34 protein-coding genes (1 of these 34 only partly in view) are annotated in these 57,671 nt (G+C 47.4%); 30 read left to right on the plus strand and 4 right to left on the minus strand.

Annotated elements, in window-relative coordinates:
- Positions 1 to 74: 74 nt before the first annotated feature.
- From AC0YNT_RS12510 to AC0YNT_RS12565, 12 genes are all read left to right on the plus strand, one after another.
- On the plus strand, positions 75 to 623 hold the full coding sequence (locus tag AC0YNT_RS12510; RefSeq protein WP_475804854.1) for an Hcp family type VI secretion system effector: 549 nt from the start codon (positions 75 to 77) through the stop codon (positions 621 to 623).
- A 223-nt stretch (positions 624 to 846) separates the two neighbouring features.
- A complete protein-coding gene (locus AC0YNT_RS12515; protein ID WP_475804855.1) occupies positions 847 to 2,676 on the plus strand; it encodes an ABC transporter ATP-binding protein in 1,830 nt (609 codons plus the stop codon).
- A complete protein-coding gene (locus tag AC0YNT_RS12520) occupies positions 2,669 to 4,474 on the plus strand; it encodes an ABC transporter ATP-binding protein (protein ID WP_475804856.1) in 1,806 nt (601 codons plus the stop codon). Before AC0YNT_RS12515 ends, AC0YNT_RS12520 begins: the two co-directional genes overlap by 8 nt.
- A gap of 33 nt (positions 4,475 to 4,507) precedes the next feature.
- Positions 4,508 to 5,659, plus strand: a complete 1,152-nt coding sequence (locus AC0YNT_RS12525) for an enolase C-terminal domain-like protein (RefSeq protein WP_475804857.1) — start codon at positions 4,508 to 4,510, stop codon at positions 5,657 to 5,659.
- A 52-nt stretch (positions 5,660 to 5,711) separates the two neighbouring features.
- Positions 5,712 to 6,620 carry a helix-turn-helix transcriptional regulator gene (locus AC0YNT_RS12530; protein ID WP_475804858.1) on the plus strand — a complete coding sequence of 303 codons (909 nt, stop codon included), beginning with the start codon at positions 5,712 to 5,714 and terminating at the stop codon, positions 6,618 to 6,620.
- A gap of 73 nt (positions 6,621 to 6,693) precedes the next feature.
- Positions 6,694 to 7,215 carry a DinB family protein gene (locus AC0YNT_RS12535; RefSeq protein ID WP_475804956.1) on the plus strand — a complete coding sequence of 174 codons (522 nt, stop codon included), beginning with the start codon at positions 6,694 to 6,696 and terminating at the stop codon, positions 7,213 to 7,215.
- Positions 7,216 to 7,587: 372 nt separating this feature from the next.
- Complete coding sequence (gene urtA, locus AC0YNT_RS12540; RefSeq protein WP_475804859.1) at positions 7,588 to 8,838, plus strand: urea ABC transporter substrate-binding protein; 1,251 nt, start codon at positions 7,588 to 7,590, stop codon at positions 8,836 to 8,838.
- A 113-nt stretch (positions 8,839 to 8,951) separates the two neighbouring features.
- On the plus strand, positions 8,952 to 9,857 hold the full coding sequence (urtB, locus tag AC0YNT_RS12545) for an urea ABC transporter permease subunit UrtB (protein ID WP_475804860.1): 906 nt from the start codon (positions 8,952 to 8,954) through the stop codon (positions 9,855 to 9,857).
- Between the two features lie 17 nt (positions 9,858 to 9,874).
- Complete coding sequence (gene urtC / locus AC0YNT_RS12550) at positions 9,875 to 10,969, plus strand: urea ABC transporter permease subunit UrtC (RefSeq protein ID WP_475804861.1); 1,095 nt, start codon at positions 9,875 to 9,877, stop codon at positions 10,967 to 10,969.
- Positions 10,941 to 11,717, plus strand: a complete 777-nt coding sequence (urtD, locus tag AC0YNT_RS12555; RefSeq protein ID WP_475804862.1) for an urea ABC transporter ATP-binding protein UrtD — start codon at positions 10,941 to 10,943, stop codon at positions 11,715 to 11,717. The genes urtC and urtD overlap by 29 nt, the downstream gene beginning before the upstream one ends.
- The gene (gene urtE, locus AC0YNT_RS12560; protein WP_475804863.1) at positions 11,695 to 12,393 is read left to right on the plus strand and encodes an urea ABC transporter ATP-binding subunit UrtE; all 699 of its coding nucleotides are present in this window, start codon (positions 11,695 to 11,697) and stop codon (positions 12,391 to 12,393) included. The genes urtD and urtE overlap by 23 nt, the downstream gene beginning before the upstream one ends.
- Positions 12,394 to 13,076: 683 nt before the next feature.
- Positions 13,077 to 15,797 (plus strand): S-layer homology domain-containing protein, encoded by a 2,721-nt coding sequence (locus tag AC0YNT_RS12565; protein WP_475804864.1) that lies wholly within the window; start codon positions 13,077 to 13,079, stop codon positions 15,795 to 15,797.
- Between the two features lie 56 nt (positions 15,798 to 15,853).
- On the opposite strand, the gene AC0YNT_RS12570 is transcribed toward AC0YNT_RS12565, so the two are convergent.
- Complete coding sequence (locus AC0YNT_RS12570) at positions 15,854 to 16,585, minus strand: suppressor of fused domain protein (protein ID WP_475804865.1); 732 nt, start codon at positions 16,583 to 16,585, stop codon at positions 15,854 to 15,856.
- 232 nt (positions 16,586 to 16,817) lie between these two features.
- Here AC0YNT_RS12570 and AC0YNT_RS12575 point away from each other — a divergent pair, with 232 nt between their 5' ends.
- Positions 16,818 to 22,256 (plus strand): endo-1,4-beta-xylanase, encoded by a 5,439-nt coding sequence (locus tag AC0YNT_RS12575; RefSeq protein ID WP_475804866.1) that lies wholly within the window; start codon positions 16,818 to 16,820, stop codon positions 22,254 to 22,256.
- Positions 22,257 to 22,333: 77 nt separating this feature from the next.
- Here the strand turns inward: AC0YNT_RS12575 and AC0YNT_RS12580 are convergent, their stop codons facing one another.
- The gene (locus AC0YNT_RS12580) at positions 22,334 to 23,032 is read right to left on the minus strand and encodes a Dph6-related ATP pyrophosphatase (protein WP_475804867.1); all 699 of its coding nucleotides are present in this window, start codon (positions 23,030 to 23,032) and stop codon (positions 22,334 to 22,336) included.
- 760 nt (positions 23,033 to 23,792) lie between these two features.
- Between AC0YNT_RS12580 and AC0YNT_RS12585 the strand changes: the two genes are divergently transcribed.
- The 6 genes from AC0YNT_RS12585 (at position 23,793) to AC0YNT_RS12610 (ending at position 40,231) form a co-directional block, all read left to right on the plus strand.
- Positions 23,793 to 25,058, plus strand: coding sequence for a response regulator (locus tag AC0YNT_RS12585; RefSeq protein ID WP_475804957.1), 1,266 nt, complete (start codon positions 23,793 to 23,795; stop codon positions 25,056 to 25,058).
- Between the two features lie 266 nt (positions 25,059 to 25,324).
- Entirely contained in the window at positions 25,325 to 28,999 is a 3,675-nt protein-coding gene (locus tag AC0YNT_RS12590) for a S8 family serine peptidase (protein WP_475804868.1), read from the plus strand.
- A 53-nt stretch (positions 29,000 to 29,052) separates the two neighbouring features.
- Positions 29,053 to 34,260, plus strand: coding sequence for a S8 family serine peptidase (locus AC0YNT_RS12595; RefSeq protein ID WP_475804869.1), 5,208 nt, complete (start codon positions 29,053 to 29,055; stop codon positions 34,258 to 34,260).
- Between the two features lie 115 nt (positions 34,261 to 34,375).
- Complete coding sequence (locus tag AC0YNT_RS12600) at positions 34,376 to 38,104, plus strand: S8 family serine peptidase (protein ID WP_475804870.1); 3,729 nt, start codon at positions 34,376 to 34,378, stop codon at positions 38,102 to 38,104.
- Positions 38,105 to 38,671: 567 nt separating this feature from the next.
- The gene (locus tag AC0YNT_RS12605; RefSeq protein WP_475804871.1) at positions 38,672 to 39,508 is read left to right on the plus strand and encodes an RMD1 family protein; all 837 of its coding nucleotides are present in this window, start codon (positions 38,672 to 38,674) and stop codon (positions 39,506 to 39,508) included.
- A 93-nt stretch (positions 39,509 to 39,601) separates the two neighbouring features.
- The gene (locus tag AC0YNT_RS12610; RefSeq protein ID WP_475804872.1) at positions 39,602 to 40,231 is read left to right on the plus strand and encodes a 2OG-Fe(II) oxygenase; all 630 of its coding nucleotides are present in this window, start codon (positions 39,602 to 39,604) and stop codon (positions 40,229 to 40,231) included.
- A 59-nt stretch (positions 40,232 to 40,290) separates the two neighbouring features.
- Here AC0YNT_RS12610 and AC0YNT_RS12615 read toward each other — a convergent pair whose 3' ends face one another.
- Entirely contained in the window at positions 40,291 to 40,965 is a 675-nt protein-coding gene (locus AC0YNT_RS12615) for an SDR family NAD(P)-dependent oxidoreductase (RefSeq protein ID WP_475804873.1), read from the minus strand.
- Between the two features lie 152 nt (positions 40,966 to 41,117).
- Between AC0YNT_RS12615 and AC0YNT_RS12620 the strand changes: the two genes are divergently transcribed.
- From AC0YNT_RS12620 to AC0YNT_RS12670, 11 genes are all read left to right on the plus strand, one after another.
- Positions 41,118 to 41,672 (plus strand): TetR family transcriptional regulator, encoded by a 555-nt coding sequence (locus AC0YNT_RS12620; protein ID WP_475804874.1) that lies wholly within the window; start codon positions 41,118 to 41,120, stop codon positions 41,670 to 41,672.
- Between the two features lie 109 nt (positions 41,673 to 41,781).
- Entirely contained in the window at positions 41,782 to 43,338 is a 1,557-nt protein-coding gene (locus AC0YNT_RS12625; protein ID WP_475804875.1) for an ABC-F family ATP-binding cassette domain-containing protein, read from the plus strand.
- A 160-nt stretch (positions 43,339 to 43,498) separates the two neighbouring features.
- Positions 43,499 to 45,007 (plus strand): sulfatase family protein, encoded by a 1,509-nt coding sequence (locus AC0YNT_RS12630; RefSeq protein WP_475804876.1) that lies wholly within the window; start codon positions 43,499 to 43,501, stop codon positions 45,005 to 45,007.
- A gap of 82 nt (positions 45,008 to 45,089) precedes the next feature.
- Positions 45,090 to 45,941 (plus strand): helix-turn-helix transcriptional regulator, encoded by an 852-nt coding sequence (locus tag AC0YNT_RS12635; RefSeq protein WP_475804877.1) that lies wholly within the window; start codon positions 45,090 to 45,092, stop codon positions 45,939 to 45,941.
- Positions 45,942 to 45,990: 49 nt separating this feature from the next.
- The gene (locus AC0YNT_RS12640) at positions 45,991 to 48,000 is read left to right on the plus strand and encodes an alpha-L-arabinofuranosidase C-terminal domain-containing protein (protein WP_475804878.1); all 2,010 of its coding nucleotides are present in this window, start codon (positions 45,991 to 45,993) and stop codon (positions 47,998 to 48,000) included.
- A 643-nt stretch (positions 48,001 to 48,643) separates the two neighbouring features.
- The gene (locus tag AC0YNT_RS12645) at positions 48,644 to 49,780 is read left to right on the plus strand and encodes a hypothetical protein (RefSeq protein ID WP_475804879.1); all 1,137 of its coding nucleotides are present in this window, start codon (positions 48,644 to 48,646) and stop codon (positions 49,778 to 49,780) included.
- Positions 49,781 to 49,807: 27 nt separating this feature from the next.
- Entirely contained in the window at positions 49,808 to 51,343 is a 1,536-nt protein-coding gene (wsfD, locus tag AC0YNT_RS12650; RefSeq protein WP_475804880.1) for a glycan biosynthesis hexose transferase WsfD, read from the plus strand.
- Positions 51,340 to 52,917 (plus strand): hypothetical protein, encoded by a 1,578-nt coding sequence (locus AC0YNT_RS12655; RefSeq protein ID WP_475804881.1) that lies wholly within the window; start codon positions 51,340 to 51,342, stop codon positions 52,915 to 52,917. The genes wsfD and AC0YNT_RS12655 overlap by 4 nt, the downstream gene beginning before the upstream one ends.
- Positions 52,914 to 54,164: a glycosyltransferase family 2 protein gene (locus AC0YNT_RS12660; protein WP_475804882.1), complete on the plus strand. Its 1,251-nt coding sequence runs from the start codon at positions 52,914 to 52,916 to the stop codon at positions 54,162 to 54,164. The genes AC0YNT_RS12655 and AC0YNT_RS12660 overlap by 4 nt, the downstream gene beginning before the upstream one ends.
- A gap of 15 nt (positions 54,165 to 54,179) precedes the next feature.
- Positions 54,180 to 56,264, plus strand: a complete 2,085-nt coding sequence (locus AC0YNT_RS12665; RefSeq protein ID WP_475804883.1) for a cellulose biosynthesis cyclic di-GMP-binding regulatory protein BcsB — start codon at positions 54,180 to 54,182, stop codon at positions 56,262 to 56,264.
- Positions 56,265 to 56,269: 5 nt separating this feature from the next.
- On the plus strand, positions 56,270 to 57,121 hold the full coding sequence (locus AC0YNT_RS12670; RefSeq protein WP_475804884.1) for a diguanylate cyclase domain-containing protein: 852 nt from the start codon (positions 56,270 to 56,272) through the stop codon (positions 57,119 to 57,121).
- Positions 57,122 to 57,182: 61 nt separating this feature from the next.
- On the opposite strand, the gene AC0YNT_RS12675 is transcribed toward AC0YNT_RS12670, so the two are convergent.
- On the minus strand, positions 57,183 to 57,671 hold the 3' portion of the coding sequence (locus AC0YNT_RS12675) for an NAD(P)H-dependent oxidoreductase (RefSeq protein WP_475804885.1). The gene runs 99 nt beyond the window's last position; the window shows 489 of its 588 coding nt (coding positions 100-588); its start codon lies beyond the right edge, outside the window — the gene reads right to left on this strand; the stop codon is at positions 57,183 to 57,185.

Raw genomic sequence — 57,671 nt, forward strand, 5'->3', positions numbered from 1 at the left:
GGTGATAATTTTTTTCAGGAGGGATTTCTATTACGTTCTCATTTGGGAGTACATTCAAAAAAAGCGTTACGCTATTGCTTGTCGCCGCAATCACGTTGGTAGTGGTCGCGTTGTTTGGAGGACCATTCGCGAGCGCAGAGCCTCAGGAACACGTCTATGATGTTTATCTGAAGCTCGAAGGCTTTAGCGGAGATTCCGTTACGAAGGGTTATGAGAAGTGGATTGCACTAAATGACAACGTCAAGTTTGGGGTGGAGAACTCATCCGCAGTTGTTGGTGTAGGAGCCGGCGTATCCATAAGCAAACCTACCATTGATGGAATTGAGTTTACGAAGCCGACCGATTCTGCCTCTATTCAACTCATGCAGGCGGCTGCTATGTCAACAATTATTAAGAGTGCATCGATCGTATTCGTCAAGGCAGGTGCAACAGGTACGAAGCCTTTCCTGACGGTTGACTTAACCGACGTCGTATTAAATTCTTATAGCTTCAACGGTGGTGTTGAAACGATAAAAATCGGCTACTCATCTATTAACATGTCTTACACGGCTTTGAAAGCGGATGGTACGGCCGGCGCGACGATTAAAGGCGGCTTTGACTTCAAGAAGTTAATTAAAATTTAAGTGGCGCGGTTCAATATAGCATAAGTGTCAATTCAAAAGCAGGGCTGTCATTGGTAGCAACAAGCTGCCAGTTACAGCCCTATTTGTCGTTCTTTTTGATCATCCCTCACAATAATATAATGAATATATTTTATTTTGACATATTAGACCTAGACATAATATATTGGATGAAGATGGAATCAAAAAAAATGCTGTCACCGGAAAGGTGGGGATAAGCTGCTAGATGACGAATAAATCGGATACTTACAAGCAATTAAGCTCCTATTGGAGTAACAACATGTTCTTTTTGGGCACCGCGTACAGGACTGCTCCGCGGCGGGTTATTTTGCAATTCATACTTAGCATGCTGAACTATGGAATCGATTATTTGTATGCCATCCTGTTCATCGGTTACGTGTTTGGCGCTGTCGAGCATGGTACGCCTTATGTGCATGTTCTCGTCTTTATTGCGGCTATGATGGTGGTGTCCTTCTCCTTAACGCTCATCTCTGAATGGTTTCAGAATCGGTACAAGCCGGTGTGTGATCTGAAGATCTCCCAGGAACTGAATCGTATGCTGTTCGAGAAAGCTGCAGAGGTTGAACTCGCTTGCTACGAGGATGCAGAGTTTTATGACAAATATACCCGGGCGGGCAATGAAGCCGATACTCGAATGGCTAGTGTTCTGGACAATTTAACTAATTTTTTTGGCGCGCTGACTTCGTTTGTTCTGCTTATGTTTACCGTCATTTATCTTGATCCAATCGCACTTATATTTATGATTCTTCCGGCCGTGACCAAACTGACGATTACGGTGCGCCGCAACCGGGCGCTGTATGAGCTTAACAAAGCGAATACTGCCCCAGTCCGGGTGAGCAAATACGTCAATCGGATCGCTTACCTCGAGAGCTTCGCCAAGGAGCTCAGAATGTCGAATATTTTTCGGATATTACTCAGCCGCTATGATCGGGCAGTTGGTGTCATGCGTGGGAACTTTCTTCATTTAGGCAGAAAGGCAGCGAAATACCGGGCGCTTGATGATGTGTTTGGCAGAGTCGCTCCTTTCCCGCTGGCCATGATGTATGCGGCTGTTAGTGTGCTGTTGCTTCATAGAATTAAAGCTTTTCAATTTATCGTTATGCTTAACGCAATTAATAATTTATCCCGCTCTGTTGCGGAGGTATCAGGATTTTTCACGAACCTACAGGAAAACGGCATTTATATCGAAAATGTACGGGAGTTTCTGCGGTATGAGCCGGTTATCTCAGAAAGTCAACCGGGGCGTAAGCCGGATGGAGGGAAGCCGAGGCTTGAGCTGGAGCAGGTAGGATTTAAGTATGATGGCGGAGCTCAGCCGATATTAAGCGGCATTCATTTCAAGGTGGAGCCTGGCGAGAAGATCGCCCTCGTTGGCCACAACGGGGCAGGCAAATCCACATTAATTAAGTTAATTATGCGGCTGTACGATCCGACAGATGGGGTCGTCCGCTTGAATGGAGTGGCCGCTGGAGATTACGAGGTAAAGGGTTATCGGGAGATCTTCGGTACGGTGTTCCAGGATTGCAAAGTGATGGCGATGCCACTTGCGGATAACCTGTTTATGCGAAGGGCTTCGGCAAGCGAGTATAAACAAGCGGAAGAAGTACTGGAGGCGGTAGGTGTCTATTCGAAAATAGCCAGCCTTGGCGGATCGGCAGCTTCTGTGATGACTCGCGAATTCGACGACAGAGGGCTCGTTCTCTCCGGTGGCGAGGTTCAGAAGATTTCGATTGGCCGTTTGTTCGCCAGTGACAGCCGCATTGCGATATTGGATGAGCCGTCTAGTGCACTTGATCCTGTAGCGGAGTACCACATGTTCGAGCTGCTGCTGCAAGCATCGGAAGGCCGGACCGTCATCTTTATATCCCATCGGCTTTCCTCGGCTGCGCTGGCGGATCGTATTTTCTTGTTAGAGCATGGCCAGATCGTTGAGAGTGGTAACCATGAAGAGTTGATGGCGCGCGGCGGCAAATACGCAGATATGTTCCACAAGCAGGCGGAGTCTTACAGAGAGGAGGCCATTAAAATTGGGTAAGCGGGGCGAAATTATTCGCAATAATCTTTTTATGCTCGGCTATGTCTTCCGGATTGTCCCTCTCTACGCCGTGGTGCATCTGTTCATGCAAGCGCTGTTTGGCCTCTTTGACGTCATGTGGGGGATCCTGCTGATCAAACTCGTTGTAGACGCAGTAACTGTCAGCCAGTCTTTTGTACCTGTGCTGCTTGCTGCAGGGGGATATCTGCTCTACGGTTCGATCATCCAGACAGCGGCAGCCTATGTCTACGAAGTATTCGCGCCGATTCAACTGCAGAGGCTGAATAAAGCTATGCAGGAGGAGCTTTTCCTGAAGGCAATCAAGATGGATTACTCTCGTTATCATGATCCGGAATTTTTTAATCAGTTCGTCTGGGCAGCTTCGCAAACCGAAGGTAAGGCGGCAGTTGTGCTGGATCATGCGGCGGCGCTTCTCAAGAACGTCATTACTGTATCTGGCATCCTTGTTGCCTTGCTCACCTTAAATCCGCTTGGCGTTGTAGTTGTCATTGTCGGAATGGCTGCAAGGTTCGGACTTACAATCATGAGCAATAAGGTTCATTTCAAAAGTGAGCTGGAGTCCAAGCCGCTTGAGCGCAAGAAAAGCTACATCAGCCGGGTGTTTTATTTGCCTGACTATGCCAAGGAGCTGCGGACCAGCCGGATTACGGCTCCGCTCATGGAGGATTACCGGGATGCAAACTTCGCTATGCAGCAGGTTGTACGTAAATATTCGCCTAGTATCATCGTTTATCAGGTATTGAATAACTTCGTATTTCGCTCGCTGCTCATGGACGGCATCTATTTCGCATTCACCGCTTACCAAGTGATTGTCCTGCATACGATTACTTACGGGACATTCGCTGCCGTCACAAACGGTGTATGGACAATGGGGTGGAGTCTTAACAATCTGATCGATTCGGTGACGGCCTTCCAGAAAAACAATCTCTATATTCGGAAATTACGCGGATTTCTGGAGGAAGAGCCGCGGATGGAAGAACCAGCCCTACCGGTAGCAATGCCTGACATGCCGAAGGAGTTTAGGTTGTCTCATGTCAGCTTCACCTATGAGAACGGCGATCAGCCAACGCTTATTGATATCAACATGAACATTCAGCCCAAGGAGAAGATTGCTATAGTCGGCTACAACGGGGCAGGCAAATCAACGCTGATCAAGCTATTGCTTCGACTCTATGATGTGACGGAAGGCGAGATCGCCTACGATTCACGTAATATCAAAGCTTATCGGTCAGAAAACTACCGCGCTGCGTTTGGTGTTGCATTCCAGGACTTCCAGCTCTTTGCGGCCAGCCTGGCGGAAAATGTTTGGATGGATCAGGTGGCTGTTGAGGATAAGGGGGTGAATGACAGGATCTATCAAGCCCTGCATAAGGCAGATTTTGCTGACCGCTTGAGCCGTCTGGATAAAGGCTTGCAAACGGAGCTGACGCGTGAATTTTCGGAGGAAGGGCAAATATTCTCAGGGGGAGAATCGCAAAAGATCGCAATCGCACGGGCTTTTGCCAAGCCTTGCTCGGTCCTTATTCTGGATGAGCCTTCTAGTGCACTTGATCCAATTAGTGAGTATAACCTGAATCGGGCGATGCTCGAGGCAGCCGAGGACAGGACGGTTATCTTTATCTCTCACAGACTGTCAACGACACGGCTTGCTGATCGAATCTATATGATGGAGAACGGCAGAATTATTGAATCAGGGAGCCATGATGAGCTAATGCGCCTTGATGGAAGCTATGCTCGTCTGTTCCAGCTTCAGGCGGGACGTTATCAAACAGCTTAATATAGCTGACTAACTAATAGGAGTGATACGCGAATGAAAATCTCAAATATTTTGCCAGAATGGAAAGTAGAGAAGATTGAGGTTGCAACTCTTACAGGTGAGCGTGCAAGAAGCGCGGGTTCGAACGGCAGGCTTGGAGATCACGGTAAAAATTGTTCGGTTCGTATCGCGCGAATTACGATTGACGGTCAGACGGGCTTTGGTCACACGGGATCATTGTCGGAGGAATTGGCGGAAGCCGTTGTTGGCATGAGGCTGCTCGATCTGTTCGACGAGAGCGGCAGGGTGCTTGAACCGTATCGTATTCCGCTTGAATATCCGATTCTGGATTGGCTGGGTCGCAGACTAAATACTCCTGTATACGAATTGGTAACCGCTGTCAATCGCGAGCCGGGTTCGCCGCTTGTTGTCCCTTGTTATGATACTTCGCTGTATTTCGATGACCTTCACCTGCAGAATGAGCAGGATGCAGTGGCGCTGCTCAAAGAGGAAGCGGAGCAGGGTTTCGCCAAAGGTCATCGGAATTTCAAAATTAAAGTCGGCCGCGGAGGTAGGCACATGCCGCTGTGGGAAGGGACGAAGCGGGATATCGCGATCATTCATGGTGTCGCCGAAGTTGCCGGACCAGCGGGGAAGATTATGATCGATGCCAACAATGCTTATAACTTGAATTTGACCAAAGAAGTGCTGGCAGCCGTCCAAGATGTGAATCTTCATTGGGTCGAAGAGGCTTTTCACGAGGATGATGCCTTGTACGCGGATTTGAAAGCGTGGCTTCGTGAACGTGGACAAAACGTACTCATTGCCGATGGAGAGGGACTTGCATCTCCACATCTCGTCCATTGGGCGAAAAAAGGTCTTGTTGACGTGCTGCAATATGACATTATTTATCCAGGCTTTACGCATTGGCTGGAGCTTGGCGCGGATCTGGACCAAGCGGGACTTCGTTCTGCACCGCATTGTTACGGTAACGCCTACGGCATCTTCGCTCTTAGCCATATTGCTGCTGCGATTAATAACTTCGAGTTCGTCGAATACGATGATATCGCAATCGAAGGCATGGATACATCTGCTTATCGGGTGGAGAATGGCCAGTTCTACGTTCCGAATAAAGCTGGTTTTGGTCTCGATTTTGATGAGGAGCTGTTTGGAAGTCGAGTTCTGGCAAATGGCTGGAGCCGTTAACGGAGTTGATGGTATGATAGTGAGCAACAATATGAAATAGGTTGAGGTATTTATGAAGCTAGAACGCTTGATCTCCATCATCTACAAGCTGCTTAATAACGATGTGCTGCCGGCATCTATCCTGGCAGAAGAGTTCCAAGTTTCTCAGAGAACGATCTATCGGGATGTCGATGTAATCTGTGCGGCGGGGTTTCCGGTTGTATCGTATCAGGGGAACAAGGGCGGCTTTGGCATGATGGACGGATTCAAAATGGATAGAAGTCTGCTCGGTTCGTATGACGTCGATTCCTTGATCACTGTACTGAAGGGGCTCTCCACCGTCTTTGAGGACGAGCGTGCGCAGGGGACAATCGAGAGGCTGCAAACGATCGGAACGGAACAGCAGACTTCCCGCTTAGCGGTAGATTTTGAAACCCGCCGGATGGATCCCGAAGTCCTTCCTCTACTACGTCAAGCCATTTCGGCACGGACGATTATCCGGTTTGATTACATTAGTGGGAAGAATGAGCGGACAAACCGTGAGATGGAACCAATCAGGCTGCATTTCAAGTATGGCAACTGGTATATGTATGGCTATTGCCGAACGCGCTGTGATTATCGGGAGTTCCGGCTTTCCCGGATGGTGGAGTTATCCCTGACAGAGCATACTTTTCAGCCGCATCAGGAGGTGCCTGAGGAGGCTGGCCCATTTGTGGGGGAGCAGATTCATGTAGAAGATGTGGTGATCCGGCTTGGGCCGGAAGCTTTGGCGGAAGCGATGGATCAGTTTGGTCATGTGGAAAAATCCTTTCATACGGACGGCAGCATGACGATGCGGATCCCGGTGTATAAGCCACTGGAAGCCTGCTGGCTATGGGCTATTCTTCTGAGTTTCGGCAGCGGCGCCGAAGTGCTCGAGCCTAGTGGACTAAGAGATATCTTAAAACTAGAGCTTCAAAAAACACTCCAACTTTACGAGTAGTATGACACACTGTTGTCATACTGCTTTTTTTATAATGACAACATGACCAGTCAAAAAGGAGACGATATACATGATGAATTATCCATCAGAAATGTTTAACTACCACACTTGGGCAAGCCAGACGATCCTTGGGAGAATCGAGGAGCTGCCAGCCGCTGTACTGCATCAGGAAGTGAACAGCTCTTTCCCAACGATTGCCCATGCACTTAATCATATTTATGCCGTTGATAAAATGTGGTATATGGTGTTAACGGGCACCGATATGGGAGAAGCGCTGCAAGAGTGTATGCCGTTAAATGGGCGTATCCTTCAGACGGTTGATGAGTACGTCATCCTTTTCAATGAGCTATCTGAACAATTCAGAGAATGGATTAGCAGTGAGTCTGATTTGGATCGAACCATCACACTAAACAATCCATATGCCGGAATACGAGAAACACGCCTATCAGAGATCGTACTTCAGGTTGTTAATCATGGAAGCTACCATAGGGGGAATATTTCCACTATGCTGCGACAGTTGGGATATGCTTCTACGATGAACGACTACGTATTATTCTTGTATCAGCAGCCTGCGGAACAGGCAGAGGCTTCATAGGTTAAGGTAGCATGGCAACAGTGCACGGTATATCGTGCACTGTTTTTTTGTGATCTCATGTACGACCTAGGAGCCATCACTTTGGTCTCTAATCGGCAGATCGAATGCAATAAACATAACATTATTTGTTAATTTAATGGTATAAATTGTTGGTAACCAGATTATATCGCTACGGATCATGACATACTTTGGCGAAAAATGCCATAAGTCCCTCGATTAATGAGGCGAATTTCCTCATTTTTTAATTTAAATGTCATGTATATTGACATGAAAATTGCCCCCTCCTATAATGATGATGCGAACGATGGAAATGCAATCCATTTTAATGTTCGTGATTAGAACAAAAACAAAGAAGAGTTGGGGAGTGGAGAGATGAAAAAGAAATGGTTTTATCAGATGGGGCTTGTTGCAGTGGTACTTAGCTTACTGCTTGCAGCTTGCGGCAACAATGAGGAACCTGCATCCACAACAACAGAGAACGGCTCGGGAGCTGCAACCGGTGACACAATCAAGGTAGGGGTGTTGCATTCTTTAAGCGGAACGATGGCAATCAGCGAGGTATCCGTTCGGGACGCTGAGATGATGGCGATTGAAGAAATTAACGCAGCTGGCGGTGTGCTTGGCAAGAAGATCGAAGCAATCCAAGAGGATGGCGCATCCGACTGGCCAACCTTTGCTGAGAAAGCGCGTAAGCTGCTCTCGGAAGATAAAGTCGCAACCGTGTTCGGAGGATGGACGTCTTCCAGCCGTAAAGCGATGAAACCGGTGTTTGAAGAATTGAACGGATTACTCTGGTATCCGGTTCAATATGAAGGCCTCGAAGCTTCCCCTAACATTTTCTATACAGGTGCAACAACCAACCAACAAATCGTTCCGGCGGTCGACTGGCTGCTTGAGAATCGCGGCAAAAAGTTCTATCTGCTTGGTTCAGACTACGTATTCCCTCGTACAGCAAATCTGATCATCAAAGAGCAATTGAAAGCAAAAGGCGGAGAAATGGTTGGAGAGGAATATACGCCGCTTGGCCATACCGACTACAGCACAATTATCAGTAAAATCAAAGAAGCGAAGCCGGACGTTGTGTTCAACACACTAAACGGTGACAGTAACGTTGCATTCTTCAAGCAGCTGCAGGATGCAGGCATTACGGCTAAAGATATGACGACACTGTCCGTATCGGTCGCCGAAGAAGAAATTCGCGGCATCGGCGTAGACGTGCTGCAAGGTCAGCTGGCTGCATGGAACTACTATCAAACGACGGATACACCAGCGAACAAGACGTTCGTTGAGAACTATAAGAAGAAATACGGTGAAGACCGCGTAACGGCAGACCCTATCGAAGCAGGCTACACCGCAGTATACCTGTGGAAGGCTGCAGTAGAGAAAGCAGGCTCGACCGACGTGGATAAAGTGAAAGAGGCGGCGAAAGGGCTCGAGTGGGATGCTCCTGAAGGTAAAGTGAAGATTGATGGAGAAACGCAGCATATTTTCAAAACCGTGAGGATCGGCGAAGTGCAGGCAGACGGACAGTTTGAAGAGCTGTGGAACTCCGGAGATGCGGTTAAACCGGATCCATTCTTGAAAGGTTACGACTGGGCAGCAAGCATCAAACCGACAGATTAATCGGGTGAGCTTAAGCTAAGCGGCAGCGATTAAGGCGGGGAGTATTCGACAGGATTTTGCTTCGAATGCTCCTTTTCCTTTTGTGGCGGAAATCAGGAAGGAGCTGAAGGTGTATGGAAGTAATTGCGTTGCAGTTGTTTAATGGGTTGAGCGTCAGTTCGATTTTGCTGCTGATTGCGCTTGGCTTAGCCATTACGTTTGGTTTGATGAAGGTCATCAATATGGCGCATGGGGAGCTTATTATGATCGGCGCTTACTCCACGTACTTGACGCAAAATATATTTAACGACTATTTGCCGAAATCAATGTTCGATTGGTATTTCGTGCTTGCGATCCCTGTCAGCTTCCTGATTGCCTTCTTATTTGGCCTAATTCTTGAGATGAGCCTCATTCGGTTTCTATATGGCAGACCACTCGACAGCCTGCTCGCTACATGGGGTGTTGGTCTAGTGCTGCAGCAGCTCGCGAGATCCATCTTCGGGGCGCCAAACGTTGCGGTGACGAGTCCGTCCTGGCTGGATGGTGGTGTTACCTTCCTTGGATCGGTGCTTCCATACAAGCGGTTATTTATTATCGGACTGGTCGCTCTCACGCTGCTTGCGATGTACTTCTATATATACCGCAGCCTTGAAGGGCGCAGAATGCGGGCAGTTATGCAAAATCGCGACATGGCCGCATGCCTTGGCGTATCGACTCGCCGCGTTGATGCAATGACATTTGCAATTGGCTCGGGGATTGCAGGCATTGCCGGATGTGCGCTTACGCTGCTTGGTCCAATTGGACCTTCGCTTGGCACTTATTATATTGTAGATGCCTTTATGGTTGTGGTTCTTGGCGGGGTCGGCAAGCTGGTTGGTACCGTGCTTGGTGCGCTTGGGATCGGCGTGTTTAATACGATGTTCGAATATTGGACGAATGCATCGCTTGGCAAAGTACTCGTATTCATCTGTATCGTTGCCTTCCTGCAATGGAGACCGATGGGGTTCATCGCGATGCGCTCGCGTTCGCTTGATTCATAGAGAAAGGTGGAGAATCGATGTTGACACTAAGAAAATTATCTCCCCAACGTTTATGGCTGCTCGCTGGATATGCAGCGGCCGCCGCTGCGCTGTTCTCAGCTCCGTTGTTCTTAAGCGACTTCCGGTTAAATCTGCTTGCCAAGTTCTTGGCTTTTGCGATTGTCGCGCTTGGTCTTGATCTGATCTGGGGCTACACCGGTATTCTTAGCTTAGGGCATGGCATCTTCTTTGGTCTTGGTGCCTATGCGATGGCGATGTACCTGAAGCTTGAAGCAAGTGGCGGTAAGCTTCCGGATTTTATGGGCTGGAGCGGTTTAAGCGAGCTGCCGTGGTTCTGGAGGCCATTCGAGAATTTCGGATTTGCGGTACTTATGGGGATCCTCATACCTGCTGCATTGGCGCTGTTTCTTGGTTTATTCACCTTCCGCAACCGGATTCGCGGCGTCTATTTCACCATTCTTACGCAGGCTCTTGTCATCATTACAACAACGCTGCTTGTTGGTCAGCAGGCGTATACAGGCGGGACGAACGGTGTTACGGGTTTTAGCAAAATATTAGGGGAATCCATTGCTTCGCCGGATACGAAGCGGATGTTGTATTGGGTGACGGCGGCGGTGCTGGCGGCAGTGTTTATCTTGTGCCGTTATGTCGTAAAAAGCCGGTTCGGCAAAGTGCTTCGCGCTATCCGTGACGGAGAGAACCGGGTTCGCTTTATCGGCTATAATCCGGCTGTTTATCAAATGGTTATTTTCACATTGTCGGCTGCGATTGCGGGGATTGCAGGGATGCTGTTTGTGCTCCATGTTGGTATTATTTCGCCTTCTATGATGGGGATCGTTCCTTCGATTGAGATGGTGCTGTGGGTTGCGATTGGTGGCCGTGGCACATTGATCGGTGCGGCAATTGGCGCAGTGCTGATGAACTGGGCGAAAAGCGAGTTCAGCACGACCTATCCGGAAGGATGGACGTATTTCCTCGGCGGCGTGTTTATCCTTGTTGTTGTCTTTCTGCCAAACGGGCTGGCGGGACTGGTCAGTAAGCTCAAGTTCAGCAAAACAAGACAGGTTAGGAGTGAGGCGGAGCATGACGGAATCGAGCATCCTGCAGTGTGATGAGGTGACGGTGGCGTTTGATGGGTTCAAAGCGATTCAGGGCATGAGCCTGCATTTGCAGAAAGAAGAGCTTCGTTTTCTAATCGGTCCAAATGGTGCTGGTAAAACAACGATGCTGGACGTGATCTGCGGCAAGGTGAAGCCGACGACTGGCTCCGTTACCTTCAAGCAATCCATCGATATCGCGAAGAAAAAAGAGCATCAGATCGCCGAACTTGGCATCGGACGCAAGTTTCAAGCGCCGTCGATTTTTCCATCGATGACGGTGTTCGAGAATTTGGAGATTGCTATGCGCCAGCGGCGCGGCGTGTTTACGGTGATGTTTGCCCGGATGAAGGCGGAGGAGCGGGAACGTATCGAGCAGCAGCTTGTTATGATTGGACTGCAGGATAAGGCGGATTGGCGGGCGGGCGGCTTGTCGCATGGCGAGAAGCAGTGGCTCGAGATTGGTATGATGCTGCTTCAAGAACCGGAAGTCTTGCTGCTGGATGAACCTGTAGCAGGGATGACCGATAAAGAAACAGATAAGACAGGCGAACTATTAATTGAGATAGCCCGGCATCGTTCAATCGTTGTGGTGGAGCATGATATGGAGTTTGTCCGTAATTTTGCGAGCAAGGTAACGGTCATGCATGAAGGGAAGCTGCTGAAGGAAGGCTCGATGGAAGAGGTGCAGCGGGATGACCGTGTAGCTGAAGTCTATCTAGGGAAAAGGCGGGATGCAGATGTTAGCCGTTCAACAGCTTGAAGCGGGTTATGGAGAAAGCATCATTTTGCGTAATGTCACCCTGCGGGTAGAACCTGGGCAGGTTGTCTGCCTGCTTGGACGTAATGGTGTCGGGAAGACGACGCTGATGAAGAGTATTATGGGCTTGCTCAAAGCGCGAAAAGGAACGGTCGCTTACAACGGACGTGAACTGACGAAGGCCGCGCCGGGACGCCGCGCGAAGAGTGGAATCGGTTATGTGCCGCAGGGACGTGAAATTTTCGGACAGCTGACCGTCTATGAGAATATATTGGTCGGCCTTGAGGCTTCGCGGGATAATAAGCTCCAGTCCATTCCGGAGGAGGCGATCGCCAAGTTCCCTGTGCTGCCCACGATGTACACTCGGCGCGGCGGCGATCTAAGCGGCGGCCAGCAGCAGCAGCTGGCTTTTGCTCGGGCACTCGCTTCAAAGCCAGACTTGCTACTGCTCGATGAACCATGCGAGGGCATCCAGCCATCCATCGTCGATGACATTCGTGATGTGATCCGATCCATTAAGGCGGATGGGAAGACATCGATTTTGCTGGTGGAGCAAAGCCTTGATTTTGTGAGGAGTGTTGGGGACTATTTTTACGTGTTAGAGAAGGGTGCTATCGCATGGGAAGGCGGCCTTGAGGCGCTGAGTGATGAAGTCATTAAGAAGTATTTGACGGTGTAACTGAAATAGGATCTCTTGGATCCGTCTAAAGACGTGAGCTACATTGGATTATATCCAATAGAATGATACGCGGAGAATGATAGAAAAAGCCTACGTTGGATGTACTCCAATAGAACTCTCGAGAATGACAGTAGATTCGTATAAGTGGGGGATTTTATTGGATTTATTCCAATCAAGGTTCGAAGCTATACCCAATTTAGCGTAAATATTGGATGAAATCCAATGTTTGATCCAAGGGAAATAAAAGTGGTTGTACAAGGTACGAAACCTGTGCAGCTGCTTTTTTTGTTGTGATCCAATATCAAATATGCCTCAAACCTACTTGTGGTGTTTTCTTTATTCATCGGCGACGCCTGACAGCGGGCAGACTCACCCATATTGTGCATGTGCTGCAAAAGGATCTGGGGCTGCCTTCCAAAGTGGAGCATCTGTATATCATGGGCGGAGCGGTTAACGTAATAAGGTTATGAGTTCAAAACAGAGCACGGCGAGAGTCTGTTTTCTTGTTGCAGTTAACATGGATTACTACTTTCGAATAATATCCAATTTAATGCAGTAATGTTAGTGTTGAGGTGGTTTTGGGAAAAGTGCGTCCATTGAAAGCTGGTTGTTTTAGGTTAATGGGAGGTGTTTTTATTTTTAGAAGAAGCCTACATTTACTCATCCTGCTGACCACATTTTGTATGCTGGTTAGCATTGTCCCTCCGACTTTGGCCGCTGCTGCGAATGATAGCAATGGAGCAGGTCAGGCAGAGCAGTCCGGGCGTCCTGTCTTCAGCGATATTCAGTCGCACTGGGCATACAACGAAATTATGGAGCTTGCCGAGGCGAAAATCGTGGCGGGGTTCACGGATGGAACGTTTAGGCCTTCCGGTCAAGTGACGCGGGAACAATTTTTGAAGATGCTGGTGGAACTAAGGAAAAGTAAAAGCACAGACGCTTCACAACCATTTAAGGACGTCGAAGCCACACGGTGGTCCGCACCTTATATTGCGGCGGGATTAAAAAACGGAATCTTGCTGCTAACCGATTATCCGGACGGCAAATTTAAGCCAGGTCAGCCAATTACCCGTTTCGAGATGGCCATTTGGATTGTCAGAGCGCTGAAGCTTTCGCCGGGAACCAATGAGCAGCTAATAAGCAAGCTGAAAGATCAAGCGGACATCAAACAGAGTCGGAGTTTAATAGAGGCTGCGTTGCAGACAGGAATTATTCGAGGGATGCCGGATGGCAGCTTCAAAGGCGGAAATGTTTCGACCCGCGCGGAAGCGGCCGTCATGCTTTCGCGTGCTCTTCATTATTCATCGGGTGAACCGACGAACCCTGGAACTCCCCGCAAAATTGTCCAATACAGACCTGAAGTGAAACTAAGCACTAGTAAGAATTATTCGATGATAGATAGCTCGACTTGGGTCATTAACGATCCGAATATGAAACTAAAAGTTGGCGATGTGTTCGTCATGCCTCCAAATGACAAGTATTATGGCGGCATTGCGAAAAAGGTAGTATCGATCAGTAATAAGAACGGCTCGCTTGTTGTCAAAACCTCCGTTCCTAGGCTGAAGGAAGTGTTCTCCAAGCTTGATATAAGTACGACGGAGATGATTGATCCAAAGCTGCTCAAGCCTATTAATTCATCCGTTACGATTCAGACCAGCGGGCAAAGTCTACAGAAAGTGAATATGGGTCTGCAGAGATCCGCATTCGCCTCACAAAGCGGGTCTTCCTATACCGCACAAAACTATGCAGCGCTGACTTTGCCATGCTTCAACATTGCCATGAATAATGCAAAGCTTGATGGCATGACGTTTGATGCCAGTTTGAATGCCTGCAATGTAGGAATTAATGCGGATATCGGTCTTGATGTCGATTTCGATTGGTTCGACACCGACCTGGAGTTCTATTCGAAGCTTGTGCTGATCGGCGATATTACAACGAAGGTTCACGCGGCGGCTGATACAGGCAACAGCGCATTAAATGCGCCTAAGTTTATACCACTTACTACGCCATTCTACGTACCTGTCTTTACCGGCGTTTTCGTTAAGGGACAGCTGTTTTTACGAATCGATCCTGATTTCAGGGCTTCAATCGTTGTTAATTTCACCGACAACTTCCACCTGGAAGAGGGATTTAGTCTTTCATCCAGCAACGGACTCCGCGGGATTGATAACACAACGAACTCGGCAAGCTTGGACGTTGATACAAAAGCGAATGCGAGCATTGCCGCTGGACCAGACGTTCAATTGACGCTAACACTGCTTGATATGGCGTATGCCGGCTTTGACCTGTATCCCGGTATAGAAGCAGGCTATAATCGCTATTACGAACAGGGAAGATGCGACGCGATCAACGTTGACGCTTTTCTCCGGTTGGATGTGATCGCGGGCTACGATATTTGGATAGCCTCTGATGAATTCAGATATAATCTGTTAAACGCGAAGTATCAGCTCTATCAGATGGAGATAAATTGTCCTCCGCCTCAGCCTCCCGGCAATGTAAAGGCTAAATTGATCGGCTATCGGGCATCACTTGGCCAATACAACAGTACGATTATCAACCGAACTGACGTCCAGCTGAGCTGGGATGCCGTGAAAGATGCCGCGAGTTATAACATTAAACGCTCGGAATCACCTGGTGGTCCGTTCACCGTAAGACGTACAGCGAATACACAGTTTAAGGATACAACCGCCTCGATCGGCAAAACCTATTATTATCAAATTACGGCTGTGAATGAGCATGGCGAAAGCAAACCTTCCTCAACGCTAACCGTAGCGGTCACGGTTCAGCCACCGCCGGCACCACAGAATTTGACCGCAGCAGCAAGGGGTGGTGCAAGTGTCAATCTCCATTGGAATGACGTCGGAGGACTTGTGGAGTATACCGTACAGCGCGCGGATGGGCACGGTACGAATTTTACGACGATAGCCTCTGATGTGAGTGGTGTGTCGTATACGGATTCATCAGCTTCTCTCATAAAATCCTACAGTTATCGTGTCATGGCTAAGGATCAAGGGGGAGTAAGTGAGCCAAGTAATGTCGTCTTTGTCCCGATACCAAACATTGAAGTTATTCCAATTGATCCTGGCGGCCCCATAGGCCCAATTATCATTACCAAATTGCCGGCACCTGCCAATTTCAATGCCGGAACAGACACTAATAGCGGGAAAGTGAACCTTAGTTGGAACGCGGTTAACGGGGCAGCGGGTTATAACGTCATGCGTTCGACGGCAGCAAACGGAACATTCGCGGTAATTGGCTCTAAAATTGCGGATACGAAGTTTACGGATACGACGGCTGCCGTTGGCAATACGTACTATTACAAGGTCGCGGCGGTGAATAGCAGCGGCGCTGAAGGCAGTGTGACGCCAGTCAAGTCGGCTGCACCGAGCTACGGAATACATTAAGTGTTTATGAAAAGAGCAGTTCCTCTTATCGAAGGAACTGCTCTTTTCTCTGTCTATTAGAACAAGCCTAACCACTTTTTGCAGGTATTTTTGCGTCCTGGATCAACAATCGGAGTAATGCCGGCTTTATCAAGCTTTTCTAATAAGGCATCCGAGCCGTGCTTGAGTTTAAAGCTCATTTCACTATTATAAAGAGGCATTAAGTTGAAGAAGTGTACTTCCTTGCCTGGTAAAATCGGTAGCGTAAAGAACTCTTTCGGCGATTGGACTGTAGTGGGAAGGGTAAGCATCATACCCGACAGCTTTGTATTTTTTGCATAGGGCTCTACAGGATTGTTATTTGGAATCGTATGGCCTGCATACAGCCAAGTTTTGTATTCATGCGGAAAACGCGCAAGCGTCTTTAGGCTTCTGATGGGCCAATAATTCTCTTCGTTTTTAAAGCTTTCTTCAGATAGTTCCCAAGAAGCAGGGAGACAAATCATAAGTTCGGCATAACGGAAATCTTCCGCTCCATCAGGCACTGTCATAGATATATTACTCATTCCGCAGGTTATTAAGGTAATGTAGTTTCTCTCTTTGGTTGGAGCGACGAACAAGATATCCAGATGAATGAGATCGGAGATCATTTCATGGAAAACAGCTTGAATTGGCCCGATATGCTTCTCAACATGCTGGGAAATTAAATCAATGGAGACCTCATTAGCTTGAGCAAAAGTAAAAGAGTGGTTCGATGGTTGGTGACGATAAATGATACTTCCAGCAGGCGAGCGTTCTTCTGTTTTCATAAGGACTCCTTCGGGATAAAGATTTAATATAATTAATTAAATAATACAATTTTGTACATTTTTTGGATAGATTCAGTTTTGGTACTTAAATACTTGAAATATCGCAATAATTGAGAAGTATATAGTAACATTTTTGGGGAGTTTTGTTAGGAAAATGAGTACAATTACACTTATGAAAGCGCATTCATAGTTTATGCCGTGTAAACAATAGAAAAAGGAGGCTATATCCATTTTGCGAAATTTGAAACGATGTCTTTCTCTGACACTCATTACTGCGATGGTTTCCTCATCCGCCAGCTTTGCAACAATAGCGGTTGCTAGTGAGCCTAACTCCGAGTCGCAGCTTGCTCCAGCTGGGCTGAATTATGATCAATACCCGGCGTTGAAGGACGTGTATAAGGATTACTTCAAGGTTGGTACGGTCGGTTCCTTGGCCGGTCCTAGGTCGGGCCTTATCCGTTACAATTTTAACGCATATACGCCAGAAAATGAGATGAAGCCCCAAAGCGTGCAGAACGTCAAAGACAATTTCACCTTTAACAACTTGGACGAGCTGCTGAACAATGTTAACACCTTGTCCAGCGATATTGCATTGATCGGGCATACGCTCGCGTGGCATTCGCAGACACCCAACTGGATGTGGGACGCGCCTACTTTCGATCGGGATACCGCGCTGGACAATCTCAATACCCATATCGACAGTGTCCTTGGCAAATATGGCGGGGAGCTTTACAGCATTGACGTGGTGAACGAAGCCATTGGCAAGGCGACCCCAAGCGATTGGAAGTCCTCCTTGGATAAAGGGGAAGGCTGGTCTCTAGCTCTCGGCTCGGATTGGGTTGAGCTTGCTTTCCTAGAGGCGGCTAAAGTAATTGACGAGAACGGCTGGGATACGAAGCTGTACTACAATGATTTTGGTCTCGACAGCGAAGCCAAAGCTCAAACCGTATACGCGATGGTCAAGGAAATCAACGAGAAATACGCCGGCACACGTCCGAACGGCAAGCCATTAATTGAAGGCATCGGTATGCAGGAGCATTACAACAGCAGCACGAGGCCCGAGAATGTAGAAGCTTCCATTAAGCTGTTCGCAACCCTGCCGGGCGTAAGCGTGAGCGTCACCGAGCTTGATATGGAATGGCCTAATCTGGGTTCTCTCACATCAGCACAGGCTGTGGCGCAAGCCCAAAAGTACGCACAGTTTTTCCAGATCTACAAAAAGTACGCCGCGGGTCCGGCGAATAACACGGATAACCCGAAGGTTATCGAACGCGTGACGTTCTGGGGCTCAAATGATGGAGACAGCTGGAAGCATGATGGCTTACCGCTGCTCTTCAATGCTCCAAGCGGAACGGACATAACAGCCAAAGAAGCGCTGGTAGCGGTTCTTGATCCCGACACGTATCTTGCGGAGAATCCTATTGTAGATGAGCCTGAGCAGGAGCAAAAAGAGCCTGTCGACGGTGTTCATGTCTATGATACAAGCAAAGGAGACTCTTGGTCCGGCGCAAATATCATCCTGGGTAACAGCGCAAGCGCGTGGCCTTGGTCGACGGCGGGCGAAGATGGTAAAGCAGCCTTCAAACCCGAGAAAGATGCGACGTATCGTATTTCGGTTAATTTAACATCACTTGGAACTAATGCTATACGTATGCGTTGGCTGAAAGATGATACAAACGGCTCCTTCACTTCGGCCGATGCGGCAGCAGTCAACAGTCATCCCTATTCGGCTGACCAGGTCGCCACGGCATTACCTGCCTACTTCAACAGTGGCATGTCGACTGGCAACAGCTACACCTTAGTGAATGAAATCAAGCTCGACGGCTCCCAAACTGCCGATGGCCTGATTGGCAACATTGCTATACGAGGAGGAGCAGGAGGTAATAGCTTCTCTATTAATTGGATCAAAGTAGAGAAGATTGGTGCCGGCGATGCGTCCGATAAATTGCTGGTCAATTGGCCGGATGGTATGCCAAAGGCCGGAACGCAAGGCGTCCATATTTACAATACATCTAACGGAGACAGTTGGTCTGGTGCGAACATCGTTCTAGGCAATAACGCGAGCGCATGGCCATGGTCGACGGCAGGCGAGGATGGCGAAGTAGCCTTCACTCCTGAGAAAGACTCGGCGTATCGGATCTCCGTCAATTACACCTCGATGGGGACAAGTGCTATACGCGTGCGCTGGCTCAAGGATGAATCAAACGGCGGCTACACCTCGGCCGATGCCGCAGCTGTTAACGCTCATCCGTATTCAGCCAGCCAAGTTGCTGCCGCAATACCTGCTTATTTCAACAGCGGTATGGTGAATGCCGGAACCTACACGTTAACTAGTGAAGTTACGATGGACGGCAGCCAGCCAGCTGATGGCCTGATTGGCAACATCGGCATCCGCGGAGGAGCAGGCGGCAACAGTTTCTTGATTAACTGGATCAAAGTAGAGAAGATCGGTGCCGGAGGCTCGGCTGATAAGCTGCTTGTTAATTGGCCGGAAGGAATCGACGATCCAGGCACAGAGCCTGGAGAAACCGAAGAGCCTGCGATCGTAATCCCGCCTGCGGGCCAAACTTATGAAGCATATCCAGCGCTGAAGGATGTCTACAAAGATTACTTCACTATGGGGATTTTTGGCGCAGGCGAGAATAATGCCTTGATCCATAATTTTGCCTCGTTTACACCTGGCAATCAGATGAAGCCCGAGAGCACGCAAAATGTTAAAGGCACTTTTACGTATGACAGCACAGACACTATGTTCAACAACCTTACTAGCCAGAACCAAGACATGTTGTTCTACGGGCATACACTGGCTTGGCATTCACAGACACCTACGTGGATGTGGGACGCGCCGCCAGCAAGATATGGACAGCCAGGTACGTTCGATAAAGGCACCGCCCTAGCCAATCTCAATAATCATATTGAGAATGTACTTGGTTACTACGGCGGACGTCTTACAGGCATCGACGTAGTTAATGAAGCTGTTGGCACAGCGAATCCGAACGACTGGAAAGCCTCGCTTGCTAAAGGAGAGGGCTGGTACATGGCGCTCGGCTGGGAGTGGGTTGAGCTCGCATTCTTGAAAGCGGCCAGCGTGGTGGACAGTCATCCAGATTGGGATGTCAAACTGATCTACAATGACTTTGGTCTTGATTCACCGAGCAAGGCTCGCGTTGTCTATGAGATGGTTAAGGACATTAACGAGCGTTACGCTGGCGTTCGTCCAAACGGCAAGCCATTAATTGAAGTTATCGGTATGCAATCACACTACAACCTGATCACAAGTGCGGTAGATGTCGAGAACTCTATTAAGCTTTTCGCAACGCTCCCGGGTGTCAGTATCAATATTACGGAGATGGATATCGGCAGCCCGCCTGTTGGAGCTCTCACTCCAGAAAATGAGAACAACCAAGCTATGAAGTTCGCTGAGTTGTTCCAGATTTACAAAAAGTATGCGACAGGTTCAGCCAACAAGACGGACAACCCGAAAGTTATCGATCGCGTAAGTATTTGCGGCGTGAGAGATGCAACAACCGGCTGGCGTGCCGGCGAATTTGCACTGCTGTTCACTTCGGATGGACTGGCCAAAGATGCGTTGGTGGCGGTACTAGATCCTGCTGCGTATCTTGGAACACATGAATACATTGAGCCGGAGACCGGTCCGAAGCAAGAGCTGCTTGACGGCGTCCATGTCTATGACGCGGGTAATGGAGACGCTTGGACCGGCGCGAATATTATCCTAGGAAATAACGCGAATGCGTGGCCTTGGTCGACGGCAGGCGAGGATGGAAAAGTAGCCTTTACTCCGGAGAAGGACACGAAATATCGTCTTACCTTCAACTACACCGCGAAAGGTACGACCGCCCTTCGTGTACGTTGGAGCAAAGATGATACAAACGGCGGTTACACCGAGGCTGATGGAGCGGCTGTCAACAGCCATCCGTATTCAGCTAGCGAAGTAGCTGCTGCATTACCTGCGTACTTCAACAGCGGTATGGTGAATATGGGAAGCTATACATTAACATCAGAAATCCAATTGGACGGTTCACAGCATGCCAATGGCCTGATTGGCAACATTGCCATTCGTGGCGGCGGCGGTGGCAATGCCTACACGATTAACTGGATTAAAGTAGAGAAAATGGGTACCGGTGGCGCGGATGATCAGCTTCTGGTTGACTGGCCGAAAAAAGTCGAAGTTCCTGCAGCACCTGCAGCACCAACCAATGTTTCTGCACAAGCGAAGAGCTACAACGAGATTGAGGTCAGCTGGACAGCTGCGGACAACGCAACGGGCTACAACGTCTATCGTTCTGCTTCCGCAGATGGCGATTATAGCAAAGTGAATACACAGCTAATTACCGAAACCAATTTCCTCAATAGCGGCTTGTCGTCGTCGACCACCTACTATTACAAGGTGATGGCTGTCAATGAGGCAGGTGAATCCGAGCTATCCATTGCAGCGCAAGCGACAACGAATAGAAGTGCTAATTCGGGGACTTCTCCATCAACACCTACAGATCAAATTCCTGTGAAGCCTGGTGAAGTGAGGGCAGAAGTTGATGCAAATGGTAATGCCAAAGCTTCAGTCACAGCCGATGATGTGAAAAAGGCGCTATCTGAAGCGCAGGCTGGTACCATGAAGTTACAAGTTCAAGATGTCGAGAATATGAAGCAGGTTACGGTCTCTATACCGGTTGATCAGGTGAAAGCAGCCAAAGAAGCAGGCATTAAACGTATCCAAATTTCATCTGGACTAGCATCTGTACAGCTGCCTGTATCGTTGTTCGAAGGTGCGGCAAGTCATGCAAATGTTGAATTAACCATAGCTAAAGTGGACAACCGTTCACTGTCAGATGAAGTGGGCAAACTCGTAGGTTTGAACACCGTATATGACTTCAATCTGAGTATTAACGGTCTGAAGATCACAGGCTTCGGTCAAAGTCAGCCTGTGAAAGTAGCGGTGCCTTACACACTTAAGCCTGGTGAAAACCCGGGTCAGGTCGTGATCTACTATTTGACGGAAGATGGCAAGCTCGAAGTGATCAAGAATGGCCGTTACAACAAGGATACAGGCATGGTGGAATTTAACGCGAAGCACTTCAGCAAATACGCCGCTATCGCCAATCCTGTAAATTTCAAAGATGCTAAAGCAGTCGCATGGGCGAGTGAAAGTATTGAGGGACTAGCTGTACGGGGAATTATAAGTGGTGTGACGAAAGATTCATTTGCACCAAGCAACTCGGTTACAAGAGCTGAGTTCATCCAAATGTTAATGCTGGCGCTTGACCTGAACCAAGCTAACGCAACAAGTACTTTCTCGGATGTTAAGCAAGGCGCATGGTATTATAACTCGATCGCTTCAGCTCAGCAGCTTGGTATCGTGTCTGGACTGACTGATGGATCGTTTGGCATCAACAACAAGATTACTCGTCAAGAGATGGCTGCTATGGCATATCAAGCGATTATGAAAGCAGGAATTACGCTGGATGAAGAGAATTCGGCAGCTGGCTTCCGCGACGCGCAAGACATTGCAAGCTATGCCCAAGAAGCGGTGACTGTCATGAATCAGGCAGGCATCATCAATGGCATCGGCAACGACAAGTTTGATCCTAAGGGAACGGCAACTCGTGCTCAGGCGGCAGTTATTTTGTATCAATTGTTAATGAAGTCACTATAATTTCGAATCCACACGGATAAAAGGAAAGCACCGTGCAGACTCTGGCCTGCACGGTGCTTTTTCGATTTTAAACCAGCTCAAATGGACTGTTCCAGCAGCTCCAAAGGCAAAAAGGCATAATCCCCGTGCCTCAGAATGTCGCCTTTGCGAACAGGGATAGGACGCTTGAAAAGGGGGCCATCGATGACGGTGGTATGGAACTCGCCGCCTTCTCCACATGGGTCAATATTACGAGCTTGCAGTTCTTTTATGTAGTCGTGAGTTAATGTTCGTCCCAAATCATCTTCCCGCATTCCAAGCGACAAATTGACAGTAACCACAATGGATGTAAATCCGAGATTTATAAACTCCTCGACAGCCTCTAGATGATCCATTTCCCATAACGGCATTCCAAGTTTAAGGCCTGCGATCTGAGTAACCTTGTCATGCCAGCAGTTGTCGATAGGCATATCCAAGTCTCCAGTGACTAACACTTCAGCACCTTGACGCTTAGCTTGTTCTAATAGAGTTATAAATTTATTCTCATAGTCATCCCAGCTTGCAGCAGTTGTATAAACAGGTAAGCCAATCGATTCAGCTTGAGCGCGGATAAGCTCCGGAGGCATGCCATGCGATCTGGAACGCTTCCCTTCTTCCTCCATCATGACGATAAGTCCGATTGGTTCTCCAATCTTCATTGATTTATACAATGCCAGGACGCTATCTTTTCCCCCGCTAAATGAAGCTATAAATTTATGCCCGTGAGCACCATTCTTCCAGTTCACCATTTCTTTCATTCCTATCGTTCTCCTTTATTAATATGCTTTGTGAATTGTAACATACAGGGACACCCTTTTTTTGTGCCAATAACCCCAGCCCAGTCGAAAGCTACCCGTATGGACATAAGCAGAAACGAAATGGCAAAGCGGAAGGCCAGCGTGTCGAGCGGGCTGGCCAAATCGAGGGTCGTGGGGCAACGTTCTTCCTAGCTTCAGATCACGATGGATTTCCGCTAATGATTTTGGTAGAACTCAGCGAAGTTCAAGTTTTGAATTATCCCAGCTACATTCTTAACGCGACTAATGTATGGGAGATGTATAGGGATTTGGAGCTGAGCGGGACAGGGCTACCTACTATATAAAGGGTTTTTTTATATCCAAATATTTAATTAGACATGAAAACTCGGAAAATATTAAATGAAGTACAATGATTCGACAACATTCGCTGAATAATACTAGTATATTTTATCTATTGAACAAAGAGTAGTCGAATGAAAGCGAGAAAGTTTGTTCCAAATTGCACAATCGTTACCGTCCACGCAGATTTTCGGACTCTATTTTCTGATTATTCTGGAAAATCACATTGCTTTAAAATTCATTTCACCCAGATTAGAACGAGCGGAAATATCGGGGGTTTTCTCCGCAATTTTCCTTCCTACATAAACAAAGTGAGATTATTATCAGATAATCAATATGTACCGCTTCAGTCTTGTGATCAGTTCTGCAACAACATAAACGGAGAATTTTTTTATTCTAAGGGGTGAAGCGAGTGCTGAAAATGATGATTGTCGATGATGAACCAAGGACGCTGGATGGAATCCGAAGATGTTTGCAATGGAACGAATTAAATATTCGCATAGTGGCGCAAGCAAGTAACGGCAGGGATGCGATCAATCTAGCCGGACAGTTGAATCCGGATATTGTGCTTACCGATATTCGCATGCCGATCATTGACGGCATCGCACTCTCCAAGATGTTAAAAAAGAATGTCCCGCAGACAAAGGTTATTTTTATAACCGGTTATATGGATTCCGTATATATGAAATCAGCCTTTAAAGTAGGGATCGTCGATTACATTTTAAAGCCCATCGATATTCAAGAGCTCGAGCATACTATCCGAAAAACTGCGGAAATATGCCTTTTGGAGAAAATGGAAGAGCAGCGGTTGGCGGAGCTGGAGTCAAGGCTTCGCGAAAGCTTGCCGTTGATGCAGAAGGAATTTCTGGAAATGCTTGTACTTGGGGAAATCGGAGTTCAGGAGGACATTTTAGAACGCCTAGAATCTCTCGAGCTGGATATTCCCCAGATTGGAAGCTATTTGGCGGTATCAATTTATTTGGATGATAATATCTCGCTTAAGAAGCAATTTTCCGCCCTGGATATCCAACGGCTATCCAAGCGGTTACTCCGCGAGATAAAAGCTGGGTTGGACGGATCAGGCAGCATCGTATTCGAGTTGTATGAATGCCAATTTGTCGTTTTGCTTTACGAGTCCGAACCTGACAAGATCCGGGAAGAACATTTAACGGAGAAATTTAAAGCGCTGGCCATTGACATCCAAAGCGTCTTTCATGAAACTATGAGACAAAGCGTGACTATCGGGATCGGCCATCGGGTCGATCGTTTGGAAGATTTGAAGGATTCCTACTATACGGCATTGCATGAGGTGAATCAAAAGCTGTCCTTGTATGAGGATGACAGCTCATTATACGCCGTAAGGCAGGGTTCGAATTCTTACAAAGTGGTTGAGCGCTTAAAGTCGATCATGCATGAGAGATTCGCGGAAAATCTGTCTATCGAACTCTTGGCCAATGAAGTTTTTGTATCACCTCCCCATATTTGCTTGCTGTTCAAAAAAGTAACCGGGGAAACGATTAATGGTCATTTAACCCGTATCCGAATCGAAGAAGCAAAGCGATTGCTTACGCAAGGAACGAAGAAGCTTTTCGAAGTTTGTCTGGAAGTAGGGTACACCGACCCCAAATATTTCAGCAAGCTGTTCAAAAAGCATACTGGAATGAATCCGTCCGACTTTAAGCGGTAGGGGTTTACAAAATTCGATTGTTTTTCAAAAACAGGAAGCACCGCACAGGCGGTGCTTTTCTTTTTTTGGAAAATAATCTGAAAGTTCAGACGATTAGACACCTTCACAATACGTTTACCTACCCCATCCGAATAGGGGAATCTCTACAATAAGGATATAAAATTCGAGCTTATTCTCGGAAATTAGCCGATCAAGAGCTGTCCTTCATCGTCGAAGATGATCGAAGGACAGCTCAACCTGGTTAGGAAGCAGGAGGAGAGAAAAATTTGAAGAGAAAAAGAATGAAACAAGCTTTAATGGTCACCTTCTCGGCCGCAATGTTGTTTAGCTTAATTATGAAACAGGCTGCCCATGCAGAGTCTTACGAGCTGACATCGGGCCACTTCCTTTCACCCGCAACTGATACGGCAGGTGTAGGCTCTGGTCGAATTATTGTGAAATATAAAGAAGGCGCGGATCGACAACAATTGTATGCGAAATACGCTTTAACGGCGATGGAGCAGTCGAAAGCATCCAATTCCAGTTTGGACGTATTGAAAGTTTCTCCTGGTTCGGATGTTGCGAAAGTGATCGATTCGTTGGAGAAAGATCCGAATGTGCTCTACGCGGAGCCGGATTTCCAAATTCAGAGAACGAGCTCGGCGGGGGATCTCCAGGGTACACAGGTGACGAAGAGTCAAGGTAACTCTGTCGTGCCAACTGCGTCTGCTGAGGAATTTGTATCTTCCAACCTTCCTAATGATCCGCATTTCTATGAACAATGGGGCCTCAATAACATCGGGCAATATTTGCCTAACCTTCAACCGTCAATGGCGCAATGGGATATCGATATTAACGCTCCTGAAGCATGGGAAGTAACGCAGGGTGCCAGCGATGCGATTGTTGCCGTTATTGATACGGGCGTTGATATCAATCACCCTGACCTGCAAGACAGCATTTGGACAAACAAAGGCGAAGTAGCTGGCAATGGGAAGGATGATGACGGCAACGGCTTTGTCGATGACGTTCACGGGTGGAATTTCTTTGATCGAAATAATTCGCTTTACAACGTATTTGATGATGATCTTCTGGGTACGCAAATGGCCGGTGTGATTGCCGCTACTGCAAATAACGGAATTGGGATTGCCGGTGTCGCGCCCAATGCTAAGATCATGCCACTCAAAGTTATAGGGGCCAATGGGGCAGGTTACTTATCCGATGTCATATGGGCCATTGAATACGCCGAACGTATGGGAGCGAAAGTTGTTAACATTAGTTGGTCTCTAACGGAATACAGCCAGGCGTTAAAGGATGCCATCGATGGCTCTTCCATGCTGTTTGTTGCGATTGGCGGTGTGGACTATTTGAACAGCAAGGATGTGGTTCCCGAATATCCGGCTGCCTATGACAGTGACAATGTTCTCTCCGTAACGGGTCTAGATCCTCATGGCGACCCTATCAATGGTTATTCTGTCCGGGGGAAGAACGTAGATCTATCAGCGCCAAACAAAAATATATGGACTACCATTCCAAGTAGAAACCCCGGGCTCGGAGCACAAATCGCGGATGGAAAATATAAAGCTCTCTATAATGGGATCGGCTTTGAGAATATAACATTGTCGGAAGAATCTCGGCAAGCCGCCTTCGATCGGGCGATGCAGTACTTTGGTAAGCAGAACCCCTCAATTCTTCTTGTGCAGGATGATGAATGGCAAGCGATTGATGCAGGAGCCAATTATTTGCCACTCTATCAATCTTTGCTTGACGCTTCTGGCTATCAATATGACACCTTGACCGTTACTTATGGTGACGATGGCCCCTCTCTAGAAAAGTTGAAACCGTATGATCTTGTTGTTTGGTTTACAGGGAGCGGAGTAGGTTTTGAATGGCGGGATTTTAGTATTGATACTTACACGACTCCGCTGAAGGAAGCGGACCAAGCGAACTTAAGTGCCTATTTGCATGGCGGAGGGAATTTACTGCTAACAGGTTCATCTCCGCTGCTAGGCAATGAGTTTTCTTCCTTTGTGAATGACGTTCTGCATTTGGATGTCGTAAGGATGAACTCGTGGAGGCCAGGTGAACTTTGGGAACACGCGGAGGGAGCGCCTGGCACGTTGAATGAGAGGCTGTCATTCGACATGTATTCGTTGGGGTCTTACGAAGACGTGATATCAAACGATCCTTCCATAACGACAGTCAATTTGAATGCGGAGCTTGAGGATTATAGCTATATTTTGGGTGGCTTTGAATATCCCGCAGCTTTCGCTTCGGGGGTTGCAGCATTAATTTACAGCCAATATCCCTCAGAGGCCGCTTCCATTGTCAAGGATAGAATGATACTTAACGGCAAGTCGTTTTATCCTGACATAGATGTCACAGCCAGCAATAAAATGGTGGATGCGTACAAAGCGCTGACCGATAATGACCTTCCGGGCCAACCTTATATCGGAACGAGTTATACCGATACGCTTGCTGCAGAGTCGGATGCGCATGATGTGTACTATATCAACCTGCATAAAGGCGATAAATTGGACATTACTCTGGCAGGCGATTCGGGAACGGATTTTGACTTGCATCTGTTTGATCCAACGGCCCAATCTTTATACGACACCCACAAAGTGGCAGCCAGCTCTGCAATTAGGGGAAGCTCCACTGAATTGATCTCATATGTGGCGACGGTGACAGGGACGTATTTTATTGACATAGCTGCTTTCAGCGGCGCAGGCGGATACACCATCAGCGCGCAGCGGACCCCTGTTCATGAGACGGGAACCTACGAGGACAGCGATGCGACTCTTACCTTTACCGGTCCTTGGTCGAACAAAACGGAAGCCAAGCATTCGGGAGGCACAGCGAAGCAGTTGGACGCAGCAGGCAACGTTGAATTCACGTTTACAGGCGGCCAAATTGAATGGATCGGCTATAAAAATGAAGAGCAAGGAATTGCAGATGTTTATATCGATGGAGTGAAAGTGAAATCGGTATCGCTGTTCAGCGAATCTTCGCAAACGCAGCAAATCCTCTACAGCGAGTCATTGCCTTATGGAGGACATACGATCTCCCTCAAATGGACGGGAAAATCGGATCCGGCAGCAAAGAAATCGACGAATTCAATTAATATCGATGCGTTTCGCGTAGTGACTGAAACCGATGCGTATACGGTGAAAACAGAAGAACTAGATCCATCGTTCGCGTATTACGGGAAGTGGAACGCTTTGGATAACGTGAACTATTCAGGGGGCAGGATCAAAACGACAAGCAGTAAAGGATCCTTCGTCGATATTCCGTTTACGGGATCGAAGGTAGTGCTGCTGGCTTCTACCATGCCTACGGGCGGGAAAGCGAAAATAATGATAGATAATAAACCGGAAACAGCAAAAATAGTAGATTTCTATAGCTTAGCTTCTCGCTATCAGGTTGCTGTGTTTGATTCAGGTGACCTGGAATACGGAAGTCATTCGCTCAGAGTGATCAACATTGGCGAACATCAGACGAGCTCCACTGGGTTAGCGATTGATATCGACGCGATTATGGTAACGAAGTCTTCATCCGTGAATGAAATAACAAAACGGTTTGAAGAAAGCAATCCATACGTCAACCTGCATGGCGCTTGGACTTTCACGATGAATAGCCAATATTCGGATAGAAGTGCCGCCTATACCAACCTTGCAGGAAACTATGCGGAGCTTTATTTCGACGGAACGAAGGTGAAAGTGATGGCAACTGCTGGGCCTAATAGAGGGAAAATTGATGTTTATATTGATGGGAACCTAGTAACGGGCGAGCCAATTGATCTGTATAGAGAAACCTATCAATTTCAAGTTCCTATCTTTGAATCTGCAGATTTGTCCGTCGGAAGTCATACCATCAAAGTCGTGAATGCAGGGGAGAAGAGTGAGCAATCCTCCGGAAATTATGTATCTATCGATGCCTTCCTTGTAACTAGTGTTCTGAAATAAATGGTAGAGAGAATTGCGGACATCATTATCCTTTTGGAAATGGGGAATACAACTTGAACAAATTATATGTGAAGAAGATAGTCTCATTCTCAGCGGCCTTGCTTCTGGCGTTTCAAGGTTCGTCTTACAGCTCGGCTGCGGCTACTGTCAGTTCAATTCAACAAGATGCAATAGTCCAGTCTATTCAGGAGAGGATCTCTGGAGCGACAAAAGGCACGGACTCCGAAGTAACAACAGACGTATATGTCTCTCCTGAGATCGATACCGATTCGTCTGACAAGGTAAAGGTAATCGTTCAGTTGAGCGGTTCTCCTGTATCGGTAGGGAAATACAACCTCCACCTGCAAAAGAAATCTTTAACTGCACAAACGATCCAGTCGCTGGAAAAGGCTGTTAGCACGGAGCAATCAGTCTTCTTAAGCAAAGCTAGCTCTGAGGGTGTAAGCCTGAAGGTGAATCGTAAGTATAACACGGTCATGAATGGCTTCGAAGTGACGGTTCCCGCTAATCAAATTGCGGAATTGGCGAAGATGCCTGGAGTGAAGGGTATCTATGAGAACAAGATGTATTATCCGCTTGAGACCGCTGTCGCTGATGCGCCAGAAACGACGGATAGTGGAGATGAACTCTTTGATATCAACCCGCTGGAACAGCTTGGCGTTCCTGAGGCATGGGCGCAAGGCTTAACCGGCGAGGGAATGAAAGTCGGGGTTCTCGATACAGGGGTGGATTATCTTCACCCGGATTTAAAGGATGCTTATGCTGGAGGCTATGACGTCTTCCATGATGACGCAGACCCTTACGAAGATTTGCCCAGTGAGTCTGAACATTATGAAGGCTCCTACCACGGAACGCATGTATCGGGTACGATTGTCGGAAGAGCCGTGAACGACACTGAAATTCCTGTCCAGAAAGGGATCGCATACGAAGCAGAGTTGTATTCGTATAAGGTTTTGGGAAAAACACAGCAGGTTGACGGCTCATGGCAAGACAGCGGCACCTCTGCAATAATCATTGCCGGTATTGAGCGAGCCGTTAAAGATGGAATGGATGTTATCAATATGTCACTGGGATCGGATATGGATAAAGATCCCTATACGGCTGAATCGATTGCGGTGAATAATGCGACGCTTGCTGGAGTTGTAGTAGTTGTGGCTAATGGAAATGCGGGGGATTCCGGGCCGTATTATTATTCGATGGGGTCGCCTGCTAGTGCGCCTTTCGCCTTTTCTGTAGCGGCTTCAATCAGCAAGTATAGCAAATACGAAACTGCCTTCACAAGCAGTTTTAAATCACAGACCATGGTCCCTGTGACTACAACAATCGAAGACGATGATCCGTCGATTGCGTGGGGGTCTAACTGGAGTCAGGTGGACGATCCTGGGTATACTGACGGTCATGCCCATGCTGCCAGCAGCGGAGGACCGCCAGTAACATTCTCATTTGAGGGAACAGGCGTGAAGTTGCTGGCCTCCAAAACGCCGAGCAGCGGACAATTGATGGTTCTAGTGGATAATGGTGAGAGTTATGTCGCTCCTTCAATAGATTTATATAGCGAAACACAAGAGAATCAGGTAACTGTGTTGGAAGTGACCAACTTGAAGGATGGTCCACACACGCTTTCGATTATGAAAACAGGGCAAAACCCCAGTTCGACGGGCACCGACTCAATCATTGATCAGATTCAGGTGACAAGCCTCGTGCCTGCGTCTTCAACCGAACCGGAAACTGAACCGGAAACCGAGCCGGCGACTACTACGATCGAAGATGATGATCCGTCGATTGCGTGGGGGTTTAACTGGAGTCAGTTAGATGATCCCCAATACACCGCCGGTCATGCCCATGTTGCTAGCAGCGGGGGACCGACAGTTACTTACTCATTTGAGGGAACAGGCGTGAAGTTGCTGGCTTCCAAAACGCCGAGCAGCGGACAATTGATGGTTCTAGTAGATAATGGTGAGAGTTATATCGCTCCTTCAATAGATTTATATAGTGAAACGCAAGTGAATCAGGTAACGGTGTTGGAAGTGGCCAACTTGACGAATGGTCCACACACGCTTTCGATCATGAAAACAGGGCAAAACCCCGATTCGACGGGTACTGACTCGATCATTGATCAGATTCAAGTGACAGGTCCCGTGGCAGATACGATAGAACCGGTAGACAAGAGAGATACGGCAGAACCAGTAGACACGAAAGATACGGAAGAATCGATAGTCAACGTAGACTCGGCAGAGGAGTTTGACGAATATTCGATTGATTTGGTTTCTTGGAAGAATGGTGAAACAAACTTCGAAGAGATGTTTGGTGAAGCTCCGGTCGAGGCTGTATACGTGGGGCTGGGCGATGAGTCTGATTATAATAATGTCGATGTTGAAGGTAAAATCGCCCTTGTTTCACGCGGATATATTAATTTAGTTAGTAAAATTGATAATGCCAAAGAGCATGGAGCGAAAGCCATCATTATGTTTAACGGCATCAATAAGGCCGTTGACGGTGTGGATGTCCCTGATCTATCTGAATCCATTGACGGGAGAGACGGTCCGATAGGCGATGTGCTTGCAGTAGGATCAACTCCTAATGGCTTGCCAACATTCGATATGGCAGGTTTGGAAGGACGAGCTCTCGCAAGACAAATACTGGCTCATTCAGGGGAACCTCTATACTTTACATTCAATGAGTCTTTTAATGAAGTGATTGACAACGGAGATCATATTGCTTCGTTTAGCTCCCGAGGACCGGTGTCGGATGAGAACTACACCATTAAGCCGGATATCAGCGCACCGGGTGTCAATATTTATTCGACTTGGCCTGTCTATGGGAATACCAATCCGGATGCCAATTACGATGAGGCCTACAATCGAATTAGCGGAACGAGTATGGCTGCTCCGCATATTGCCGGTCTTGCAGTGCTCTTGAAGCAATTGCATCCGGATTGGACGCCATTCGATATTCGCGCAGCATTGGCTAATACGTCAGATTTGTTGAGTGATAAGGAAGACACATTGTACGATGTCTATTCACAAGGCGCGGGACGTGCGGACTTGGCGAATGCCATCAAGACGCCGGCGTTGCTGAAGGCGATGGATGACACGACGATTTACGATGAGAAAATGAACCTGAAGACAATGGCAAGCCAAGCGGTCAGCCTCAGCTTCGGGAACTTGGAGGCAGGAGTGGATGCCATCTCCAAACCATTACGATTGGAAAATAAATCGTCCGATTCTGTAACCTATACGGCCAAAGTGGAGATGCATTCGTTAGTAACGTCAGATCCGAACGATCCGATTATTACGCCTGATACGAGTAATGTTGAAGTTGCGCTGGGGAATGTGGATGAGACGGGGCAAATTACCGCAGCCGCAAAAGGCGCGTACGACTTTACATTGTCTGCAAAGGCTATAGCAAACGCAACTCACGGCGTGTATGAGGGAGAGGTTATTCTAGAAAGCGAGGAGTTCCCGGCGCTGCATCTGCCATTTGTCATTCATATAGGCGATGATGTGGACGACAACGACTTTCCAATTAAGAATGTTCAATTGTCGGACCTGAAGCTTTCTCCTCTATACAATCCAGTCGATCTATCCTTCACATTAAATGTGGAAAATATTAATTACATCGTAGTATATGTAACGAATTCGGATGGATATATACTTGGAACGATTGGAACGATGTATGCGGAGGATTTAAGTTATCTTCCTGTTGGTAACATTTTGTTTGAACAGATCGATGGAACTTATCTCACATCCAATAGTGTACCGGACCTTGATGGAAATCCGGATACAGAGATATTGCAAGATGGGAAGTATTCTCTTCTTATTGCCGGGCTGCATCTGGATGAGAATGGGAGGGAAGTGGCGAAGGATACTCAGGTTGTTTTCGAAAACTTAGTAGTCGATCATTCCTACAACTCTGGCAAGCCGGTCGATCCGGTCGATCCGGTTGACCCTGTCGATCCAGTTGACCCTGGCAACCCAGGCGGAGGCGGAGGCGGCTCCGGCGAAGTAATACTTGATATACCTGCAACTGAAACAACCAACAATCAAGAAGTGCTGGCATCTGTTGTCAAAAAAGGACAGTCAGAGGTATCTATTAAAGGCAAATCTGAAGTAGAGGGCAGTAAACTGGCGGTATCGGTGCAAGGCGACGAGTGGAAGAAAGCGATGGATACGGCGAAGCAATCAAAGTCTGCGCTCATCATCGATGTGTCTTCCGAAACCAAGGAAGCTCAGTTGACGCTTACCAAAGAGCAATTGGCGGAGCTGAAGGGTATGCCGGACGACAGCTCAATTATTTTCTCGTGGAATAATGCGACCGTATCATTGCCGCTATCGGCATTGAAGCAAGTGCCGGCAGGAAGCGATCTTGTCGTGACGATTAAGGAAGCAGTGGACAGCAAGCCGGCATTTACGGAGGAGCATGCGGATGCCACTCTGCTGGGATCTCCATATGAAGTCACAGTGGAAATCAAGGCAAACGGCCAATCAAAGCCGTTCGAGGTATCTCCTGATCAGGCTGTACAATTCGCATTCCTGCTGAATAACGGAGTAGATGCGAATTCGGTCGGTGTACTGTATACAGAAGGAGCTAAAGCGTATCCGGCTCCGGCGAAATTTACAGCGACCAAGGACGGCAATACGGTTGTTACGGTTACGCGTTCCGGATTCGGAACCTATGTTGCAGCGAATAGGGATGTTACGTTTAGCGATATTGACACTTCTTGGGCGAAAACCCAGATTCAATTACTTGCGAACAAATTCATCCTGAATGGAACGACAGAGTCCACGTTCTCGCCGAAAAGCAACGTGACCCGCGCGCAATTTGCAACCATGTTGGTAAATGCATTGGGCTTGTCCAAGCAAGCTACGAATGCCCCATTCGGCGATGTGAGCAAAGGCGATTGGTTTGAGGAAAATGTAGCAACAGCGTATGCAGCAGGACTTATTACAGGATCGAATGGCGAGTTCAGGCCTAATGACGAAATCAGCCGCCAAGAGCTGGCAGTGATGCTCGTCAGAGCACTTGAACTCCGTAATAATCTAGGAGCGGCAGACAACGCAGCTGGCAAGTTGTATGGGGATGCCGAGCAAATCGGAGGCTTCGCGCAATCAAGCATTGAAGCCGTAACGAAGGCGGGATTAATGAACGGTTCTGAAGTAAACGGCGAGTTCTATTTCCGCCCTAACGATTCGACGACTCGGGCAGAAGCAGCCAAGGTTCTGCTGGAATTGCTTGCCTCAGCCAATCTGATTAATAAGTAACATGCTTGATTGAGTAGCCTAAGGTCGGTATGGAGCTGAGACCACAAGCACGAGCGGATACCGACCTTAGGCAGCTTACAAGCTTCCATTTTAGGTTACAGAAGGAGCGAAAAACTTGAATAGAAAACGAGGAAGAAATTCGTTGGTTGCGATTCTTTCTATATCATTACTGCTCAGTCTGTTTGCCGCTCAACTACCTGCTCACGCAGAGTCAAGAAAAAGCCAATGGCCGGCAGAACAACGAGCAGAGGATCAATCGCAATCGATCACTCCGGAAGATGGAAATGAGCCTACAGCAGATCAGAAACAATACGAGCAACCGTCAGAAACGGCATTCCGTAAAGAGGATAGTGAGTCTGTTGCAGATAGCGAGCAACGGATTATCGTTAAATATAAAAAAGGGGCAAGCATAGAACAGATTCGATCGAAGCTTGCTGCAGCACAATCGTTGGGACAATCGTGGGAATTGACCAACTCCGGTCTGGGAGTGATGAAGATCTCTCCAACAGCGGATTTGGAAAAGGCGATTGCAGCTTTAAAGCAAGATCCAAACGTGCTTTATGCAGAGCCGGATTACAAAGTCCAAATCGCCTCTCTTCCGAACGATCCAAGATTTAGCGAACAATGGGGATTGCATAACGAAGGACAACCGGCTGTTATTGATGGAGATATAAAATTGTATGGAACCGTTGATACGGATATCAATGCGCCAGAGGCTTGGGAGATTACCCAGGGAAGCGATAACGTTGTCGTTGCCGTCCTTGATACAGGAATTGATATTTACCACCCCGATTTGGCCAATAGTATTTGGCTGAACAAAGGTGAAACGCCAGATAACGGAGTCGACGATGATCACAATGGTTTTGTTGATGACGTGCACGGATGGGATTTTTACAATAAGGATAATTCGCTTTTTGATGCATGGGACGGTGACATTCATGGCACACAAGTCGCGGGAATCATTGCCGCATCCGCAAATAATGGTATTGGGATTGCAGGAACGGCGCCGAATGTAAAGGTTTTGCCGTTGAAAGTGATCGGACCCGATGGAACAGGATATATTTCGGATATCATTAAGGCGATTCAATATGCGGAGCAAGTGGGAGCACAAGTTGCAAATCTTAGCTGGGTTACCCAAATACCAAGCTTGGCGTTGGAAGAGGCAATTGAAGCATCTCCCCTGTTGTTTGTTGCGGCAGCCGGCAACGATTTAGAAGATGGCACGTCCAACGAAGTTCGAGACTTAGATGTTAGTCCGGTATATCCGGCTGCTTATGACAGCGATAATATTCTTTCCATTGCAGCAATGAGTTTTGATAATGTGCTGGCTTGGTTTTCAAATTACGGAAAAAACACCGTAGACGTGGCTGCACCAGGTTCGAATATACTAAGTACGGTTCCTGCTCGAAATATTGGGTTGGGAGCGCAGATCAACAATGGCACGTATAAGGCTATTGTGAATAACATCGGATTCGAGTTTATTAACGATGATCTTAAAAGGCTTGAGACATTCAAGAAAGCACTTCAGTATCTAAAGCCATCGAGCGGCTTAAGTCCTAAGATTCTTCTTGTGCAGGATGACGAGAGCGAACTGCCAACCAGAATCAATTCCTTGCTAACTTATCAAAAATTGCTTGATTCTACCGGTTCTACGTATGAAACTTTGACATTGCTTCCTGGAGAAGACGGCCCTTCACTAGATACGTTAAAATCGTATGATGTTGTGATTTGGTTTACTGGCAACGCAACGGGAGCCATTATTGATGATGGGACTACGATTTATCAATCAACAAATTTATCCGAAACCGATCAGCAAAATCTGACGGGCTATTTAAACGGTGGGGGCAATCTGCTTTTAAGCGGACCGATGGCGTTAGGCGGAATAATAAACTCTTCGTTTATGAATGATATGTTACATTTGGAATTTGTAAGGGCAGAAAATAGTGATAATGAATCTTGGATTGCAGCTAGTGGAGTACCCGGGTCCTTATATGATGGGCAAGCGTACGATCTGACGGATACGGGTATATATGCGGATTTCGAATCCAATGACCCTTCGATTACAGTCATGAACCTGGAAATTCCTACGGTTGATTATGCGCACGGTGGGGGTACCTCTTTTGCTGCTCCATTCGCTTCTGGAGCTGCTGCCTTACTCTTCAGTCAAGATCCTGGGGAAAATGCTGAAGATGTGAAAGAAAGAATCATCCTTGGAGGTAAACCATTTAATGCTTTAACAGATAAAACCGTTACCGGTAAAATGGTGAATGCTTATAAAGCGTTAAACACGAATGATATTCCGGGTAAACCTATCCATGGGGCAAGCATTAAAGGTATCCTGGATTCGGCAAAAGAAAAACGGGATGTTGTATACTACGTTTATCTGCGTGCAGGCGAAACATTGGATGTCTCGCTAACCGGAAATGCAGGAACGGATTTCGATTTATACCTTTATGATTCAACGGCTGCCTCGGTTTCGGCGGTTGCAGGAATGGTCACTTCTTCAGAGAAGATTAACAGCTCGACGGAAACCATTTCCTATGAGGCAACTGAAGCGGGCTACTATTATATTGATGTTTATGCTTTTGCAGGCGCAGGTAATTATACACTCCTCAAAACCCAAAATTATCGGGACAAGGGAGCAGGTACCTACGAGGATTCGAACGCTGCACTTATCTATACCGGCGCTTGGTCAGTGGGATCTAAACCGGAGTATTCAGGCGGAACAGCGAAACAACTGAACGAGGTAGGTCACGTTGAATTTTCGTTCACAGGCAACCAGATTGAATGGATTGCCTTTAAGGACAGTGACCAGGGAATTGCCGATGTATATATCGACGGCAATAAAGAAGCCTCGCCTTCTTTATACAGCAGCACCTTCTTGCCCAAGCAATCCGTCTTCAAGCAAACGATGCCGTATGGCGTCCATACGATTAGAATCGAATGGACAGGCAATCAGGATTTGAAGTCGTCAGCCGCTTCCGTGAATGTGGATTCTTTCATTGTAACCGAAGCTCCTGAGACGTTTACAGTAACCATGCAAGAAAACGATCTAGGAGCTATATACTACGGGGACTGGAGAACATATGAATCAGCGGCATATTCCCAAGGATTCGAAGTGATGTCAATCAGTAAGGGGGATTACGTCGACATCTCATTTACAGGAACACGATTGAAGCTGCTGGCTTCATTGACTCCATACACTGGCGGCGAAGCAACGATTACCATTGATCATCGACCAGGGACAGCCCAGACAATCAGCTTTAAGGGAGAGCAAAAGAATCGAGTTCCCGTCTATGATTCAGGCGAGCTGTCGAATGGTCCGCATGTGCTTCGGATTGTCAATACGAGTCCTGAACTTTATTCTTCGATCTCTGTCGATGCACTGATTGTGACCAAGGCAACGAAAGAAGAAGCGATGCTAGAACCGGTAACCATTATTCAGGAATATTATCCTGGCGTTGTTTTTGAAGGGGTATGGAATACTTCAATTAGCAGGAAATATTCCGGTGTGAGTGCCAAATATACAAACGTATCAGGCAACTATGTGGAATATACATTTGAGAGCAACAAGATCAAAGTGCTAGGTGAAATGGGGCCGAATCGAGGCAAAGTAAATATTTATATCGACGGACAACTCGTCACGGACTCGCCAATCGATCTGTATAGCAGCAAATATAAATACAGAACATCCATTTTTGAATCGGACATTCTGGAGTTCGGCAAGCATACGATCAAAGTGGTGAACGCTGGGGAGAAGAATAGGCAATCTTCGGGAACCTACACTTCAATTGATGCGTTCCTTGTGGTAGGCGCTTCTGACGATGGATTTAGTACAGAATAACCGCTGGACGGTCGATAAAGAATAAAAGCACAGCTGGTAGAAAAAAACGATCGTCCGGCTCCTATCATTCAGGGGCTGGTGATCGCTTCTAGCTTTAAATCTTGGGACGCTGTTGCGTGATTCGCAGCAACGTCCTTTTTTCTTGACAATGAACTCCCAGTATTCAAGGCTGAAGTAATTATGACAGCGGTTCCTCATTTCGTTGTTTATACGAGTCCATTGACCGGACAAGCCTGTTCTTGATCACGATTGTATTTCCGAGTTTCCGCATCCTCTAGCAATATACGAACGGTTTGACTGGCAATCTTAATTATTTGTTAGAAACGGCTGTCGATCGGATTTAGTCAAATGAATGACGCTGTTATTCATGATCTTGGCAGGCACACAAAACCGTTCCGATTCGCGTAGAATGATTTTAAAGGAAGCACAATTAATAGATGTGATCTGGCCAATGTAGTTTTAAACCTTGAACTGGTGGCTGGATTTGTTGCAGGGAATGGTAATGGTTATAAGGCAAAGCGACAGGGAATAATATGGTAATACTGTCCATCGAAATGAGTGATAGAAATGAAGGAAGTTACCTTTAAAGCCTATGCGATTACCAATGAAATTGATTTGAACCAAATTGCCATCCATTGCGGCATCCCTAAGAAATACACCTGGGAGCAGCCTTTAATCCTGAAGGGTGATGTTCTAGCCTCTATCCTTGAGCATCAGGTTGACGATTCACAGCAGGTGCTGGTATTTTCCTTTGGCAGCCTTGTCTTCGTTAACAATTCACGTCCTAAAGATATACAAAGCTTTATGAAATACGTCCAGTCCTTCGAGCCAGACATCGATATTACGAATGCCGATCGATATACCGATGATTACCGCCTTCATTATGGAGAGATCGAGACGATGGAGTTAACCGATGAATACGTGGAAGTACCTGAATATGAGGTGTTCCATCCTGAGCTTATAGCCACGGTACTTGCGAAATCGGTTGCGCTGGAGAAGATAGAAGAGCAGCTTGGGAAAATCCATGACAAGCTTGAGAACATGATTGAACGGCTGGAAAAAGGAAGGCTCAGAATCGGCAACAAGGAACTAGCCAGGACGACGGCTATCATATTGCGTTACGAGTACAACACCCTTGGTTATATCATGATTTTGGACAAGCCTGATATAACATGGAGTATTAGCCATGCCGGCGAATTTTATGATAAAATGCTGGAGTTTTTTGAGCTGAATGATCGATATAAAATTTTGAAAAGCAAAACGGATCTTTTACATCACATTATGGAGGGGTTCTCCACGATCAGTCATTCGATACGGGGACTATTTGTAGAATGGATCATCGTGATCCTTATTGTAATTGAAGTCGTGCTGACCGTATTACAGATTGCAGGATTGCTGCCATAAAGGTATTTTTCCGTTAGATGGAGAATTACTAATCGACTGATACAATGCCGAATCGAATACGACCTCAGTATTCTTTATTGGAGGATCGAGAAGATGACCATTAAAGAGCAGACGATCGTAACGTCTACGGGCAACAAAATCCTAACCAAGGATAAAGAGATTCGTATCGTTGGCAAAATGGATGAACCACTTATTTTGATCCTGGAAAATGTATTAAGCTCCGAGGAATGCGACTTGATGATTGACTTGGCTACAGCTAGAATGCAGCGAGCCAAGATAGGGAACTCTCACGATGTTAGCGACGTTAGAACAAGCAGCAGCATGTTCTTCGAGGAAAGTGAAAATGAAAGCATTAAACAAGTGGAATCCCGAGTTGCTGAGCTGATGAATATTCCGGTCTCCCATGCGGAACCGCTGCAAGTGCTGCGTTATCAGCCTGGTGAACAGTATCATCCTCATTTTGACTATTTCACAAGAGGTAATGACGTTAATAATCGGATCAGTACGCTGGTGATGTATCTGAATGATGTGGAAGAAGGCGGAGAGACGTATTTTCCATCGCTTCATTTTTCGGTCACACCTAAGAAAGGCAGTGCCGTTTACTTCGAGTATTTCTATAACGATGCCCACTTAAACGAATTAACGTTACATGCGGGTCATCCCGTAGCAGCCGGGGAGAAATGGGTAGCGACCCAATGGATGAGAAGACAAAGATATCGCTAAATTTTTAAAATAGACAAGAAGGCCGGGATCCCGCTGAGGATTCCGGCCTTCTTTTATAGTTAGAACTTAGTTGGATCAATCCCCTGCGGGAACGTTTCTTCAAAATGATCCTTGCTCTCATATAGGTTGTACCAAGTCTCAGCAATCAGATCGGGATCACCCGCTGTACCCGGCTGTATGAAGGTTCCAATTGAGAGATGTCCGACATAGATCCCTTTGTCCTTCAATTCATTGTGCAGGTTTGTCGCATAATTACGGAGACCCGACATGGCAATCCCGACATTCCCAACAAAAGGTATAGGGAACATAGCCGATAAGCCTGTTGTAAATAGAATAGCTCCTGAGCCTTGAGCGATCATGTCTGGTAAAACCTCATTGACGGCCAGAAGGGCAGGCATTAAATGGCTGTTCACTTGTTCCAACACGTCATCATGGGTTGTTTCTAACACATGCTTGAAAATTTGCGGTCCTGCATAAGGGCTGAATTCGAGAACATCAATACGGCCAAAATCTTGCTTGGCAGCTTGTAAGGCTTGCCTAAGAGCAGCTAAATCAGATACATCGGCCACATAAGACTTCGCTTCAATATTCAGTTGGTTAAGCTCATTAACGATAAGGGCTAATTTCTCAGGATTTCGTGCGATAGCTGCGACCTTGAAGCCCTGCTCACCGAATTTTTTGGCAAGAGACAATCCTAGTCCCGGTCCTGCACCAATAATTGCAATAGTTCTCATTTTATATAAACTCCTTTTCGTGATATATTAAGTCAACGCGTGTTGCTTTAATAAACATACCGTGGATCATGAAACGGAGCAACCAACAATGTAGATACGAATGTTGCTATAGCAACAGGTTGGCAAAGATGTCGGGGAAGGAGTGAGCGAATGTGGGGACAAAAGTTAGAAATATACGAAATACGAATACGAAGCAGTCTTTAATCAGCGCCTTTATTCGATTAGTGAATGAAAAGGACTTTGATAAAATAACAGTGGCCGATTTAACCAGTGGGGCGCAAGTGAATCGGGCTACATTTTATGCTCATTTCAATGATAAGTACGAGTTGTTAGACTACATTGTTGTGGATTCTGCTTCAACGGTTATTGCAAACCGCACATCAGAAGTAGTGAAGTTCGATCATGACAGCATCAAACAACTCGTATACGCTGTATGCGACTTTCATCAACCACCGAATATTCAATGCCGCCGCAGTTATTTGAATTTAATTCCGCTGTTGAAAGAGAAGATGTTAATGGAGTTAAGAACCTATTTATCTGAAAGTTTAGCTGCCATTTATACAGACACAGAGAAGGGCTTTTATGTCCCTATGTACGCGAGTATGATTCTGGAGGCTGGTTATTTATGGGCATCTGGGGAAGTAGCTTTGGATAAAGAGGAAGTAGCTGAGAGGGTTTCGTTGTTAGTGATAGGAGGCGGCAAGTAAATTTTAGGAATATCCGCTAATGTCCGGAGTTGAATGAACGGATCTGTGTTACAATGATGCTTTGCGAGTGCTAATTAAGGTTTATATAAATGATTGGAGATAAATAATAATGAGTTTGTTAACAGTTGAGCAGTTGTCGCATACGTTTGGCGATCGGGTGTTGTTTAGGAATGTGTCTTTCCGTCTGCTTGAGGGGGAGCGTGTTGGGCTTGTTGGTGCGAATGGTACGGGGAAATCTACGCTTATGAATATTTTGACAGGTAAGCTGCTCAAGGACGAAGGCAAGGTGGAATGGACACCGCGTATTCGTTATGGTTATTTGGATCAGCATACAAAGCTTGAAGCAGGGAAGACGATTCGTGATGTTCTGAAGGATGCGTTTCTGCCACTGCTCGTGTTAGAAGAGGAGCTTAACGACATTGCTGCGCAAATGGGCGATGCCGATCCGGATAAGCTGGAGCAGCTGTTAGAACGTATGGGAGAAATTCAAGAAGAGCTGGAAATCGGCGATTTCTACTTAATCGATGTAAAGGTCGATGATATGGCTAATGGCTTAGGTCTTAATGCAATCGGGCTTGACCGCGATGTTACCGCACTAAGCGGCGGACAACGGACGAAGGTTCTGCTTGCCAAGCTGCTGCTTGAGAAGCCGGGCGTTCTGCTGCTTGATGAGCCTACCAACTATTTGGATGAAGAGCATATTAACTGGCTGACCAATTATTTGAAAAACTATCCGTATTCGTTCGTTCTGATTTCTCATGAAACAGCCTTTATGAACCAGGTCGTTAACGTGATTTATCATCTTGAATTCACGAAGATGACGCGTTACTCGGCCAACTATGAAAAATTCTTGGAGATGTCTGAGCTGAACAAAGCACAGCATATCGACGCTTATGAGAAACAGCAGGATTATATTAAGAAGCAAGAAGAGTTTATTCAGAAAAATAAAGCTCGCGCTTCAACCTCTGGACGTGCGAAGAGCCGTGAGAAGCAGCTCGTCCGGATCGATCGTATCGATAAGCCGGAGGAGGCAGCAAAGCCAACCTTTAACTTTAAGGAGTCCAGAACAAGCGGCAAGACGGTATTTGAAGCAGATGGAATGGTCATCGGCTATAACAAGCCGCTGCTGCCTAAGATGGATATGGTTATCGAGCGAGGCGACAAGATTGCAATCGTAGGCTGCAACGGTGTTGGTAAGTCGACGCTGCTTAAGACCATTCTTGGGGTTATTCCGCCACTGGATGGCAAGACCTATCTTGGCGATTATTTAAATCCTGCCTACTTTGAGCAGGAAGCGAAAGCCCCTACGATGACTCCGCTGGAGGATGTATGGGATGAGTTCTCCTTCATGAACCAGCATGAGGTTCGGGCAGCGCTTGCCCGCTGTGGTCTGAAGAACGAGCATATTACACGTGCTCTGAATCAGCTTAGCGGTGGAGAACAGGCGAAGGTTCGGCTTTGCAAGCTGATGATGCGAGAGAGCAACTGGATCCTATTCGATGAGCCGACGAACCATTTGGACATCGTCGCTAAAGCCGAATTGAAGCGCGCTCTGAAAGCTTACAAAGGTACAGTCGTACTCGTCTCTCACGAGCCTGATTTCTATGAAGATTGGGTAACAAAAACGTGGGATGTTGAATCTTGGGCTATGCAGAGCCAAAGATAAGGAATAGATGGAATAGGGAGGCAGTCACGAAACCGTGATGTGCCTCCCTTCTTTTGTTGACCAGGACCCAACATTTTGCCAAATACATAAGGACATTCCCATTGGACCCGAGCTGAGCTATGATACCCTCAAAGTCACTAAAGCAACGGGAGGTATTGCGGTGGATCGACCTAACATTCTGCTTATTACTAGCGATCAGCAGCATTGGAATACGATAGGGGCATTTAATCCGGAGCTTCACACGCCTAATCTGGATCGGTTAGCGAAGGAGGGGACGACGTTCACTCGGGCGTATTGCCCGAATCCGACCTGTACACCTACAAGGGCATCCATCATTACCGGGACATATCCAAGTCAGCATGGGGCATGGACGCTTGGTACTAAGCTGCTCGAGGACCGTAAGACTATTGGGGCAGATTTCTCGGAGGCGGGTTATAAGACATCTCTGGTCGGTAAAGCTCATTTTCAGCCGCTGCACAGCACGGAGAAATATCCGTCACTGGAGGCCTATCCAACACTGCAGGATTTGGATTTCTGGCGTAACTTTAATGATCCGTTTTATGGCTTTGACCACGTCGAGCTGGCGCGTAATCATACGAACGAAGCACACGTAGGGCAGCATTATACCCTCTGGTTGGAGGAGAAAGGCTGCGATAACTGGCGGGATTACTTCCTAGCACCAACAGGGACGATGGATCCATCAATCACACACACTTGGCCAATCCCAGAAGAGTTCCACTATGATACGTGGATTGCCGAACGAACCAACGCTCTTCTTACACAATATAAGGAGGCTAACGAGCCATTCTTCTTATGGTCGAGCTTCTTTGATCCGCATCCTGACTATCTTGTACCCGAGCCTTGGGATCGTATGTACGATCCAGATAAGCTGACGATTCCGGGAGTGATCCCAGGGGAGCATGATCAGAATCCACCGCATTTTGGGCAAACACAGCAGGAGAATCCAGACTTCTCTCACTTGCTGGAGACAGGGCGGGCGATTCATGGCTATCAATCACATTTGCTGCCGGATACGGAACGTAAGCAGCTAGTAGCGACCTATTACGGGATGATCAGCCTTATGGATAAGTATATCGGCCGTATATTGGATAAGCTCGACGAGCTGGGGCTTGCTGACAATACGATTGTCGTGTTTACGACGGATCATGGTCACTTTTTTGGCCAGCATGGTTTGCAATATAAGGGAGGCTTCCATTACGAAGATCTAATCAAGCTTCCGTTTATTGTTCGTTATCCGGGCCAAGTTCCTGCAGGGCAGCAGTCGTCTGCGATCCAGTCTCTTGTTGATTTGGCTCCGACCTTCCTTTCTATGAGTGGCCTGGACATTCGTTCTGAGATCACAGGGGTTGATCAAAGTGAGGTTTGGCGTGGCAAAAGCTCTTCAGCGCGAGACCATGCGATTTGTGAATTCCGGCATGAGCCAACGACCATCCATCAGAAAACTTATGTGAATCAACGTTATAAAATCACCGTGTACTACAATCAGACATACGGCGAGATTTTTGATCTGGAGAACGATCCAGGCGAGCTGCGTAATTTGTGGGATGACCCCGAGCATCAGGCTTTAAAAACAGAGCTGCTGCTGAAATACGTTTGGGCAGAGCTTGGGAAGGAACCAATGCCGATGCCTCGTATTTGGCATGCGTGATCCGGGACAATAACGTGTAGCTATACAAGAGCGAGTTAAGTATCCTTAAGTAAGAGTCAGAATCCTAGGGGAGGTTTGACGATTGAAGGAGCACGCTCATGAATATGTGGATTTCCGTTATTATACACCGTCCGAATTCGAGAAGCTGGGAGGGTTATGGCCCATCCGGTCCGGCAGCAACGTGGCGAAAGCCAATTATGCCATAGGCACTCGTATGATCGAGTGTTACTCCATTCACTTTGTTCTGAATGGATCAGTAGATTTTACGTTCGAGGAAGGGAAGGAACGTCTCAGGAAGGGAGATTTGTTCTGTCTGTATCCCGGCCGAAAACATAGCTATCAGGTTGCTGAATATACAACACACTCGCCTCTTCGTATGTGTTGGCTGGCTTTTGACGGGCCGCAGGCATCCCATCTGCTAGAGAGAATCGGGCTGACCGAGGGAAGGCCTTATCTTCACGGTAAAGCTTCCGCTGAGGTTCATGACCTTATCCAGCTGATCTTCGGCTGGATGGCTGATGAAGGGGCAGAGCTTCAGCTTCAGCAAGCCCTTTATCAGTTGTTCGCTATGCTTTCTCTTCCGCCCAATGAGGGTCAGAAGAAGACGGTAGATTGGTTGAAAAAATGCGAGGATTACATAAGCAGCCATTATATGGAGCCAATCAGTGTATCCGATGTGGCAGAGATCGCTGGTGTTCATCGCTCTCATCTATACATGGAATTTACCCGCAGCTATGGGATGGGGCCCAAGCATTATTTGATTCAGAAGCGGATGGAGAAGGCGAGTGAGCTGCTGCTGCAAGCAACGCTTACGATAACCGAAATTGCTCTCTCGCTTGGGTATGCGGATGTGTATGCATTCTCCCGAGCTTTCTATAACTTTTACAGCATCTCACCTAGTAACTATCGTGTTCAGCATCATTCGTCGCAATGATGTGTCGACCTTTAAAAGCTAATTAAGAGGAAAGTGAGGACATTTAAAAATGAACAATCTTTCGACTATTACTATAGATACGGCAGCCGCCGGTGAAGAACGGATTAACCCGTTTATCTTCGGCCACTTTGTGGAGGATATCCGCGATCATATGGACGCGATGCTCGCCTTCACACTTAAGGATATAGACTTTGAGGAAGAGGCCGCAAGCCATGGTGTATCGGCGGGCTGGTACCCGGTGACGAATGGGAAAAACACACAATACAGCCTGGAGCCAGCCGCGCTTAAGCATTCCGGCCACAGCCAGAGAATCCGCATCCTCAGTGATGACCGTTGTTACGGAGGAATTGCTCAGCGTGTAGCAGTCAAGGGTGGTATGACGTACCGGCTGTCGCTTGTTGCGAGAGCAGCGATTGAACTGAAAGCGCTCGTCTGCGAGTTAGTTGACCCGGAAACAGGAGATCAGCTAGGCAAGGCTGAGCTTGAGCTGACGAACCATAATTGGCAGACCTATGAGTTCGAACTTACGGCTTTGAAGTCGCACGAGCGGGCAGAGCTTAGACTTCTTATCTCCTCGGAAGAGGAGGTCTGGAGAGATTCTACCGGCTCGGGTATGTTGTGGATCGATCATGTATCGATGCTGCCGGAAGATAGTGTTGGCTTCGTGAAACGTGAGGTCGTGGAGATGACCCGGCAGCTGAAGCCGGGCATGATGCGGCTGGCCGGCAACTATATCAGCGCCTATCACTTCGAGCATGCGATCGGGCCGGTGCTGGAGCGTCCAAATATGGTTAATGAGGCATGGGGTGGATGGACGAACAAGTATTTTGGCACAGATGAGTTCCTTGCCTTCTGCCAAGCAACAAATACCGAGCCGCTCATCTGCGTAAATGCAGGAACGGGCACGCCGGAGGAAGCGGCGGCATGGCTGGAGTATTGTAATGGTGACGAGAGTACACCTTATGGGGCATTGCGTGCAAAGAACGGACATCCGGAGCCGTATAGGGTCCGTTATTGGGAGATCGGCAATGAAATTTATGGACCTTGGCAGCATGGGCATTGTACCGCTGAGCAGTTCGCTGAGCGCTACATTAGATTCGCTGAAGCCTTGAAGCGGGTGGATCCGGATGTTGTTCTTCTCGCTTGTGGTGATGTTGATCCTGCCTGGAATCGCACACTGCTGGCGGCCGCAGCAGAACATATTGATATGCTGACGCTGCATATTTACCATGGCTCTGCTACGGTTGGCATCCATCCGGATACGTCGAAGGAAGCAAGATATGCTGCTGTATCCTCCTTCCCAGAGGTATCTCGAGCCATTATTAATCAAGCAGGTGAGCTGATTAACAGCGATACTCGTTATGGCCACGTCAAGCTGGCGATTACGGAGTACAATACCATGTATTATCCGAACACGATTCGAAAAGGGCTGCCAAACGAGCATACACTTGAAGCAGCGGTTGCTAATGCAGCGAATCTGAATGAATTTATCCGTCAGTCAAATCTGGTTCAGATCGGCAGCTACTCTGATCTCGTCAACGGTTGGCTCGGCGGCTGCATTCGGGTAGGCGACCACTATGCGGATCAATATCGTGGTAAGGTTGCCGGCTGGAGTGGGAAGAGCCAAACGGTATATGGAACGCCAACGTACCATGTCATGCAGCTGTATGCGAACCGGCCGATTGCGTCGGTCGTACCGGTACAGACGGAATGTGGTTCTTATCCTTGGGAAGGAAGCCGCCCACAGTTTGGACTTGCGGCGACACCGCTGCCGACGCTTGATGTAGCAGCATGTCTGGATAACAGCAAGCAGGTGCTGACCGTATTTGTTGTTAATAGAGGGTTGGAACCCGAAGAGGTTGATATCCGTGCTTTAGCGTTTGAGCAGGAGCAGGCTGTGCTTTGGGAGATTGGTGCTGACGATTACGAGGTAATCAATTCCGTGTTTGAGCCAGAACGGATCCTTGCAACTGAAAGGTCGCTAGCACTTTCGAATGACGGTCACCTCCGGGTGAGACTTCGTCCTCATTCCGTCAACGTGCTGGAGCTTCGACGTTAACAGGGGGGCTGTCCCATAAGTCATTATAATGACGAGGGGACAGCCTCTTTATTTCATTTGGTACGTGGTAGTACAACGATAAGACCCTCACAGGATCTTATGATTACTAATTCCACTGAACTACCACTGTATAAAGCCCCCGCAGGGTCTTATTACACCTCCAAGTGCTCAAGACAGCTAGGTTTTCTACCAATATTAAGAAAATAAGACCCTCGCAGGGACTTATGAATACTAGTTTCCCATAAAGAACGCCCTATAAGACCTCCCCAGGGTCTTATAGAACGTAACTCTTTTTACCAGGCTGTCCCATGTAGAGGAACTCCTTTGAGTTTCCTGCATGGGGCAGCCCTTTTTTTATAGGATATATTTGGCACTATTATCCTATATTATAATTTAATGTGTAAATATTTAACATAAATGGACTTAAAACTCCATACTCGGGACTTTAAGCTTAGTTTTGTGTAACTAATTCTCAGTTCCTCATATTTTAAAAACAATTTTAGGTTATTATGAAGTAAAATCGTCTATTTTTAGACTTTTTTTAAAATTCCCATTAAATTCTAATCATATTTCAATAAAATTATTAAAATTTGATATTCAAAAGATGATAGAATAGCAGAATATATAGGTGGAGTTGAAGTCGGTGAAAAAGCGGATTACTCTTCTGGCGGCCCTGACAGCTGTATTGCTGGGAGTGGTCTGGTTTTTTAGCAGTCTCGGTGACAGCAGAAGCGAGAGTGGCGAAGCGGTTGAGGTGGTTCCTGCCAGATACGGAGATACGCTGGGGTTTAAGATGCATCGTCTGGAGCTGCAGCGGTTCATTGAGCTGAAGCTGATGGGCGAAGCTGGTGTCTTTACGAATTACAAGGAAACCGATGAAGCCGCGGAAGTCGCAACTGGGCACGAGACATTAAGTGAATCTGCAGGTCTGCTTATGCGTTATTATGTGCTGACCGGGCAGAAGGATGCCTTTGACGCCGTGTGGTCTCGGTCAAAGCAGACGCTGGCAACGGAAGCTGGCTTTAGTTATCGATATAGTCCTTTACTCGACAAGCAATACCCGGTTAATGCCGTCGTTGACGATTTGCGGATTAATCGCGCGCTGCATGAGGCAGAGACTGCTTTTGGTGATGCGTACGGACAGGAAGCTGATCGCTATGGTGACCTTGTATTTGAACATAATGTCCAACAGGATAAGCTATTTGACTTCTACGATATAACCTATGGAACGACTAATGATTTTTTAACTTTATGCTATGCCGATTTTCAATCTATTCGATTGTTAGACATCTCGTCAAAGGATAAACGAGAATTGGAAAACAAGCTTTTGGAAATCGTCTCGGGTGGGTATTTATCTGATAAGTTCCCGTTTTATGAAACCCGCTATGAGTACGCAACAAATACATACGGTGATCATGAGGGTGAAATAAGTACGATCGAGTCACTGCTGACGGTGTTATCTTTGGCTGAAATCGGCACGGAGCGTGCCCCAAGCATCACGTACATTAAGAAGGTTGTAGAGGCAGGCACGCTGTACGGCCGTTATGATCGTGAAGGTAAACCGGTTACGGATATCCAGTCTACAGCAGCTTACGCCATTGCGGCGCTGATCGGATCAACGATCGGGGATAAAGCACTTTATGAGGAAAGTATTCACCGAATGGAACAATACCGAATTGAGGATGGGACAAGCCCGATTAACGGCAGCTTTGGGAATGCAGCTACTGAAGAGGTCTACTCGTTCGATAATTTGTTGGCTTTATTGGCTTATGCCTATTAAGACTTCAGAAGTGGAAAGGGGCATAGCATGAATAAGCTGCAGCGGATGAAATGGAAACAAACGCTCTTCTTCTTAGAAAAGTACATATCTCCGGCCTCGCTGGCGGCGTTTGGTGTTGCGCTTATTCTGCTGATTGAGCTCTTTATTCCTCCTTATGTCGGCATGGCGGATAATGGGGACTATTACCGGATTCTTTACAGCAATGGCTTGTACTTTAATGTGCCGGATTATACGAGCCAAACTCTCGGATATTTTGTAAAAACTTTCGGAATTTTCCAATATTACAATGATAGTGCGCTGTTGTGGTCTTCGCAGACGCTATTTGTCCGCTTATCGCTTCAGATCAGTGAGTGGTTTGGTTATGATAAGCAGTTTGATATACGAATACAGGCTGCGCTGTACGGTGTGCTGTACGTTGGTGCCGTGTATTTGCTCGTGAAGGCCGTAACCTGGAAGGCTTCACGCAGAGCAGGCTATGGGCTGGCAGCTGCTGCGATTTTTGTGTTTGGGGACATCGGGTATGTCGCCTATTTCAATTCTTTCTATAGTGAGAGCGTCGTGCTCGTTATGCTGCTGCTCTTGTTCAGCGCCTGTATGCTGCTTTACCAGCGGCAGTACAACGATTATTTCTTGTTGTTCCTGTTTGGCGTCAGCGCAATCATACTCACGACGAGTAAACAACAGAATGCGCCTATTGGTTTGATCGTTGCTATTGTTGGGGTATTGTTCGTCTTCCTGCGGCGGGAGAGGATATTTCGGGTAATCGCCGGACTGCAGGCAGTCGTGCTGCTTCTTACAGCAGTAGGTACGTATGCCCTTATTCCGGAGCAATTCGTAAACATAAACAAATACCACGCAATGACGCGAGGTGTGTTGATGACGACGGATAATCCGGAAGAAGCACTGGATTTTTTTGGCATAGACAAGCAGTTCGCTGTCCTTACCGGTGAGATTTATTATGACCAGTTCTCCCCTATTCCCGTCGAATCGGAAGAGATGCAGGTTCAATTCCTGGACAAATATGGATTCCCATCAATTGCACGGTATTACTTATCCCATCCCGATGCAGCGAGCAAGATTTTTGAGACAGCGGCGCATTACGCTTTTTCGAACCGAACGAAGCTTGGCAACTATGAGCAGGCGGCGGGTAAGCCCTTTGGGGCCCGTACGGTGGCCTTTTCCGGATACAGTTATCTGAAAGAGCTAGCGGCTCCCAAGACATCGGGGTTCGTTGTATTATGGTTGATTGTGATCGCTGGGCTGTATGCCCCTTCGTTCTATAGGGCCGTTAAGGCGCGTGCCCTTCGAAGGGCGCTTCGTCTTCCTATAATCCTCATGATGATGGCAGCGGGGCTTTGTGCGATGGGGCTAGCCGTCATTGGCGCCGGAGATGCGGACATCGCAAAGCATGAGTTTTTATTCGCGGTGGCGTTTGATCTGGTTACCTTCTGGACGATTGCCGACTGCGTCTGCCGCCGGTTATGGGGGCCAAATGCGCAGAGAAATGCGGGCGAAGAAGACGACGAACAATCGTTGGCGCAGCAGCAGGAGGGACAGCAATGAGCAGACTCGCAGCAATTAAGCATTGGTTGTTCTATACGGTATGTCTCAGCTTACTGGCAGCTTTGCTGCTCCCGGCCTCCGCGGCTGCACAAGAGGGGTCTAAACCTGCGAATGTACTTCTCGTCTATGACAGCTTGGGGGTTGATACACCTGCAGCTGGTAATTTAGAAGCTTTGCAGCAGCTGCTTCTATCGTTTGGGATGGCAGTTAAGACGATAGCGTCTGACACCTATAAGCCTGAGATGGCAGCGGATTACGAGAAGCTGATCACAATTTGTAACACGGAGGATTTGTGTGACTCCATCACGCATGGGGCTGAACAATACACGGAAAAAGACCAGTTGCATATCGGGTACAATCCCCCGGACATTCTTCGCAGAAAGCTCGCATTGCAGACGGAGACCAGAACGAGGCAGTCACTTAAGCTGTCGGTTGATGGACTCTCGCAAGATAATGTATTTGTCAGTCGACTGGATTTCATTGCAGAAGGAAAGGGCGAGACTTACGGACAAATGACGTCTACGGACGGGACTATTAATGCTCCATTCGCTATTAAGGCTGGCGGCTATGCCTATGTGCCGTATTTCGAGCCGGGCAATATGAGTGAAGTGGCGATCACCTACTTTCTGCGGGCATGGCTTGGTGTAGAAGCTGCGGCTGCTCCCACACAGGCGTATTTGCTCATTCGTGAAGTAACGCCGTTCATTGATTTGAATAGACTTGAGGGGCTTTCGAAGCAATTGTATGAAGCCGGCATTCCGTTTCTGGTTAGTGTTAGCCCACTGTTCAGCAATACAGATTATCCGGCAATGAAGCGATACCTGGCTGCTCTGCAAACCGTGCAGTCCTATAACGGCAGTGTACTTGTCAACGTACCGACACCAACGTCTATGGGACAGGATTCTTCGATTCTAAAGGAGCAGATGGACGGGTTTTTAAATGATTTGGCCGAAGTGGGTATTGCCCCTCTTGGCATGACGGGTGAAATGAAGAGAGCGCAGGAGAAGAGTGGACGCGAAGCGGGCTTTGCGTTCTCGGATACAACGATTTTGTTCCCAAATGAAACAGCATTCATGCAGGAACAATCGGAGGCTGTTCAGCCTTTTCCTTCGTCACCTTACAGTATGCGAGGAGAAGAACTTCTCCAGCTTAATCGTGCGGACAAAATATGGCCTGCTTTTCCGGTTGATCTGGCGATAACTTTTGATTGGTTTGAGAGTGAAGCCAAGCAGGAGGAGGCTGTTCAGTCTATAGCGGGCAGTTGGCTGCCATTCGCTGACTTTAAGTCCGGTGAGCATAGCCTGAGCAGCAGTTCGCACAAAGCCGAATCTTTACAAGGGGCACTGCTTCTCGACGGCAAGCCGGTTGACCTGCAGTATCGGTCGAATCCAACGGAGGAAGTTCTTCAAGTGAAGGCACCCGTACAAAAGGAGAGCTTTCATCTGTTGTTTTCTGTGCAGAGCAGGGTCTTGATTGTACTGATTGTAACAACATTAATGCTGTTCATCGTTTTCCTAACGGTCGGATATCGTTTGTATAAGAGAAAATACTACAAGTCGGGAGGGAGTTTATGACGATACCGGATATATTAATGGTTATTTGCGTTTTATGTATCTGGTCTTTACTACTCGTAAATATAGCGCTGATCATCGCTGGTTACTTCTACTATATGAAGCTGGAGAGTGAGATGCCGCCCGAGCTCATAGGGGAAGCGCCTTTTGTATCCATCATGGTACCGGCACATAATGAAGGCAAAGTGATTACCAAAACGGTAGAGTCATTACTCGCACTTGATTATCCGCATGACCGGTATGAAATTATCGTTATTAATGATAATTCTTCAGATAATAGCAGTGTACTGCTAGGTCAATTGCAGGAGAAATATAAGAGCCGCAATCTGATCATCATTAATACCGACAATATTACCGGAGGTAAAGGGAAATCGAATGCGCTTAATATCGGCTTCACCCGCAGCAAAGGGGAGCTGATCGCCATTTACGACGCAGATAATACCCCGGAGCGGACTGCGCTTCGTTATCTTGTAGCCGAAATTGTTAATGATGCTAAGCTTGGCGCGGTTATCGGCAAATTTCGGACGCGGAACCGGGATGAGAACCTGCTTACCCGATTTATTAATATTGAGACCTTATCGTTTCAGTGGATGGCACAAGCAGGCAGGTGGAAGCTGTTCAAGTTATGTACGATTCCAGGCACCAACTTCATCATGCGACGGCATATTATTGAGGCGATTGGAGGCTGGGACACGAAGGCGATCGCGGAAGATACAGAGATCAGCTTCCGAATTTACATGATGGGCTACCGAATCAAGTTCCAGCCAAAGTCGGTTACCTGGGAGCAAGAGCCCCAGACGGTTAAGGTATGGTTCAAGCAGCGAACACGCTGGGCGAAGGGTAATATTTATGTCATTGTCAAAAACATCCCTCTGCTCTTCCGTCCGGAAGCGCGTACCATTCGCTTCGATATCTTATATTTTCTAGCCATCTATTTCTTACTAGTTACATCGCTCTTAACGTCGGACTTGTTACTTGTCCTGCATGCTCTAGGTTATGTCCATACGACGATTTCGGGACTAAGCTTCTACTTGTGGATGCTCGCCATCACGCTGTTCGTGGTCGGGACGTTTGTTACGCTTATTACGGAGAAGGGCGAAATGCGTCCTTCGAATCTCGGTATTATTTTACTTATGTACGTCAGTTACTGTCAGCTATGGATGCTCGTCGCTGCCAACGGCCTTTATCAATATGTGAAGGACGTTATTTTTAAACGCGAAGCCAAATGGTACAAAACGGAACGGTTCTGAGAAGGAAGTGATCACATGAATAGAAGAACAGGAATTGCGGTATGGGCGGCAGTTGCTCTGCTTGCCGCACTGCTTCTTCCGGGCGCAGGGACAAGAACCGCAGCGGCAGCGGAAGTGCAGAAGACATACGAAACACCAATGACGGAAACCTCGCTTTTGGGCACAAGCGCGTATGCTCAGCAGTTTTTTCAGGTGCCGAATTATTGGAAGGTCGAAAGCGCAGCGTTTAGGCTGGATTATAAAGTATCACAGCTTACGATCAATGATTCATCAATCGTTACGCTAAAGCTAAACGGCAAGCCATTCTACACGTTAAGGCCAGGGACCGATACGAATAAAAAGGTGACCCGAACCATTGGTCTTCCGCTTGAGTACTTGAAGAGCGGTGTGAATGAGCTGACAATTGAAGGGGTTATTCAGACTAGAAATAACGCGGATCAGATCTGTACCCCAACGCAGGATCAGGGCAGCTGGCTGCAAATTTTCGACAGCTCAGGTGTCGATATGAAATATGGATTGAAGCCTGTAGGTGCGAGTATCAGCGATTTCAGCCGCCATTTTATTGGACTGGATACGGTGCAGGATGGGCTTGCTGCTGTATTTGTACCGGAGAAAGGCGATCTGAATGAAACGGAAGCTGCCGTATATGCGCTGACCGGATTAGCCGGCGTAAGTGAGGATACCTCGCATATCATTCCACTCCTGTCTTACCGTGCAGATAATGTGAAAAATAAACCGCTTGGCGTATTGGTAGGGCTTACGAAGAATCTTCCGTCAGACCTGCGCGCAAAGCTGAATGAGACCTCCCTGCAGGATAAGGCGCTTATCCAGCTTATCCAAAGTGGCACATCCTCTATGCTGGTCGTAACGTCAGACAATGAGGCGATGCTGAAAAAAGCCGGCCGATTCATTGGCAATTCCGCCTTGATGGAACAATTGCAAGGTTCATCAAAGGTTGTGGACGAGGCGACAGAGGTTAATACGCCAGTCTCCAGCATCAATCGTTATTTTCCGCTGACGGATTCGGGTGACAAGCTGACCGGTTCATCGCATCGAGAGAAAAATTATTTCATCACGCTGCCTAGTAACCGCTCCATTGCGGAAGCCAGCAAGCTGAGTCTGGATTTCCGCTATGCTGCCAATTTGGACTTTGACCGTTCGATGATTACGGTGCTGGTTAACAATGTACCGATCGGCAGCAAGAAGCTGACTGCCGAGCGAGCGGGCGGCGACAATCTCGAATTGACCATTCCGAAGAACCTTGGTATTTCCGGCAACTTCACGATCACGACGGCTTTTGATTTGGAGTTGAAGAACGCAGTGTGCACCGGAAATCAGGATCAGATGCCATGGGCGTTTGTTGCGAAAGATTCGGTGCTGCAGCTGAACACAAAGGATCGCACCGATATGCTGTTCAACAATTACCCGTATCCATTCCTTCGGGACGGCAGCTTTAACCGAGTAGCCGTTGTACTGCCGCAAACCCGCGATGGTTATACGTATTTAGCGCTGTCTAACTTGTTTAACCTGATGGGACAATTCGCCGCTTCCAATACCGGTGAAATTCAATTCTATACAGATGAGGTTGCGGAGAGCGAACTTAAGGACCGGCAGATCATTGCGATTGGAACATACGCCAATAATCGTTACATCAGGGATAACAACAAAAAGTTATTTTTCAAATATGACGATAAAGGCGAAGGGTTCTTGTCTAATGAGAAGGCAAGTATTGAAGAAGGCTACGGACGGAGAATCGGGACGCTTCAGCTTATCGACTCCCCTTATGGCAAAGGACATGGCTTCCTGGCGGTTACAGGGAGCAGCTCGGAATACGTCTATTTAGCGTCAAAGCTGGTCGGCAACTCGGCCAATTTATATAAAATTTTCGGTGATGGAGCTATGGTCGACAAAGACGGACAGGTCAACGCCTTCCGCTTCAAGAAGGAAGCGGAGTCGAATGAGCCGGCCGTACTTACCCAAGTGCTCGATCGCAGTGACGTTGTCAGCTTCATCGTCGTAATCATGCTTGTGCTTGTTCTGGTGCTCGTATCGCTTGTGCTTCTCGTTCGTAAACACCGGAAGAAGAGAAGAAGGAGGTAGGAATCATGAGACGTAACTCAAGCCTGTTATCCGACGGGGGCTTCCTGCTTCTGTTCATCGCGTGCTTCGTCACGATCATGTTTACGGCGCGTGATCCAAATCTTTATCTGCAAAACATTATCTTCTTGAATGTGGCGTTCCTGATCGCGATCATCACGTATTTTACGACGATTACGACGGGGCTTATTTTAAACATCCTGTTTGTGTTTGGGTATGGTACGTTCACGATCTATCAGACGGTTGTGCAGGGAGATGTCGTAACCGCCCAAAGCTACTTCTGGCTGTTCATGACGCCGGTGTTTACCGCGATAACCTGGATGTTCACCCAGGCGAGCAAACAGCTTCAAGAGCAGAACGACATGCTGAAGAAGAAAAATGCTTCTCTCGCAACGATGGATGAGAGTACGAATCTGAAAAATATGCTGTCCTTCCAGAAGGATACGACAGTGTTTATGGCATTGTCAGATCGCTACAAGATTCCATTGACGTTGCTTGTTCTGAACGTCAAATACTGGCATGAGCTGAGACGTATGATCGGCGAGGAGCAGCTTAATGCGGCTGTCTACAATATTACAACGATCAGCCAGACAAGCATTCGGGCGAATGATTCGCTGTATATGCTGACGCAGGATAACCCAACTTGGGGGCTGCTCCTGTTCACGGACCGGGATGGCGCAGATATTGTAATGAATCGGATCCGAAGCAGAATGATTGAGATGAACGAGACGGAGAGATCTAGCCGCAACCGATTTGAGCTCAACCTTAGAATGGGTGCCTTCGAGTATAATGCCGAAGAAACACCTACACCTCTGGAATGGATTGCTCGGGCACGGAAGGAACTAGAGTATGATGTATAGCAGAGTCTGTTGACTCTGCTCAAGGTAAGGCAGCTGCGAATCGCATGCTGCCTTTTTTATTTTATTGCGCAATCGTCTTAAAATATTGATAAATCCGGTCCAGCTTCTGCTCTTGCTTGCCTTGCTTTTTCTCCATGCCGCCAAATTCGAAAAACTTCACTTTCTTAATACCAACATAGCTGAGCAGGGCTTTTCGCATCAGTACCTTATGAGCGTTATTCAGCCAGAGCAGAGGATAGAGAGTGGGACCCTTCATCGTGGAGACGCATACGACTGTCTTACCCTTCAGTAAGCCTTCTGGAAGCATTCCACCCTTATCGCGATAAGCGAAATTGGAAGCGAACATCCGGTCAATGTAGCCAAGCAGCATAGCAGGGGGGCGTCCCCACCAGATTGGATAAACGAATACGATTTTTTCTGCCCAAAGCAGCTGATTTCGATATTTCTCCAGCTCCGGATCAATATGCATATCTCTTCTTCGTTTGTCCTCGTTGAACACGAGAAGCGGATCAAAGGATTCGGCATACAGATCCAGCACTTGGACTTCATC

This window comes from Paenibacillus sp. J22R56 (assembly GCF_056269375.1).

Excerpts from the sequence above, each read along its gene's own strand:
- AC0YNT_RS12585 (WP_475804957.1), top strand. The coding sequence starts at position 23,793 with ATGATGATTGTCGATGATGAACCAAGGACGCTGGATGGAATCCGAAGA.
- AC0YNT_RS12625 (WP_475804875.1), top strand. The coding sequence starts at position 41,782 with ATGAGTTTGTTAACAGTTGAGCAGTTGTCGCATACGTTTGGCGATCGG.
- AC0YNT_RS12670 (WP_475804884.1), top strand. The coding sequence starts at position 56,270 with ATGAGACGTAACTCAAGCCTGTTATCCGACGGGGGCTTCCTGCTTCTG.
- urtE (WP_475804863.1), top strand. The coding sequence starts at position 11,695 with ATGTTAGCCGTTCAACAGCTTGAAGCGGGTTATGGAGAAAGCATCATT.
- urtA (WP_475804859.1), top strand. The coding sequence starts at position 7,588 with ATGAAAAAGAAATGGTTTTATCAGATGGGGCTTGTTGCAGTGGTACTT.
- AC0YNT_RS12615 (WP_475804873.1), bottom strand. The coding sequence starts at position 40,965 with ATGAGAACTATTGCAATTATTGGTGCAGGACCGGGACTAGGATTGTCT.
- AC0YNT_RS12605 (WP_475804871.1), top strand. The coding sequence starts at position 38,672 with ATGAAGGAAGTTACCTTTAAAGCCTATGCGATTACCAATGAAATTGAT.
- AC0YNT_RS12580 (WP_475804867.1), bottom strand. The coding sequence starts at position 23,032 with ATGAAAGAAATGGTGAACTGGAAGAATGGTGCTCACGGGCATAAATTT.
- AC0YNT_RS12515 (WP_475804855.1), top strand. The coding sequence starts at position 847 with ATGACGAATAAATCGGATACTTACAAGCAATTAAGCTCCTATTGGAGT.
- urtB (WP_475804860.1), top strand. The coding sequence starts at position 8,952 with ATGGAAGTAATTGCGTTGCAGTTGTTTAATGGGTTGAGCGTCAGTTCG.
- AC0YNT_RS12565 (WP_475804864.1), top strand. The coding sequence starts at position 13,077 with ATGCTGGTTAGCATTGTCCCTCCGACTTTGGCCGCTGCTGCGAATGAT.
- wsfD (WP_475804880.1), top strand. The coding sequence starts at position 49,808 with ATGAATAAGCTGCAGCGGATGAAATGGAAACAAACGCTCTTCTTCTTA.
- AC0YNT_RS12525 (WP_475804857.1), top strand. The coding sequence starts at position 4,508 with ATGAAAATCTCAAATATTTTGCCAGAATGGAAAGTAGAGAAGATTGAG.
- AC0YNT_RS12640 (WP_475804878.1), top strand. The coding sequence starts at position 45,991 with ATGAACAATCTTTCGACTATTACTATAGATACGGCAGCCGCCGGTGAA.
- urtC (WP_475804861.1), top strand. The coding sequence starts at position 9,875 with ATGTTGACACTAAGAAAATTATCTCCCCAACGTTTATGGCTGCTCGCT.
- AC0YNT_RS12610 (WP_475804872.1), top strand. The coding sequence starts at position 39,602 with ATGACCATTAAAGAGCAGACGATCGTAACGTCTACGGGCAACAAAATC.
- AC0YNT_RS12665 (WP_475804883.1), top strand. The coding sequence starts at position 54,180 with ATGAATAGAAGAACAGGAATTGCGGTATGGGCGGCAGTTGCTCTGCTT.
- AC0YNT_RS12660 (WP_475804882.1), top strand. The coding sequence starts at position 52,914 with ATGACGATACCGGATATATTAATGGTTATTTGCGTTTTATGTATCTGG.
- AC0YNT_RS12535 (WP_475804956.1), top strand. The coding sequence starts at position 6,694 with ATGAATTATCCATCAGAAATGTTTAACTACCACACTTGGGCAAGCCAG.
- AC0YNT_RS12530 (WP_475804858.1), top strand. The coding sequence starts at position 5,712 with ATGAAGCTAGAACGCTTGATCTCCATCATCTACAAGCTGCTTAATAAC.
- AC0YNT_RS12655 (WP_475804881.1), top strand. The coding sequence starts at position 51,340 with ATGAGCAGACTCGCAGCAATTAAGCATTGGTTGTTCTATACGGTATGT.
- urtD (WP_475804862.1), top strand. The coding sequence starts at position 10,941 with ATGACGGAATCGAGCATCCTGCAGTGTGATGAGGTGACGGTGGCGTTT.
- AC0YNT_RS12570 (WP_475804865.1), bottom strand. The coding sequence starts at position 16,585 with ATGAAAACAGAAGAACGCTCGCCTGCTGGAAGTATCATTTATCGTCAC.